Source organism: Mesorhizobium sp. P2_E10 (genome assembly GCF_056404235.1).
In genome coordinates, this window is sequence record NZ_JBFUEK010000023.1 from 1 (window position 1) to 55,711 (window position 55,711).

Annotated in this window: 47 protein-coding genes and 2 pseudogenes; 27 read left to right on the top strand and 22 right to left on the bottom strand. The window is 60.0% G+C overall.

The window, feature by feature from the left end:
• From AC1D0N_RS29425 to rpsL, 4 genes are all read right to left on the bottom strand, one after another.
• The coding region (locus AC1D0N_RS29425) for a GTP-binding protein (protein ID WP_477249863.1) at positions 1-249 on the bottom strand (249 nt) is incomplete at its 3' end.
• 67 nt (positions 250-316) lie between these two features.
• Positions 317-2,407 carry an elongation factor G gene (fusA, locus tag AC1D0N_RS29430; RefSeq protein ID WP_477249865.1) on the bottom strand — a complete coding sequence of 697 codons (2,091 nt, stop codon included), beginning with the start codon at positions 2,405-2,407 and terminating at the stop codon, positions 317-319.
• Positions 2,408-2,437: 30 nt separating this feature from the next.
• Entirely contained in the window at positions 2,438-2,908 is a 471-nt protein-coding gene (gene rpsG, locus AC1D0N_RS29435) for a 30S ribosomal protein S7 (RefSeq protein WP_008875664.1), read from the bottom strand.
• Between the two features lie 61 nt (positions 2,909-2,969).
• Complete coding sequence (rpsL, locus tag AC1D0N_RS29440; protein ID WP_006333356.1) at positions 2,970-3,341, bottom strand: 30S ribosomal protein S12; 372 nt, start codon at positions 3,339-3,341, stop codon at positions 2,970-2,972.
• A 480-nt stretch (positions 3,342-3,821) separates the two neighbouring features.
• Here rpsL and AC1D0N_RS29445 point away from each other — a divergent pair, with 480 nt between their 5' ends.
• From AC1D0N_RS29445 to AC1D0N_RS29455, 3 genes are all read left to right on the top strand, one after another.
• Positions 3,822-4,103: a transcriptional regulator gene (locus AC1D0N_RS29445; RefSeq protein WP_477249867.1), complete on the top strand. Its 282-nt coding sequence runs from the start codon at positions 3,822-3,824 to the stop codon at positions 4,101-4,103.
• Positions 4,103-5,239 carry a PLP-dependent cysteine synthase family protein gene (locus AC1D0N_RS29450; RefSeq protein ID WP_477249868.1) on the top strand — a complete coding sequence of 379 codons (1,137 nt, stop codon included), beginning with the start codon at positions 4,103-4,105 and terminating at the stop codon, positions 5,237-5,239. The genes AC1D0N_RS29445 and AC1D0N_RS29450 overlap by 1 nt, the downstream gene beginning before the upstream one ends.
• Before the next feature lie 106 nt (positions 5,240-5,345).
• Positions 5,346-6,281, top strand: a complete 936-nt coding sequence (locus AC1D0N_RS29455; RefSeq protein ID WP_477249870.1) for a Gfo/Idh/MocA family protein — start codon at positions 5,346-5,348, stop codon at positions 6,279-6,281.
• A gap of 27 nt (positions 6,282-6,308) precedes the next feature.
• On the opposite strand, the gene AC1D0N_RS29460 is transcribed toward AC1D0N_RS29455, so the two are convergent.
• The 14 genes from AC1D0N_RS29460 to AC1D0N_RS29525 form a co-directional block, all read right to left on the bottom strand.
• Positions 6,309-6,974: an O-methyltransferase gene (locus AC1D0N_RS29460; RefSeq protein ID WP_477249872.1), complete on the bottom strand. Its 666-nt coding sequence runs from the start codon at positions 6,972-6,974 to the stop codon at positions 6,309-6,311.
• A gap of 84 nt (positions 6,975-7,058) precedes the next feature.
• Entirely contained in the window at positions 7,059-11,255 is a 4,197-nt protein-coding gene (gene rpoC, locus AC1D0N_RS29465; protein WP_477249873.1) for a DNA-directed RNA polymerase subunit beta', read from the bottom strand.
• Between the two features lie 133 nt (positions 11,256-11,388).
• Positions 11,389-15,525 (bottom strand): DNA-directed RNA polymerase subunit beta, encoded by a 4,137-nt coding sequence (rpoB, locus tag AC1D0N_RS29470; protein WP_477249874.1) that lies wholly within the window; start codon positions 15,523-15,525, stop codon positions 11,389-11,391.
• A gap of 254 nt (positions 15,526-15,779) precedes the next feature.
• Positions 15,780-16,157 (bottom strand): 50S ribosomal protein L7/L12, encoded by a 378-nt coding sequence (rplL, locus tag AC1D0N_RS29475; protein WP_477249876.1) that lies wholly within the window; start codon positions 16,155-16,157, stop codon positions 15,780-15,782.
• A gap of 54 nt (positions 16,158-16,211) precedes the next feature.
• The gene (gene rplJ / locus AC1D0N_RS29480; protein ID WP_023667437.1) at positions 16,212-16,730 is read right to left on the bottom strand and encodes a 50S ribosomal protein L10; all 519 of its coding nucleotides are present in this window, start codon (positions 16,728-16,730) and stop codon (positions 16,212-16,214) included.
• 378 nt (positions 16,731-17,108) lie between these two features.
• Entirely contained in the window at positions 17,109-17,807 is a 699-nt protein-coding gene (gene rplA, locus AC1D0N_RS29485) for a 50S ribosomal protein L1 (RefSeq protein ID WP_477249877.1), read from the bottom strand.
• 4 nt (positions 17,808-17,811) lie between these two features.
• Positions 17,812-18,240, bottom strand: coding sequence for a 50S ribosomal protein L11 (gene rplK, locus AC1D0N_RS29490; protein WP_006333334.1), 429 nt, complete (start codon positions 18,238-18,240; stop codon positions 17,812-17,814).
• A gap of 173 nt (positions 18,241-18,413) precedes the next feature.
• A complete protein-coding gene (nusG, locus tag AC1D0N_RS29495; RefSeq protein ID WP_477249879.1) occupies positions 18,414-18,941 on the bottom strand; it encodes a transcription termination/antitermination protein NusG in 528 nt (175 codons plus the stop codon).
• Positions 18,942-18,967: 26 nt separating this feature from the next.
• Positions 18,968-19,171 carry a preprotein translocase subunit SecE gene (secE, locus tag AC1D0N_RS29500; protein ID WP_477249881.1) on the bottom strand — a complete coding sequence of 68 codons (204 nt, stop codon included), beginning with the start codon at positions 19,169-19,171 and terminating at the stop codon, positions 18,968-18,970.
• 530 nt (positions 19,172-19,701) lie between these two features.
• The gene (locus tag AC1D0N_RS29505; RefSeq protein WP_477249883.1) at positions 19,702-23,634 is read right to left on the bottom strand and encodes a hypothetical protein; all 3,933 of its coding nucleotides are present in this window, start codon (positions 23,632-23,634) and stop codon (positions 19,702-19,704) included.
• Between the two features lie 126 nt (positions 23,635-23,760).
• The gene (locus tag AC1D0N_RS29510) at positions 23,761-24,699 is read right to left on the bottom strand and encodes a hypothetical protein (protein WP_477249885.1); all 939 of its coding nucleotides are present in this window, start codon (positions 24,697-24,699) and stop codon (positions 23,761-23,763) included.
• A complete protein-coding gene (locus AC1D0N_RS29515) occupies positions 24,692-25,036 on the bottom strand; it encodes a TauD/TfdA family dioxygenase (protein WP_477249926.1) in 345 nt (114 codons plus the stop codon). Before AC1D0N_RS29515 ends, AC1D0N_RS29510 begins: the two co-directional genes overlap by 8 nt.
• Before the next feature lie 356 nt (positions 25,037-25,392).
• Complete coding sequence (locus AC1D0N_RS29520; RefSeq protein ID WP_477249927.1) at positions 25,393-28,368, bottom strand: TrlF family AAA-like ATPase; 2,976 nt, start codon at positions 28,366-28,368, stop codon at positions 25,393-25,395.
• Positions 28,369-28,427: 59 nt separating this feature from the next.
• Positions 28,428-28,991, bottom strand: a complete 564-nt coding sequence (locus AC1D0N_RS29525) for a hypothetical protein (RefSeq protein WP_477249887.1) — start codon at positions 28,989-28,991, stop codon at positions 28,428-28,430.
• Between the two features lie 632 nt (positions 28,992-29,623).
• Between AC1D0N_RS29525 and AC1D0N_RS29530 the strand changes: the two genes are divergently transcribed.
• Complete coding sequence (locus AC1D0N_RS29530; RefSeq protein WP_477249889.1) at positions 29,624-31,498, top strand: UvrD-helicase domain-containing protein; 1,875 nt, start codon at positions 29,624-29,626, stop codon at positions 31,496-31,498.
• A 121-nt stretch (positions 31,499-31,619) separates the two neighbouring features.
• Here the strand turns inward: AC1D0N_RS29530 and AC1D0N_RS29535 are convergent, their stop codons facing one another.
• Positions 31,620-32,351: a hypothetical protein gene (locus tag AC1D0N_RS29535; RefSeq protein WP_477249891.1), complete on the bottom strand. Its 732-nt coding sequence runs from the start codon at positions 32,349-32,351 to the stop codon at positions 31,620-31,622.
• 298 nt (positions 32,352-32,649) lie between these two features.
• Here AC1D0N_RS29535 and AC1D0N_RS29540 point away from each other — a divergent pair, with 298 nt between their 5' ends.
• Entirely contained in the window at positions 32,650-33,474 is an 825-nt protein-coding gene (locus tag AC1D0N_RS29540; RefSeq protein WP_477249892.1) for an excalibur calcium-binding domain-containing protein, read from the top strand.
• Between the two features lie 41 nt (positions 33,475-33,515).
• A complete protein-coding gene (locus AC1D0N_RS29545; RefSeq protein ID WP_477249894.1) occupies positions 33,516-34,517 on the top strand; it encodes a lysozyme inhibitor LprI family protein in 1,002 nt (333 codons plus the stop codon).
• Between the two features lie 73 nt (positions 34,518-34,590).
• On the opposite strand, the pseudogene AC1D0N_RS29550 reads toward AC1D0N_RS29545, so the two are convergent.
• Positions 34,591-34,873 (bottom strand): annotated as a pseudogene (locus AC1D0N_RS29550) (zincin-like metallopeptidase domain-containing protein); the annotation flags it as partial.
• Between the two features lie 642 nt (positions 34,874-35,515).
• On the opposite strand from AC1D0N_RS29550, the gene AC1D0N_RS29555 reads away from it, so the two are divergent.
• The gene (locus AC1D0N_RS29555; protein WP_477249896.1) at positions 35,516-36,592 is read left to right on the top strand and encodes a type I restriction enzyme HsdR N-terminal domain-containing protein; all 1,077 of its coding nucleotides are present in this window, start codon (positions 35,516-35,518) and stop codon (positions 36,590-36,592) included.
• 173 nt (positions 36,593-36,765) lie between these two features.
• On the opposite strand, the gene AC1D0N_RS29560 is transcribed toward AC1D0N_RS29555, so the two are convergent.
• Entirely contained in the window at positions 36,766-37,680 is a 915-nt protein-coding gene (locus AC1D0N_RS29560) for an ArdC family protein (protein ID WP_477249897.1), read from the bottom strand.
• A 614-nt stretch (positions 37,681-38,294) separates the two neighbouring features.
• Here AC1D0N_RS29560 and AC1D0N_RS29565 point away from each other — a divergent pair.
• The 5 genes and pseudogenes from AC1D0N_RS29565 (at position 38,295) to AC1D0N_RS29585 (ending at position 43,636) form a co-directional block, all read left to right on the top strand.
• Positions 38,295-39,464 carry an ImmA/IrrE family metallo-endopeptidase gene (locus tag AC1D0N_RS29565; RefSeq protein ID WP_477249898.1) on the top strand — a complete coding sequence of 390 codons (1,170 nt, stop codon included), beginning with the start codon at positions 38,295-38,297 and terminating at the stop codon, positions 39,462-39,464.
• A gap of 6 nt (positions 39,465-39,470) precedes the next feature.
• Entirely contained in the window at positions 39,471-39,935 is a 465-nt protein-coding gene (locus AC1D0N_RS29570; protein ID WP_063172219.1) for a DUF4411 family protein, read from the top strand.
• 985 nt (positions 39,936-40,920) lie between these two features.
• Positions 40,921-42,069: pseudogene (locus AC1D0N_RS29575) on the top strand (IS701 family transposase); the annotation flags it as partial.
• A 623-nt stretch (positions 42,070-42,692) separates the two neighbouring features.
• On the top strand, positions 42,693-43,211 hold the full coding sequence (locus AC1D0N_RS29580) for a Ros/MucR family transcriptional regulator (protein WP_477249900.1): 519 nt from the start codon (positions 42,693-42,695) through the stop codon (positions 43,209-43,211).
• 71 nt (positions 43,212-43,282) lie between these two features.
• Complete coding sequence (locus tag AC1D0N_RS29585) at positions 43,283-43,636, top strand: sunset domain-containing protein (protein ID WP_477249901.1); 354 nt, start codon at positions 43,283-43,285, stop codon at positions 43,634-43,636.
• A gap of 19 nt (positions 43,637-43,655) precedes the next feature.
• Here AC1D0N_RS29585 and AC1D0N_RS29590 read toward each other — a convergent pair whose 3' ends face one another.
• A complete protein-coding gene (locus AC1D0N_RS29590) occupies positions 43,656-44,201 on the bottom strand; it encodes a recombinase family protein (protein ID WP_477249903.1) in 546 nt (181 codons plus the stop codon).
• Between the two features lie 335 nt (positions 44,202-44,536).
• Between AC1D0N_RS29590 and AC1D0N_RS29595 the strand changes: the two genes are divergently transcribed.
• From AC1D0N_RS29595 to AC1D0N_RS29665, 15 genes are all read left to right on the top strand, one after another.
• Entirely contained in the window at positions 44,537-45,232 is a 696-nt protein-coding gene (locus tag AC1D0N_RS29595; protein ID WP_477249905.1) for a hypothetical protein, read from the top strand.
• 27 nt (positions 45,233-45,259) lie between these two features.
• Entirely contained in the window at positions 45,260-45,664 is a 405-nt protein-coding gene (locus AC1D0N_RS29600; protein ID WP_477249906.1) for a hypothetical protein, read from the top strand.
• A gap of 154 nt (positions 45,665-45,818) precedes the next feature.
• The gene (locus AC1D0N_RS29605; RefSeq protein WP_477249908.1) at positions 45,819-46,073 is read left to right on the top strand and encodes a hypothetical protein; all 255 of its coding nucleotides are present in this window, start codon (positions 45,819-45,821) and stop codon (positions 46,071-46,073) included.
• Positions 46,074-46,130: 57 nt separating this feature from the next.
• On the top strand, positions 46,131-46,691 hold the full coding sequence (locus AC1D0N_RS29610; protein ID WP_477249910.1) for a hypothetical protein: 561 nt from the start codon (positions 46,131-46,133) through the stop codon (positions 46,689-46,691).
• A 51-nt stretch (positions 46,692-46,742) separates the two neighbouring features.
• Entirely contained in the window at positions 46,743-47,111 is a 369-nt protein-coding gene (locus AC1D0N_RS29615) for a hypothetical protein (RefSeq protein ID WP_477249912.1), read from the top strand.
• Positions 47,112-47,137: 26 nt separating this feature from the next.
• Positions 47,138-47,269 (top strand): hypothetical protein, encoded by a 132-nt coding sequence (locus AC1D0N_RS29620; RefSeq protein ID WP_477249914.1) that lies wholly within the window; start codon positions 47,138-47,140, stop codon positions 47,267-47,269.
• A 121-nt stretch (positions 47,270-47,390) separates the two neighbouring features.
• Positions 47,391-47,609 carry a hypothetical protein gene (locus AC1D0N_RS29625; RefSeq protein ID WP_477249916.1) on the top strand — a complete coding sequence of 73 codons (219 nt, stop codon included), beginning with the start codon at positions 47,391-47,393 and terminating at the stop codon, positions 47,607-47,609.
• Between the two features lie 25 nt (positions 47,610-47,634).
• The gene (locus AC1D0N_RS29630; RefSeq protein ID WP_477249917.1) at positions 47,635-48,036 is read left to right on the top strand and encodes a hypothetical protein; all 402 of its coding nucleotides are present in this window, start codon (positions 47,635-47,637) and stop codon (positions 48,034-48,036) included.
• A gap of 265 nt (positions 48,037-48,301) precedes the next feature.
• Entirely contained in the window at positions 48,302-49,354 is a 1,053-nt protein-coding gene (locus tag AC1D0N_RS29635) for an ABC transporter substrate-binding protein (RefSeq protein ID WP_477249929.1), read from the top strand.
• A gap of 31 nt (positions 49,355-49,385) precedes the next feature.
• Entirely contained in the window at positions 49,386-50,267 is an 882-nt protein-coding gene (locus AC1D0N_RS29640; RefSeq protein ID WP_477249919.1) for an ABC transporter permease, read from the top strand.
• Positions 50,243-50,989, top strand: a complete 747-nt coding sequence (locus tag AC1D0N_RS29645; protein ID WP_477249920.1) for an ABC transporter ATP-binding protein — start codon at positions 50,243-50,245, stop codon at positions 50,987-50,989. The genes AC1D0N_RS29640 and AC1D0N_RS29645 overlap by 25 nt, the downstream gene beginning before the upstream one ends.
• Before the next feature lie 47 nt (positions 50,990-51,036).
• Positions 51,037-52,383: an LLM class flavin-dependent oxidoreductase gene (locus tag AC1D0N_RS29650; protein ID WP_477249922.1), complete on the top strand. Its 1,347-nt coding sequence runs from the start codon at positions 51,037-51,039 to the stop codon at positions 52,381-52,383.
• Positions 52,384-52,918: 535 nt separating this feature from the next.
• The gene (locus AC1D0N_RS29655; RefSeq protein WP_477249931.1) at positions 52,919-54,736 is read left to right on the top strand and encodes a sensor domain-containing phosphodiesterase; all 1,818 of its coding nucleotides are present in this window, start codon (positions 52,919-52,921) and stop codon (positions 54,734-54,736) included.
• A 314-nt stretch (positions 54,737-55,050) separates the two neighbouring features.
• Positions 55,051-55,347, top strand: a complete 297-nt coding sequence (gene groES, locus AC1D0N_RS29660; protein WP_477249924.1) for a co-chaperone GroES — start codon at positions 55,051-55,053, stop codon at positions 55,345-55,347.
• A 63-nt stretch (positions 55,348-55,410) separates the two neighbouring features.
• Positions 55,411-55,711, top strand: a 301-nt coding sequence (locus AC1D0N_RS29665; RefSeq protein WP_280954049.1) for a TCP-1/cpn60 chaperonin family protein, incomplete at its 3' end; no start/stop codon positions are given.

Below are 55,711 nucleotides of genomic sequence, written 5' to 3' on the forward strand. Positions count from 1 at the left end.
ATAGTCGGCGTGGCCGGGGCAGTCGACGTGGGCATAGTGGCGGGCAGCCGTCTCGTATTCGACATGCGCCGTCGAAATGGTGATGCCGCGGGCCTTCTCTTCCGGCGCCGCATCGATCTGGTCGTAGCGCTTGTATTCGCCAAAATACTTGGTGATCGCCGCCGTCAGCGACGTCTTGCCATGATCGACGTGGCCAATCGTGCCAATGTTCACATGAGGCTTGTTACGCTCGAATTTACCTTTTGCCATGTGATGTCTCCATTCCTGCTCGCCCGTGCGGGCTTTGAATTTAAGTTACTGCTGCAACCCGTGCGGGTTACGCGTATTTCTTCTGAATTTCCGTCGCCACCGCCGTGGGAACCGGCTCGTAGTGATCGAACTGCATCGTGTAAGCCGCACGGCCCTGGCTCATCGAGCGCAGGTTGTCGACGTACTTGAACATGTTGGCCAGCGGCACCATCGCGTTGATAACCACCGCCACGCCGCGAGCTTCCTGACCCTGGATCTGGCCACGACGGCCGTTCAGATCGCCAATGACATTGCCGACGTAATCTTCCGGCGTCACCACTTCGACCTTCATGATCGGCTCGAGCAACTGCACGCCAAGCTTGGGCGCCGCTTCCTTGAAGCAGGCACGGCCGGCGATTTCGAAGGCGAGCACCGACGAGTCGACATCGTGGTAGGCGCCGTCGATCAGCATCGCCTTGACACCGATCATCGGGAAGCCGGCGAACGTACCGTTGGTCATGACGCTCTTGACGCCCTTTTCGACGCCCGGGATGTATTCCTTCGGCACAGCGCCGCCAACGATCTTGGATTCGAACACGAACTCGCTGCTTTCCGGGTTCGGCTCGAAGAGGATCTTGACACGAGCGAACTGACCGGTACCGCCGGTCTGCTTCTTGTGCGTGTAGTCCTGCTCGTGCTTGCGGGTGATCGTCTCGCGATAGGCCACCTGCGGCGCGCCGACATTGGCTTCGACCTTGAACTCGCGACGCATGCGGTCAACGATGATGTCGAGGTGAAGCTCACCCATGCCGGAAATGATCGTCTGGCCGCTTTCCTCGTCGGTCTTGACGCGGAAGGACGGATCCTCGGCGGCCAGGCGGTGAAGGGCGAGGCCCATCTTTTCCTGGTCGTTCTTGGTCTTCGGCTCGATGGCGATCTGGATGACCGGATCGGGGAATTCCATGCGCTCGAGGATGACCGGGTGCAGCGGATCGCTCAGCGTATCGCCGGTGGTCGTGTCCTTGAGACCGGCCAGCGCAACGATGTCGCCGGCAAACGCCTCTTCGACGTCGGCGCGCGAGTTCGCATGCATCTGCAGCATGCGGCCGATGCGCTCTTTCTTGCCCTTGACGGTGTTGTCGAGCGAGACGCCCTTGGTCAGCTTGCCCGAATAGATGCGGGCGAAGGTCAGCGAACCGACGAAGGGGTCGTTCATGATCTTGAAGGCGAGCATCGACAGCGGCTCGTTGTCGTCGGCATGACGCTCGATCTCGGCATCGGTCTTGGCATCGACGCCCTTGATGGCCGGAACATCGGCCGGCGACGGCAGATATTCGACGACGGCGTCGAGCAGCGGCTGCACGCCCTTGTTCTTGAAAGCCGAGCCACAGAACATCGGGTAGAACTTGACCGCGATCGTGCCCTTGCGGATCAGCGAGCGGATCTCGTCGTTCGACGGCATCTTGCCTTCGAGGTAATTCTCGAGCGCCGTCTCGTCCATTTCGACGGCGGCTTCGATCATCTTCTCGCGGTATTCTTCGGCACGAGCCTTGAGGTCGGCGGGGATCTCGACGACGTCCCAGGCAGCGCCCAGCGTCTCATCGCGCCAGACCAGCGCGTTCATCTCGACGAGATCGACGACACCCTTGAACTCGGTCTCGGCGCCGATCGGCAGCTGCATGACGACAGCCTGCGCGCCAAGGCGCGAGCCGATCATTTCGACCGAGCGGTAGAAGTCAGCGCCGATCTTGTCCATCTTGTTGCAGAAGATCATGCGCGGAACGCGGTACTTGTCGGCCTGGCGCCAGACGGTCTCGGTCTGCGGCTCGACACCGGCATTGGCATCGAGCAGCGCGATGGCGCCGTCGAGAACGCGCAGCGAACGCTCGACTTCGATGGTGAAGTCGACGTGGCCGGGGGTGTCGATGATGTTGAAGCGGTACATCTTGCCGTCACGACCCTTCCAGAAGGTCGTGGTCGCGGCGGACGTGATCGTGATGCCGCGCTCCTGCTCCTGCTCCATCCAATCCATGGTGGCAGCGCCGTCGTGGACTTCGCCGATCTTGTGCGACTTGCCCGTGTAATAGAGGACGCGCTCGGTGGTCGTCGTCTTGCCGGCGTCAATATGCGCCATGATACCGAAATTGCGGTAGTCTTCGATTTTGTATTCGCGGGCCATCTTGGATGCCTTCTCAGTCTCGTTCGCGCTTTACCAGCGGTAGTGCGCGAAAGCGCGGTTGGCTTCTGCCATCTTGTGGGTGTCTTCACGCTTCTTGACGGCGGTGCCGCGGTTGTTGGCCGCGTCCATCAGTTCGCCGGAGAGGCGGTCGACCATCGTGGTCTCGTTGCGGTTGCGCGCAGCGGCGATCAGCCAGCGGATCGCCAGGGCCTGACGGCGCTCGGGGCGTACATCGACCGGAACCTGGTAGGTGGCGCCGCCGACGCGACGCGACCGAACTTCCACATGCGGCGCGACATTGTCGAGCGCCTGATGGAAGACGGTGACCGGCTCCTGCTTGGTCTTCGACTGAACCTGGTCGAGCGCGCCGTAGACGATGGTCTCGGCAACCGACTTCTTGCCGTCATACATGACGGCGTTCATGAACTTGGTAACGATCAGATCGCCGAACTTGGGGTCCGGATTGATCTCACGCTTTTCTGCACTGTGACGACGGGACATGGCTTTTGTCTCTCAATCTCGTAGCCGGGCGCAGTTGAAAAAGCGCCGCGACCGGAAAACCTTACTTCGGACGCTTGGCACCGTACTTCGAACGGCGCTGCTTGCGGTTCTTCACGCCCTGCGTGTCGAGCACGCCGCGGATGATGTGGTAGCGAACGCCCGGAAGATCCTTGACGCGGCCGCCGCGGATCATCACCACGGAGTGCTCCTGAAGGTTGTGACCTTCACCGGGGATGTAACCGATCACTTCAAAACCATTGGTCAGGCGGATCTTGGCCACCTTGCGCAGCGCCGAGTTCGGCTTCTTCGGCGTCGTTGTATAGACGCGCGTGCAGACGCCCCGCTTCTGCGGGTTCTGCTGCATGGCCGGGACCTTGTTGCGCTTCACCGGCGCAATGCGCGGCTTGCGGATCAGCTGGTTGACGGTAGGCATTAAACCCTCTTGTCTCTCAATTCCGTGTCTCGCCCGGTCAGGGCCGCTCAAAGCGTCATTTCCATACGCAAATTCGGGCCATAAACCGCGCCCCGCGGTCTTGCCCGAACAAATGGCAGAGGAAGCGGAAGCCGCTTCGTGCACGCCGGAAATGTCTTTTCGCTCGTAAAACGAACCCTGTTTGAGGCAAACTCCAAAGCGTGTCGCTTCGGAAGGGAGAGCCTCACATCGGTTCTGACTGGGCGGCTTCTACTCGTAAGACCGCGAACCGTCAACCCCGGGGCGCCAAATATTGCGCGCAAACCAAGGCTTGGCAGCCATGCGAAAAACGCAGGTAATTTTCTTTCGCCATTTTGCAAGGCCGAGGAAGAAAGTGACCAGCTTCTGGCTGTTGCACGGCCATGCTTCATGCGAAAAGGCGCCATGAATGGTGAAAATCCCCTCGCCCGCCCCAATCCCTTTGCCAAAAGGAATCAGCCCGTGAACGACAATGACGAGCGCCCGGTCACCATCATCACCGGCCGGGTGTGGAAGAAGAAGGGCGGCAAGGCGGAAGGTGTCCACGTGATGCTGGTGGCGCCCGACGACGATTCGGCAGTGCGCCGCACACTCGAATCGCTTGCAGCCGAAGGTTACGCCGAGGTCGAACTCGACCAGATCGGCGATATGGACGGCATACCCGATGAAGAGCCACATCTGTCGGCCTTCCAGGGCGCGCTCGAAGGCGAAGTGTCGATCGTCACTTTCGACGTACCGATCTGATGCGGGACCAACTGGGAGGCAGCGTGGTCAACTCAACAGCGGCGAAACCCTCTTCCCGCGCTTGGGCCGACCGGGCGGTCGCCGCCATCGAGGCCGACCAGCACCGCTCGGCCGACACCCATCTGTGGAAGCTCGATCTGCCGCGGCTTACCGGCATCGACTTCTACCTCAAGGATGAATCGACGCATCCGACCGGCAGCCTGAAACACCGGCTGGCACGCTCGCTCTTTCTCTATGCGCTGTGCAATGGCCATATCCGCGAGGGTGCGGCGGTGATCGAGGCCTCCTCCGGCTCGACCGCCGTGTCGGAAGCCTATTTCGCCCGCATGATCGGCGTGCCGTTCTATGCCGTGATGCCGCGCTCGACCTCGCCCGAAAAGATCGCCGCCATCGAGCACTATGGCGGCAATTGCCACTTCATCGACGATGGCCGGCGCATCTATACCGAATCCGCCGAACTGACCGCCAGGCTCGGCGGCCATTTCATGGACCAGTTCACCCATGCCGAGCGGGCGACCGACTGGCGCGGCAACAACAACATCGCCGAATCGATTTTCGGACAGATGCGCGAGGAGCGGCATCCGATACCGGCCTGGATCGTGATGAGCGCCGGCACCGGCGGTACCACGGCCACGATCGGCCGCTATCTGCGCTACAAGCAGCATGCGACGCGGCTGTCGGTCTGCGATGTCGAGCGCTCCGCCTTCTTCGATGGCTTTGCCACCCATGATGCCAGCAGAAGCTGCGAGCAGCCGTCGCGAATCGAGGGCATCGGCCGACCGCGCGTCGAACCGTCCTTCGTGCCGGGCGTCATCGACCACATGCTGCGTATCCCCGACGCCGTGTCGCTGGCCGCGATGCGGGTGCTGTCGCGCCGCCTCGGCCGCCGTGTCGGCGGCTCGACCGGCACCAATTTCATCGCCATGTGCTTTCACGCCGCCCGCATGATCGCCGCCGGCGAGACCGGCTCGCTGACAACGCTGATCTGCGATTCCGGTGAACGCTACGCCAACACCTACTATTCCGACGACTGGCTGAAGGCGAACGACCTTGATCCTTCGCCGTTCGAGCCGGCAATCGAGGCGTTTCTGGCCGGCAAGGAACTGGCGCTGGAGTTCGACGAGAGCTGGGGCTGACGAACCCGAACAGACTTTCGGTGACAGGCCTGCTGCGGCTTGCCCGGCCTCGGTTCTCTGCTAAGAACCCTGACAAACAAGCGCATTTCCAATCTGCGGAGTTCCCATGTCTGTGAATAGCGGTCCCATCAAGCTCGGCATCGTCGGCGTCGGAAAGATCGTCCGCGACCAGCATTTGCCGGCCGTGGCGAAGGACCCGAACTATCGCCTCGTCGCCGCAGCCAGCCGGCACGGCAAGGTGGAGAACATTCCCAATTTCCCAACCATCGAAGCGATGCTCGAGGGGATGCCGGAGCTTGAGGCCGTCTCGCTCTGCATGCCGCCGCAGTTCCGCTACGACGCGGCGCGCACCGCGCTGATGGCGAAAAAGCATGTGTTTCTGGAGAAGCCGCCGGGCGCCACGGTCAGCGAAGTCGAAGACCTGAAGGCGCTGGCGACGGCCAACGGTGTGACGCTATTCGCCAGCTGGCATTCGCGCTATGCGCCGGCGGTGGAAGCGGCGCGCGCCTTTCTCGGTTCGACCACCATCAGGTCGGCGGCCATCAACTGGAAGGAAGACGTGCGCCGCTGGCACCCGAACCAGGAATGGATCTGGGCGCCAGGCGGCTTCGGCGTCTTCGATCCCGGCATCAACGCGCTGTCGATCGTGACCCACATCTTGCCGGCGATGTTCATCACCTCGGCGGTCCTCGATTTTCCCGAGAACCGCGCGGCACCCGTCGCTGCGCATGTCGTCTTTCGCACCTCGAACGGCTTGCCGGTGAGGATGGAGCTCGACTGGCTGCAGACCGGCCCGCAGAGCTGGGACATCCTCGCCGACACGGAAGCGGGACAGATGGTGCTTTCAGGCGGTGGCTCGAAGCTCGCCATCGATGGCCGCATCGTGCATGACGAGCCGGAAGCCGAATACCCCTCGCTCTACAAGCGCTTCGCCGAGATCGTCCGCGCCGGCACCTCGGACGTCGACCTCGCGCCCCTCCAGCACGTCGCCGACGCCTTCATGCTCGGCAAGCGCAATGTCGTCGAAGCGTTTTTTGATTGAAGCACTCTGAACGCGCGCCGCGCGCGTTCAGTTTACGATCGCAATGGCAAAGCCGTCATAGCCCTTGGCGCCGACAGTCTGGATAGCAGTGGCCTGCAGCCGCTTGTCGCCACCCAGGAAGGAGAACGCCGCGCGTGCGCCTTCGACATTGGCATCTTGGCCATCCTCATCGAGCACCGCGCCGTCGCGGACAACGTTGTCGCAGATGATGACGGTCCCCGGTCGCGACAGGCGCATGGCCCAGGACAGATAGTGCGGGTTATTCGGCTTGTCGGCGTCGATGAAGATGACGTCGAATGGTCCGGCATTCTCGGCGTTCAATGCGGCAAGCAATTGCAGCGCCGGTCCGACCCGCAATTCCACCCGCTCGGAGACGCCTGCCCGCTCGAAATTCGACCGCGCGACCTTCGCATGGTGCGGATCGAGTTCAAGCGTCACGATCTTGCCGCCCACAGGCAACGCTCTCGCCATCCAGATGGTCGAGTAGCCGCCCAGCGTGCCGACTTCGAGAATTTTCTTCGCCCCCTGCATCCTTGCAAGAAGTGAAAGCAACTTGCCTTGCGCCGGCGAAACGTCGATCGCCGGCAGGCCCTGGTCGTGGTTGGCCGCCAGAACGGCATTGAGGACGGGATCTGCCTCGAACAGGGCGTCGACGATATAGTCGTCGACTGCCGCCCAGGTTTTCTTGCTCATCGGTTTCTTCTCCGATCAATGGAGGAATCAAACGCGAAAAGGGGCCACTTGGGCCCCTTTTCTTGTCTTCTCTTCCTTCCGCGCTTACTGCGCGGCGGTGACCATGTCGGTCAGCATCGGCTCGGCGATCTCGACGCCCGACGCCTTGCGGCGCTCGTCGATGATCAGTTCGTCACGCGAGGTGGCGATGCGCCGGATCTGGCTCATCGTGCCGCCGGTGCCGGCCGGGATCAGCCGGCCGACGATGACGTTTTCCTTCAAGCCCTGCAGCATGTCGGTCTTGCCGGCAACCGCAGCTTCCGTCAGCACCCTGGTCGTCTCCTGGAAGGAAGCGGCCGAGATGAAGGATGGCGTCTGCAGCGAGGCCTTGGTGATGCCGAGCAGAACCGGCAGGCCTTCGGCCGGCTTCTTGCCGTCCTCGACCAGGCGCTCGTTGACCTCTTCCAGCTCGATCACGTCGACGTGGTCGCCTGGAATGTAGGTCGAGTCGCCCTGCACCGTGATCTCGACCTTCTGCAGCATCTGGCGAACGATCACCTCGATGTGCTTGTCGTTGATCGACACGCCCTGCAGACGGTAGACTTCCTGGATCTCGTTGACGAGGTAGGAAGCAAGTGCCTCCACGCCCTTGATCGCCAGGATGTCGTGCGGCGCCGGATTGCCGTCGAGGATGTAGTCGCCCTTCTCGATGACGTCGCCGTCCTGGAGATGGAACGGCTTGCCCTTCGGGATCAGGTACTCGACCGGCTCAAGCGTCGAGTCATGCGGCTCGATGATGATGCGGCGCTTGTTCTTGTAGTCGCGGCCGAAGCGGATCGTGCCATCGATCTCGGCGATGATGGCGTGATCCTTCGGACGACGTGCCTCGAACAACTCGGCAACACGCGGCAGACCGCCGGTGATGTCCTTGGTCTTGGCGCTTTCCATCGGGATACGCGCCAAAACGTCGCCGGGGCGAACCTGTGCACCCGGCTCGACCGAAAGAATGGCCTCGACCGAGAGCAGGAAGCGGGCGTCGCCACCCTTCGACAGCTTGCCGACCTTGCCCTTGGCGTCCTGGATGGCAATCGCCGGCTTGAGGTCGTTGCCGCGTGGCGTCGAGCGCCAGTCGATGACCTCACGCTTGGTGATGCCGGTCGACTCGTCGGCCGTTTCCTGAACGGAAATGCCGTCGACCAGATCCTCGTACGACACCTTGCCCTCGATTTCGGTGAGGACCGGGCGGGTGTAAGGATCCCACTCGGCGATACGCTGGCCGCGCTTCACCTTGTCGCCATCGTCCACGAAGATACGCGAACCATAGGTCAGACGGTGCGTGGCGCGCTCCTTGCCGGCTTCGTCGAGGATCAGCACCGCCATGTTACGGCCCATGACCATCTGCTGGCCGTCGGAGTTGCGCACCACGTTGCGGTTGCGGATCTCGACCTTGCCCTCATACGAGGCTTCAAGGAACGAGCTATCCACCACCTGCGCGGTACCACCCATGTGGAAGGTACGCATGGTGAGCTGGGTGCCCGGCTCGCCGATCGACTGCGCCGCGATGACGCCGACAGCTTCGCCCTGGTTGACCGGGGTACCGCGGGCCAGATCGCGTCCGTAGCAGACCGCGCAGACGCCGACCCTGACTTCGCAGGTCAGTGCCGAGCGAATACGGACCGACTGCACGCCGGCCTTTTCGATCTTCTCCACGTCACGCTCGTCCATCAGCGTTCCGGCCTTGACCAGGATCTCGCCCGACACGGGATGCGTGATGTCGTCGAGCGACGTACGGCCCAGCACACGCTGGCCGACCGAAGCAACGACCTGGCCGGCATCGACGATCGGCTGCATGGTGAGGCCCTTGTCAGTGCCGCAATCCACGGAGTTGACGATGCAGTCCTGCGCCACGTCGACCAGACGACGGGTGAGGTAACCCGAGTTCGCCGTCTTCAAGGCGGTGTCGGCCAGACCCTTGCGGGCGCCGTGGGTCGAGTTGAAGTACTCGAGCACGGTCAGGCCTTCCTTGAAGTTCGAGATGATCGGCGTCTCGATGATTTCACCCGACGGCTTGGCCATCAGGCCGCGCATGCCGGCGAGCTGGCGCATCTGGGTGGGCGAGCCACGCGCACCGGAGTGCGACATCATGTAGATCGAGTTCATCGGCTTTTGACGGCCATTGTCCTCGAACTCGACCGCCTTGATGCGGGCCATCATTTCGTCGGCGACCTTTTCCGAGCACTTGGCCCAGGCGTCGACGACCTTGTTGTATTTCTCGCCCTGGGTGATCAGGCCGTCATTGTACTGCTGCTCGTATTCCTTGGCCAAAGCCTCGGTGTCGGAGACCAGCTTGATCTTGGCGTCCGGGATCAGCATGTCGTCCTTGCCGAACGAAATGCCGGCGCGGCAGGCATGGCTGAAGCCAAGGGCCATGATGCGATCGCAGAAAATGACCGTCTCCTTCTGACCGCAATGGCGGTAGACGGTGTCGATCATCTTGGAGATGTTCTTCTTGGTCATCTCCTGGTTTGCAGTCTCGTAGGGCACGTTGACGTTCTTCGGCAGAAGTTCGCCGATGATCATGCGGCCAGGCGTGGTGTCATGGATCTTCGACACCACCTTGCCTTCGGCGTCGACCGTGCGGAAACGACCCTTGATCTTGGAGTGCAGCGTCACCGCCTTGGTCTCGAGCGCATGCTGGAGTTCGCCCATGTCGGCAAACACCATGCCTTCGCCCGGCTCGTTCTGGTTGACGATCGACAGATAGTAGAGACCGAGAACCATGTCCTGCGACGGCACGATGATCGGCGCGCCGGAAGCCGGGTGCAGGATGTTGTTGGTCGACATCATCAGCACGCGGGCTTCAAGCTGCGCTTCCAGCGACAGCGGCACGTGAACGGCCATCTGATCGCCGTCGAAGTCGGCGTTGAAGGCCGTGCAGACCAGCGGATGCAGCTGGATCGCCTTGCCTTCGATCAGGATCGGCTCGAACGCCTGGATGCCGAGGCGATGCAGCGTCGGGGCGCGGTTGAGCAGCACCGGATGCTCGCGGATGACCTCGTCAAGAATATCCCAGACTTCCGGACGCTCCTTCTCGACCAGCTTCTTCGCCTGCTTGACGGTCGAGGAGAAACCCTTGGCGTCGAGGCGGGCGTAGATGAAGGGCTTGAACAGTTCGAGCGCCATCTTCTTCGGCAGGCCGCACTGGTGCAGCTTGAGCTCCGGACCGGTAACGATGACCGAGCGGCCGGAATAGTCGACGCGCTTGCCGAGCAGGTTCTGGCGGAACCGGCCCTGCTTGCCCTTGAGCATGTCGGACAGCGACTTCAGCGGACGCTTGTTGGCGCCGGTGATGACGCGGCCACGGCGGCCGTTGTCGAACAATGCGTCGACGGCTTCCTGCAGCATGCGCTTTTCATTGCGCACGATGATGCCCGGCGCCCGCAGCTCGATCAGCCGCTTCAGACGGTTGTTGCGGTTGATCACGCGGCGATAGAGATCGTTGAGATCGGACGTCGCGAAACGGCCGCCGTCCAGCGGGACGAGCGGGCGCAGGTCCGGCGGGATCACCGGAACCACTTTCATGATCATCCATTCCGGACGGTTGCCGGACTCCATGAAGTTCTCGACGACCTTGAGCCGCTTCAGATACTTCTTCTGCTTGAGCTCGGACGTGGTCGAAGCCAGTTCCGAACGCAGGTCGCCGGCGATCTTCTCCAGGTCCATGCCGGCCAGGAGGTCATGAATGGCCTCGGCGCCGATCATGGCGGTGAAGCTATCCTCGCCATACTCGTCGACGGCGATCATGTACTCTTCCTCGCTCAGGAGCTGGTGCTCCTTCAGCGCGGTGAGGCCGGGCTCGGTGACGATGTAGTTCTCGAAGTAGAGAACCCGCTCGATATCCTTCAGCGTCATGTCGAGCAGCGTGCCGATGCGCGATGGTAGCGACTTCAGGAACCAGATGTGAGCGACGGGTGCCGCCAGCTCGATATGGCCCATGCGCTCGCGGCGAACGCGCGACAGCGTGACTTCGACGCCGCACTTCTCGCAAATGACGCCCTTGTACTTCATGCGCTTGTACTTGCCGCACAGGCACTCATAGTCCTTGATCGGACCAAAAATGCGCGCGCAGAACAGGCCGTCACGCTCCGGCTTGAAAGTACGATAGTTGATGGTCTCCGGCTTCTTGATCTCGCCGAATGACCAGGACAGAATCTTCTCAGGGCTGGCGAGCGAGATCCGGATGGAATCGAACACCTGCGCAGGCGCCTGGGGATTGAAGAGATTCATGACCTCTTGGTTCATGCCGTTCTCCTTATCGGGGTCCTCGAAAACCCCTTGCATCTAGCGCGGGCCAAACGCCCGCCGTCTGTATCGGCCACTGGCCGTAGAATTGGTGCATCCGGTCGCGGTGTTCCGCGGCCGGATGTCTTGTTTTTTATTCGGCTGCGTCGGGCAACCGGACAGGGTTGTCGTCGAGCTTGGTGTTCTCCAGCTCGACATTGAGGCCGAGCGACCGCATTTCCTTGACCAGCACGTTGAAGCTCTCGGGGATGCCAGCCTCAAACGTGTCGTCGCCGCGGACAATCGCCTCGTAGACCTTGGTGCGGCCGGCGACGTCGTCCGACTTCACCGTCAGCATCTCCTGCAGCGTGTAGGCGGCGCCGTACGCTTCGAGTGCCCAGACCTCCATCTCGCCGAAGCGCTGGCCACCGAACTGCGCCTTGCCACCCAGCGGCTGCTGGGTAACGAGCGAGTACGGTCCGATCGAACGCGCGTGGATCTTGTCGTCCACGAGATGGTGAAGCTTGAGCATATAGATGTAGCCCATCGTCACCTTGCGATCGAACGGCTCGCCGGTGCGTCCGTCATAGAGCTGCGACTGACCGCTGGTGTGCAGGCCCGCCTGCTCCAGCATGATGTTGATGTCGGCTTCATGGGCGCCGTCGAACACCGGGGTCGCGATGGAGACGCCGCGGCGCATCTGTTCGCTGAGGCGAACGATGCTCTCGTCGTCATAGTCGCGGACCGGCTCGTTGCGGTCGTTGGCCGGAATGAAGCTCTCGAGCGTCTTGCGCAGCGGCTTGATATCGCCGGCTGTCTTGTACGCATCGATCAGATCACCGATCTTCTTGCCCATGCCCGCGCATGCCCAGCCCAGATGCGTTTCCAGGATCTGGCCGACATTCATGCGGCTCGGCACACCCAACGGGTTGAGCACGATATCGGCATGCGTGCCGTCCTCGAGGAAGGGCATGTCCTCGACCGGAACGATCCGCGACACGACACCCTTGTTGCCGTGACGGCCGGCCATCTTGTCGCCCGGCTGCATCTTGCGCTTCACGGCCACGAAGACCTTGACCATCTTCATAACGCCTGGAGGCATCTCGTCGCCGCGCTGCACCTTCTCGACCTTGTCCATGAAGCGCTGTTCGAGCGCCTTCTTGGAATCGTCGTACTGGCCACGCAGCGCTTCCAGTTCGCTCTGGAGCTTTTCGTTCTCCACCGCAAACTGCCACCACTGCGAACGCGGATAGTCGTCCAGCGTGTCCTTCGACAGCGTCGAGCCCTTCTTGAAGCCCTTCGGTCCGGCAATCGCTTCCTTGCCGACGAGAACGTCGGAAAGGCGCGAATAGACGTTGCGGTCGAGGATCGCCTGCTCGTCGTCGCGGTCCTTGGCGAGGCGTTCGATCTCCTCGCGTTCGATCGCCATGGCGCGCTCGTCCTTCTCGACGCCGTGACGGTTGAACACGCGCACTTCGACGACGGTGCCGAAGGTGCCCGGAGGCATGCGCATCGAGGTGTCGCGCACGTCCGATGCCTTTTCGCCGAAGATGGCGCGCAGCAGCTTTTCTTCCGGCGTCATCGGGCTTTCGCCCTTCGGCGTGATCTTGCCGACCAGGATGTCGCCCGGCTGCACTTCCGCGCCGATATAGACGATGCCGGCTTCGTCGAGGTTCTTCAGCGCTTCTTCCGAGACGTTCGGAATGTCGCGCGTGATTTCCTCCGGTCCGAGCTTGGTATCGCGGGCCATGACCTCGAACTCCTCGATGTGGATCGAGGTGAAGACGTCGTCGGCAACGATGCGCTCGGAGAGCAGGATCGAGTCCTCGTAGTTGTAGCCGTTCCACGGCATGAACGCGACCAGCACATTACGGCCGAGCGCCAGATCGCCGAGCTCGGTCGACGGACCGTCGGCAATGATGTCGCCCTTGTTGACCCGGTCACCCATACGCACCAGCGGACGCTGGTTGATGCAGGTGTTCTGGTTCGAACGCTGGAACTTCATCAGCCGGTAGATGTCGACGCCCGACTTGCCGGGATCGAGATCTTCCGTGGCGCGAATGACGATACGCGTCGCGTCCACCTGGTCGACGATGCCGCCGCGGCGGGCGCCGATGGCGGCGCCTGAGTCACGGGCAACGATCGGCTCCATGCCGGTGCCAACGAACGGCGCTTCGGCGCGCACCAGCGGCACGGCCTGACGCTGCATGTTCGAGCCCATCAGGGCGCGGTTGGCGTCGTCGTTCTCGAGGAACGGGATCAGCGCCGCGGCGACAGACACCATCTGCTTGGGCGACACGTCCATCAGATCGACGTTTTCACGCGGCGCCATCATCACTTCGCCGGCACTGCGGCAAATGACGAATTCGTCGACGAAGCCGCCATTCTTGTCGAGCTCGGCATTGGCCTGCGCGACGTGGTGCTTGGCCTCTTCCATCGCCGAGAGGTAGACGACGTCATTGGTCAGCTTGCCGTCGACGATCTTGCGATACGGGCTTTCGATGAAGCCGTACTTGTTGACGCGCGCAAAAGTGGCCAGCGAGTTGATCAGACCGATATTCGGGCCTTCCGGCGTCTCGATCGGGCAGATGCGGCCGTAATGCGTCGGGTGCACGTCGCGCACTTCGAAGCCGGCGCGCTCGCGGGTCAGACCGCCCGGTCCAAGTGCCGAAAGACGGCGCTTGTGGGTGATCTCCGACAGCGGGTTGGTCTGATCCATGAACTGCGACAGCTGCGAGGAACCGAAGAACTCGCGCACGGCGGCAGCCGCCGGCTTGGCGTTGATCAGGTCCTGCGGCATGACCGTGTCGATCTCGATCGAGGACATACGCTCCTTGATCGCGCGCTCCATGCGCAGCAGGCCGACGCGGTACTGGTTTTCCATCAGCTCGCCGACAGAACGCACGCGGCGGTTGCCGAGGTTGTCGATGTCGTCGATCTCGCCCTTGCCGTCGCGCAGTTCGACCAGCGTCTTGACCACGGCCAGGATGTCGTCCTTGCGCAGCACGCGCACGGTGTCCTCGGCCTTGAGCTCGAGGCGCATGTTCATCTTGACACGGCCGACGGCCGACAGATCGTAGCGCTCGCTGTCGAAGAACAGCGAGTTGAACATGGCTTCGGCGGTCTCGAGCGTCGGCGGCTCGCCCGGGCGCATGACACGATAGATGTCGAACAATGCGTCCTGGCGGCTCTCGTTCTTGTCGACGTTGAGCGTGTTGCGGATATAGGCGCCGACATTGACGTGGTCGATGTCGAGAACCTTGATCTCCTCCTCGCCGGTGCCAAGCAGCACTTTCAGCGTCTTTTCGTCGATCTCGTCGCCTGCCTCGAGGAAAATCTCGCCGGTGCCGTAGTTGACGATGTCCTCGGCCAGATAGTTGCCGAGCAGATCCTCGTCGGTCGCCTTGATCGCCTTGAGACCTTTTTCGCCAAGCGCCCTCGCCTGGCGGGCCGTGATCTTCTTGCCGGCTTCGACAACGATCTCGCCCGTATCGGCGTCGACCAGGTCGCCGACGGCCTTGAGGCCGCGGAAACGCTCGACGTTGAACGGAATGCGCCAATGGTCGCCGGCGCGCTTGTAGGTGATCTTGTTGTAGAAGGTCGACAGGATCTCTTCGCCATCCATGCCGAGCGCCATTAGCAGCGACGTCGCCGGAATCTTGCGGCGGCGGTCGATACGGGCGTGCACGACGTCCTTCGAATCGAACTCGATGTCGAGCCACGAGCCGCGATAGGGAATGACGCGCGCGGCAAACAGCAGCTTGCCCGACGAGTGCGACTTGCCCTTGTCATGGTCGAAGAAGACGCCCGGCGAACGGTGCATCTGCGAGACGATGACGCGCTCGGTGCCGTTGACGATGAAGGTGCCGTTCAAGGTCATGAGCGGCATGTCGCCCATGTAGACGTCCTGCTCCTTGATGTCCTTGATCGACTTCGCGCCGGTATCCTCGTCGATATCGAACACGATGAGGCGCAGCGTCACCTTCAGCGGCGCGGCATAGGTCAGGTCGCGCTGACGGCATTCGTCAACGTCGAATTTCGGTCCTTCGAACTCGTACTTCACAAACTCCAGCATCGAGGAGCCGGAAAAATCGGAGATCGGGAAGACCGACTTGAAAACGGCCTGCAGTCCCTCGTCCGGACGCCCACCCTTGGGCTCCGCCACCATCAGGAACTGGTCATAGGATGCCTTCTGAACCTCGATCAGGTTCGGCATCTCCGCAACTTCCGGGATCTTTCCGAAGAACTTGCGTACGCGTCTGCGGCCATTGAAAGTCTGGGTCTGGGCCATCGTCGCTCCTTAGCTCAATTCTCGGGACGAGCCTCGCCGCGGCTCGCCTTGCATTCGAGGCCACCTGGCGGCGACCCTCTTGTCTGTTCACCGTCGCCTGTCGGCGGTCGGCCAAAACGGGAGAAAACCCGTTTCCTGAAGGCCGGCTTTCGGCCCTCAGGAAAGAGGTTTTCGTACTCTTCGCGTTACGCAGCCTCCCTTCGCGAAAAGAGAGCGGCGGACGGCGCGAAGCCGCCCGCCGATACTTAAGACGTTTACTTCAGTTCAACCTTGGCGCCGGCTGCTTCCAGCACGGCCTTGAACTTCTCCGCGTCGGCCTTGGAAACGCCTTCCTTGACCGGCTTCGGAGCCGCCTCGACCAGGTCCTTGGCTTCCTTGAGGCCAAGACCGGTGATGGCGCGGACTTCCTTGATGACGTTGATCTTCTGAGCGCCTGCCTCGGTGAGGACGACGTCGAATTCCGTCTTTTCCTCGGCCGGAGCAGCAGCGGCTGCACCGCCGCCAGCGGCGGCAACAGCCACCGGAGCAGCGGCGGAAACGCCCCACTTTTCTTCCAGAAGCTTCGACAGCTCGGCCGCCTCGAGGACGGTCAGCTTCGAAAGGTCGTCTACGATCTTTGCGAGATCAGCCATTGTTATGTTCCTTCATAAGGTTCGAACGTGTGTTTGTGATAGCGAGGAACGGCCTCATGCCGCCTCGTCCTTCCGGGCGTAAGCGCCGATGACGCGCGCGACCGAAGCCGCTGGCGCATTGACGATCTGGGCGATCCGGGTTGCCGGCGTGGCGATCATGCCAACCAGCCTGGCGCGCAGCTCATCGAGCGACGGAAGTGTGGCGAGTGCCTTCACACCGTCGGCGTTGAGCGAGGTTGTGCCCATTGCGCCACCGAGAATGACGAGCTTGTCATTTCCCTTGGCGAAATCGGACGCGACCTTCGGCGCCGCAATCGGATCCTCCGAATAAGCGATCAGCGTCTGTCCCTTGAACAGGTCGATGATCGATGCGGAGTCCGTGCCCTGAAGAGCGATTTTGGCGAGACGGTTCTTCGCGACTTTGACGGTGCCACCGGCAGCGCGCATTTTCGACCGAAGGTCGTTCATTTGCGCGACGGTGATACCGGCGTAGTGGGCCACGACGACTGAACCAGCGCCTGCAAAAGCACCATTCAGGCCCGTGACGAGTTCGCGTTTTTCCGCTCTGTCCACTGCCTATCTCCAGTTGACCCCTGCCCCACTAATAGGACAGGCGTCGGGTTGCCTTTTTGCCGGTCGGGCCATCCAGTAACGGATCTCCCGAACGACGCTCGAGGATCCTGCCCCCTTTCGCCACACCAGCCGGCAAGCCGGATGATGCGCAGACAAAAGGCAAACACGGTTCGAACCTTTCATTGGAGCTTGGCGCTCCGTTGTCCGGTTTTCACCCGTCTCATGCAGGCCCAATTGAATTAAGGCTTCTGGGCCGCCTGCAATCTCGGACAGGATGTCCGGAAGCCTCTCGACTTCCGGTACCAGGCCGCCGACAAGTCGGAGGCCCGGAATTCACTTGCGGATCAGCGCTTTAGCGGCCGATCCGAATTGTTCTTATCAGGACGCCGCGAGCGTCGAGACGTCGACCTTGAGGCCAGGACCCATCGTCGAGGTGACCGACACCTTCTTGACGTAGTTGCCCTTGGCACCAGCAGGCTTCGCCTTGTTCACCGCGTCGGTGAAGGCGCGGACGTTCTCTTCCAGCGCCTTGACGTCGAACGAGACCTTGCCGACGCCGGCATGAACGATGCCGGCTTTCTCGACGCGGAACTCCACGGCGCCACCCTTCGATGCCTTGACGGCGGCGGCGACATCGGTGGTCACCGTGCCGACCTTCGGGTTCGGCATCATGCCGCGCGGGCCGAGCACTTTGCCCAGACGGCCGACCAGCGGCATCATATCCGGCGTGGCGATGCAGCGATCGAAGTCGATCGTGCCCTTCTGGACGATGTCGACCAGATCCTCGGCACCGACGATATCGGCGCCGGCGGCGCGCGCTTCATCGGCCTTGTCGCCGCGAGCGAACACGGCGACGCGCACCGAGCGGCCGGTGCCGTTCGGCAGGTTGACCACGCCGCGGACCATCTGGTCGGCATGGCGCGGGTCGACGCCGAGATTCATCGCCACTTCGACGGTCTCGTCGAACTTGACCGAGGAACGGTCCTTGAGCAGCTTCAGCGCCTCACCCAGGGCGTAAGCCTTGTTGGGGTCGATGCCGTCGCGGGACTTCGATACACGTTTTGCGAGTTTTGCCATGATCTCAGCCCACCACTTCCAGACCCATCGAGCGGGCGGAGCCCTCGACCATGCGCATGGCCGCTTCGACGTCGTTTGCGTTCAGATCCTTCATCTTCTGCTCGGCGATGGCGCGCACCTTGTCGCGACCGATCGTGCCGGCCTTGATCTTGCCCGGCTCCTTCGAACCCGAAGTCAGATTCGCTGCCTTCTTCAGGAAGTAGCTCACCGGCGGCGTCTTCATGACGAAGGTGAAGGACTTGTCCTGGTAGTAGGTGATGACGACCGGAATCGGCGATCCCTTTTCCATTTCCTGGGTCTGCGCGTTGAACGCCTTGCAGAATTCCATGATGTTGATGCCGCGCTGACCAAGCGCCGGGCCGATCGGGGGCGACGGCGTTGCCGATCCCGCTTTGACCTGGAGCTTGAGCTGGCCTGCAATTTTCTTAGCCATCTCTTTTCCTGCCTTTGTCTCGTGCCGGCCCCACTATCGGGGAAACACCGGCGGTTGCAGTCTGGTGGTGCGGTTCCTGCGGCCGGCTAAAGCCGCATTCGCCTCCCACCGTTCTCAAAGCCGCGCATTTCCGCGCCGCCACCCCTTGCCGGCGAACCGGCGGGATTTTCGGATCAGCCCTTTTCGACCTGTCCGAATTCCAGATCGACCGGCACGGCGCGCCCGAAGATCGAAACTTCCACCTTGAGCCGCGCCCGCTCCTCGTCCACTTCCTGGACGAAGCCGTTGAACGAGGCGAACGGACCATCCGAAACCCGGATCGCCTCGCCGATCTCGAACGTGACCGAGGGCTTGGGCCGCTCGACGCCTTCCTGGACCTGGCTCAGGATGCGCTGGGCCTCGGCCTCGGTGATCGGCACCGGCTTTGAGTCACCCAGGAAGCCGGTGACCTTCGGCGTATTCTTCACCAGCGAAAACACCGCATCGGTCAAATTGGCCTTCAGCAGCACATAGCCCGGGAAGAACTTGCGCTCGGCGTCGACCTTGCGGCCGCGACGTATCTCGACGACCTTCTCGGTCGGCACCACGATCTGCTCGATGTCAGCGGACAGGCCTTTCTGCTTGGCCTTGTTCTCGATGTCCTCGGCGACCTTCTTTTCAAAGTTCGAATAGGCGTGGACGATGTACCAGCGCGCGGTCATTTCAAGACTTCTCCGTAATCGCCGGACTAGTGTCCAAGGCCAAGTAGTTTCTCGACCGCCATGCCCATGAGCACATCGGCGGTGAAGAAAAAGATCATCGCGATGACCGCAAACACAAGGACCATCACCGTCGAGATCACCGTTTCACGCCGCGACGGCCAGGTAACCTTGGCGGTCTCCGCGCGAACCTGCTGGAGAAAAACGAAAGGATTTGTGGTTTTCGAAGCCATATGCCGCTCTGTCTTCAAGACCCGTTGGCCGGGTCTCCTGGATGATCCCGCTGGCCGGGACGTGCCGCCTGGGTTCACGCTCGCGCCGAATCAGCGCAACCATTTCGCCCATGCAAATCGGACGCGTAAAGCCGGCTTCCCAGCTCCACGCGTCGCGTGTCTGTTTCGTCTACATAAAACCGATTCTTGATCCACGCAAGTGGCAAGTGTCCGCTTTATGACCAAACGCCGCCTCGGAACCATCCAGTCGTCCCGTCCCGGCTATGAAGCCCTTATGCCTCAGTCGGGTCTATATGGCAAGTCACCCGCCGGTTTTCAAACACCGGCCTGGGAAAATGGGCTTTCAACATGTCGCCATTCTGAAAATGGCACGGGCAGCAGGGCTCGAACCTACGACCTGCGGTTTTGGAGACCGAATAGCCTTTCTGCATCTCGTTGTTTACAAAGCGATAATAGGCGCATTAGCAATTGATGTGCAAGGATTTGTGTAACGCAAAATGCTCTTTTCAATGAAGTTTCTCAGAGATCGATCAGGTGTCGACCCCTTCCAATGGGACAGATAAGTCTGACCAAGCCTCAAGGCCGAGGGCGTGTTCCATCAATGCTATACGCAAAGTTGTGACCTGCGCCGTCAACTCGGAGAGTTCGCCGTTCATAAGGCGACCAAACTCGACGGCTAGCGAACCTCTTTTCGCGGAACCTTGAAGTTCCGCCTGCATACGCTGGATGCCGGTGAGGATCACCTGACTTGCCATGGCTAAAGCTACGGATGTCTCATCCGCTGTCGCTTCGCCGAACCATGCGATAGCGTTCTCTATACGGTGCAGGTAGGCCTCGAAGTGGATGGCTTCTGCGGGATTGAGATCGGTACCCTTGTCCTGAATCATGGCAGATACGGCGGAAATATCGGCCAAGGTGCCCGTAACCCGGTTCAGCAAAGGTGTATCGACAATGGGCCACGGCAGATGCGCTGCCCACTCCCCCGCAAAATTCAGGTCTGGAAGGAGCACCTTGCCGATCCTCACCATAGCGATGGGCGGAATTTGATCACGGATCAGGGGAGCGCAACTCATTCTCGGCTCATCCGTCAAGGTTTCACAAACTGCATTAAACCGGTCGAGATCGGTCATCCAGGCCCCGATCGAGTCGGTCACAACCAGGCCGGCAAAGTACACGTGGGGCCACGCATATCCCGCGTCCTTCTCTGGGGCTCGCGCATGAACGCGGACGGTCAATCCGGCGTTTGCAAAGACTTCTTCGTATTTCTTCCGGCTCGTCGCGAGGTCGGCGTCCGCTTGGATTCGCGATTGGGAGGCTGCCTTCGCGAGAGCGGAATGACGTCGGCTGGTGGTACTGAAGTGCGCCGCCCATCGACGCCTGCGATCGGGGTCATTGGCAATATGGCCGTAGACAGCCCGGATATCCCGGAGCCGAGTTGAAAGGTCCGACATGGCTTGGATCGGTGGCGACGAAATCATACGCCAGAGCGCAGGGTCGGAGAGTTTCTCTGCGGTCTCGATAAGGTCCACCACACGCATAGCGCGGACTTTGACGTTCTCGTCGTTGCCGTCGGCCAGTTCCAGCACAAGTGTCTGCAGGTCCGCGGCAAAGTTATGCATGTGATCGGATCCGGAATAGGATCCAGGATCGAGAGAGTGCGACATCACCTCATTGACACGCGGCGGCGGCACGAAGTCTCGCAACATCCCGGCGATATTTATGAGGAGTTTCCAGCGCTCTTTGGGCTTCTCCATCCGGAGATATAGGTTCGCAGCTTCATCGAGTCGCCGACTTAGTTCTTCGATGAGGTTCGCCAGGGAGGCGGTGCGGCCGGTTTCCTGGGGCGCTCCGACGAGACGGTCCACGGCGCGAGCTTGAGCGCGGTTCCAAGCAACGCGAGCCGGACTGGGGAGGCTCTCGCGAGGGATGCGTTTGCTATTGAGGCTTTGTCCCGCCACCTTCAACGAGGATCCATCCGGCAATATGGTGTCGGACAGCGCCCTTCGGGCCTCCGGCGCGGCGACCAGCATGAGTTCGCACAGACGCACGACGTCGCCATGCAGATCGGTCTGCACGGCGTCCGAAATCACTCGGACATTAGCCTCCACGGCGGCTTCACGACCTCCGCCATCCTCGCCCTCGACCTCCACCAACCGAGGGGCAGTGATCCAGGGAATCTCGTCACGCAAGCGCGCCAATAGGGCCAGCGATCCGCCAGCTAGGTCAACAAGGCGGGCGGACTCGGTGGCTTTTATATCCCAAGTCGTACGGATGAATTCGAGCAAGGGGAGCAGTGGTGCCGCCGACAGATCCTGATCTAGCGGCAGATCGAGGCTAGGCGCCTTGGAACAACCTCGCAACGGCATTAGAGCCGCTTGCAAACGATGTAGCGTCTCCAGATCGATGTGATGTATGTACAAGCCACTCACGTCTTCAAGCCGATCAAGGAAGCTGCCCCTTAGGTCCTCGACTTCGACCGTGGCGAAGGAGGCTCCGGCTTCCCGCACCTTCGCGAATAGCGGTAGGTCTCCCTCCATCGGAGCCGCTGCAGTCAGGTTGAACAAAAGAGAGGAGATACGATCATCGACCTTCAGGCGCCGAGAGATTTCTAACCAATGTGCGGCGACGATGTCGGCAGTTGCTAGGCCCAGTCCGTGGAGTATGGGGCCGAGGGAAGCAACATCGCCTCCAACCGTGCGGCGAGCCAGGGCGCCGACAAGCTCGGATCGCTCTTCCGGATGGGCTCTCAGGACGCGTACGATAAAGATCGGCAGGTGAGTGGCGCTGACGATCGACGCGGCTTCGATAATCATTTCGGACAGAGGCATGTCGAGACAAGCCCGGATGGCGTTGTCAAGATAGGCGGACCGGATCTCATGCAAGCCGGCGAGACCGCCATCTGGCGTCTCCTTCACGGCATGCTCCTCGATCAGGCGCGCGAGGGCCTTCGCCATTCGGAACCCGTCCCAACCGAGACGCTCACGGATGAATCGGCTCTCTACGACCGCACCATATCGGCTTGGAAACGCGATGCGTCGCAACAGTTCCAGTTCGTCGTTTCTGTTCTCTGATAGGCGTCGGCGGACCTGCTCGGTGAGCGTCTGCTCAAGCCGCTGACCCTTTGCTAGCAGATGCGTGTATTCCAGCAGAAGGCCTTTGCTTTCATCGAAGGGCTCGACCCAATGGGAGAAAGCGACCTCACCTTGAGCCGACAGGGCAAGCCAAAGACGTTCAGCAAGAGGCTCGTCGAGATGCGGCCGAACGACAGGAGTTGTCGCAGCCGTGCCGAGAAGGAAGATGTCTTCTTCCCGAACCGAGCCGAGTATGAGTAGACCCGCTATAGCTTGTGTCTCGGAAGCGAGCATATCCCAGCCGGCTGCACCGGTGCGGCCTACATCATCAATGACAAAGCCAACCGGGCGGCCTGGACCGGCATCGAGAAGGCGAGCTAGCTGGACTAGTCTGGGTACATCCGCCTCCCCTAGGCGGCGAACGCGATACCAGCGCACGGCGTGCCTCGTATGATATGCTGCGAGCCACGTCAGGGCCGATTTCCCGGCGCCTGAGGGACCCGCCACCAGTGCGGCCCTATGGGCCTCCAAGCCTTCGAGAATATCGGCGGTTTCGGCCGGTCTATCGAACACTAGGCCGGCGCCGACGTGACCTGGCATGACATTCACGCCGCTATAGAAGTCGGAAGTATTCAGGGATTCTTGAAAGTTTGCCGCCTCGCAGAGACCATCCGCTAGTTTGAGCCGACCCAAGGGGTCAAGGATACGCTGGACGCCGTCGATCAGACGCTGGACGTCTGTGGCGCCGAGCGATGCCGGGGCTTGAGGCTGGTTCGCGTAATTGTCATCCGCAGCACGCCCTGCAGCAGTACGAAGCTCTTGGGCGACAAGGCGGCCAGCGGCAGGGTCCAAGGAGCCTTTTCGTTCTAGAACTAAAGGAACCGCACTCAAAGGGTCGGGCGACACCACAAGGTGAAGTCTGGCGAGTAGAGCGACGGTGTCGATCGTACGGGGAGCAAAAGCCGTCGTCAGCGCCTGGGCAAACGCTTCGAATTTCTGGCCCGTTGAGGCCAATGGTTCCAACCATCCACTGGCTTCGAGCCCGTCTACGGTTCGCTCGAGGATTAGCGCCAATCGAACGCTGCCGTCAGTAACTCCGTCCAATGGGACCATCATCTTCACGACGAAGTCGGCCACTTCACTCAAGCTGAAGCGCCCCCGAGGGTCGTGCCGCGACTTGATCTGAGCGCGAATTTCCAATCCTGGCCCGTGCAGTGTCGCATCCTCAAGTCCTTCAGGAACGACGGCATTCCACGCTGCTTCTCCTGCCCAAGCTTCGACGGCCAATGCAGCGCAGAGCGCATCCTGGTATCGGAAACCGCGGCCTGCGCGAGCACCTGAGCGAGTTTTGGCCCAAAGTTCGGGATCAATGAGGATCAGGTCCGATATCATGTCGCTTCAGGTGAAGTTGGTTTTTCGCGTAAGGTCAGGTTTCGACACGAACAAGGGTCGACAGAATCCCCCGATAAGGAAGAGTGTTGGTTGAGCTCGGCGCAAGCGGGAACCTTCGTCAGCGAGTTAGTCATTGCCGTAGTCAGGCTCATGCTCCATCTCGCGCTCTTGCCGATCCTCGTAGATATAGTCCAAACCAGCGGCTTCAATTTCAGCGCTACCCGTGAGCGCTAGATCACACGTCGGGCAGCGGAATTCTTCACCAACGAATTCGCGGTCAACGATCTCCCAGATGGCTCCCTCATCGTGCTCTTCGCTGATGTCTTCACCTGTTTGCTCGCCGGTTATGAAGGCGCGGCAGTTGCAGGCCGGGCAGCTCTCCGTCCAAATCTCGTCATAGTCCCCCTCAAAGAGGTCCCTTTGATGCTGTGGCTGCCGCAATAGGGCCTCGGCCGCCAAACGCTCCCGCTCCGCTTTCTTCAATGCCTCGAACTGTTCCTTGGCGGCCTCGACCCGAAGCTTAACTGCCGAATCGAGAGCCTTGGCAGCTTCATCGAGCAACTGGCGCGGAGCCTTTGCATCGGCAGCGCCTAGCCATTGCTCTAGCGAAGATCCCATCTGTTTAAGAATCGTGTCGCAAGCATGCCAATAGCGCGCCTCCCAAGCGTCGAGCCGCATGGTACGGAATGGGAGGTCGGCTGAGTGGAGCTCCGTGTTGCGACGTTCTGCGATTTCCTGGCAGAATTTTTGGATAGTCTTGTCGAACCTCGGAACGAGATGCGCAAGACGCTCGAACAAGGTTTTTGCCGTGATGGTCTTCACATCTGTCGTAACATTGATGCCGGCGGCAACAAACATCGACTGCCAGTGGGTCGGATCGACCACGAGGCTTGGATGCGTGCGTGCGAGCGCGGCTTTGCCAAGCAGCTCGAGCGCGAGCGAAGCCCAAAGCTGATATTCGTCGAGTTCGCCATTGCCCTTCCTGGCTAGGGCGCGGCCGATGTAAACCTTCGACTTCGCATGTAGGGCGTCGCCGTTGATCGCGATGAAAACGTCGTTAGGCATCAATGAGAATCCTCGCTAGACGCCGACTAGAGCTTTGTGCTGCCGGCCCGCGTCCGTGCAAAACACGCCAGTTGTCGATAACTAAGATGTCGCCCTGGTGCCAATTGTGGACTTCCGGGGACCCGCTGGCCAACCGATCTTCCACAAGCCTCAGGGCTGCTTGTCCGCGCTCATCGACGGCTTCAAGGCAGCCGGGATCGTATCGGAGAAAGGCGCGATCGGGCGACAGAATGGTCGAGTAGAAGGAGCGCCGGCCAGTTCGCACGAGGATCGGAGCGCCTTCGAGAAGGTGAAGCTCATCCGGCGAAAAGCCGAGGGTTCGCCAATCGAGCAGCATCGTCACAGCGCTGGGCGATCCTGGCTCGATGCACCCGAGAAGGAGATATCGGCAGGGTCTCGGTCGGTGGCTGAGTTCGGCGTGGAACGGCAAGGCGTTCAGCCCATAGCACGCGCTCAAGGATCTAGGATGTGCATCGTCGGCCATTTGGGGGCGGACGACCTCCTCCAGGGCGCCGGCTCGACCCCTAGTGCGCCTACCGAGAAGATCACCCATACGGCCGATTTCGCTGACGATGGCTTCTGCCTCCGTGGCTCCTGCGACATGGCGGACCCAACCACGTTCGGCCAGCGTCGCCAGAAGCGGCTGCGGAACGGTGAACGCGGTGGTAGCTGTGTTCGTCATCGTTTCCCGACCTATCGATCAAGACGGACACGAAGCCGCCGTGCACGTTCGCGGAAGGCAGCCTCACCACCTTCAAGGATGTCGCACACGGCCTTGCGGATGGCCGCGTTTTCCAACCCGCCCGCCACATAGCTAATTGGGGGAAGACCGCCCGACGGATGGGGGCCAGCTTCGGCTACGATGATCTGGTCAGCGTCGGTGTTGATGACGAGATTGGCGTTGTGGGTAACAATAATGACCTGACGCTTCGACTTGGCCGCGATGAACAATGCCACCAGCTCGTCGAATACGGATTTCGGATCGAGGTTCTCCTCGGGCTGGTCGATGATCAGAGGTCGATCGTCAGAATCGTCCAGAGCGAGATACAGCAGAAGCAGCACTATGCCCCGCGTGCCTGGCGACAACTTCCGGATGTCGACGCCGTCATAGGAGATCTCGTACCGAACTGTGATGTGATCAGTGCCGAAAAGCCAGTGCGCGAATTGCTTCGACCAGGCGCGGAACTCGGCTTGTTGCGTGGGCGCATAGGGCGCGTGCGAGAGAAGGTCATTGGCGTATTTTCCAATGAAGGCTGTCATCGCAGCCTGAACCTCGGCCGCCGAGCCCGTCTCCCACGCTGGTTTGAGTGCCTCCGTTGCGGCAGTAATGAGCGAACGGCGGCCATAGAAGGGGCCGGCCTTGCGTCTGTCGAGGAGTTCTTCCTCCGCTACCGAGCCCCATGTTTCGACGTCGGCGATCCTGCGAACCGAGAAGCTGAGTTTGTTCAGGGTGCCTGACGCCGCTGCAAGCCTCGCCATCAGCGGCGCGTAGAGACCGGCAAGCGCGTTCTGTTCGTTAATGATCGCCTCGAAAACCCGTCCATAGGTGTCATCACGCTCGGTCTGAAGCTCCTTCCTGCGGCCTGCCGCCCCTTGTGTATCAGTGAGCCTGAGTTCGAGGGCCTGAAGCGCAGAACTCTCCTGCGTAATACGGCCGGTCAGTGCAGTATATTGGTCCCGAACCAGCTTATCAGCGCTGAACAACGCCCCAAGGCGTGTCATTTCAGCGAGGATTGGGGCGAGCGTAAGTGCCGAGAGATCAGCAGTGTCGGCGATCAGCGCGACGTTCGGATCGCCAGGCCGTGGTGGAACGCCGTTAAGCTTCCGAACCTCGCCATCCGCCCACGCGATGTAAGCTGTCAAGCTCTTGTCGACGTCACCCTTATAGATCAGCAGGAAATCGTCCCACTGCTTGGCGTCCAGGCCGCTGTTGGCGTGCCGCGCCTGAGCTTGGCGGAGCATTTCCGGTGCGCCAGTGGCGCGCACGCTCCGAGCCTCGTCTTGTAAGGCGACGAAGGCACGGCGCTGATTTCCCAGGGTTTGGATCTTGTTCCGCAGATTCTGAGCCACCCCGCTGAGCTGGGTGTGGCGGGCAACCTGCGCTTCAGTTCCTTTGACGACGAGCTTAGCACGGTCGGTTGTGTAGTCCGCGATTAGCTTCTTTTTCTGCGCGACCTGCGTGGTCAGTGTGGCGACGAGGCTTTCCTTCTCGAACTCGCCAGCGATGCGGTCAGAAACGTCCGAAATCGCACCGGCCTCGCGACTGCGTGCCTGCTGGAACCGCAAAATCTGCTGGTCGCGCAGATCGGCAAAGTCGGTCGCCCATTCACGATCGTCTTGTGAATGCGACTCGAATATCACGCGCTCGATCTCGTCCACGAGACCATCGGAGACACCCTTCGCCGAGCAAAGCTCTTCAACGAATTGCTGGGAAAGATAGCGAGCGCGAGGAAAGGACATGTGCCCGTTGGCGTCGCTGCCATCGAGGGAGCGCGTGACCGTCGCGCCGCCACCCCAGGTGAGCGTCGTCGTTGCGTTGCCAATCAGCTTGCGGGCTCGCGCCAGGAAAGACGGGCTAATATTCTCGTCTGCCTCCCAGCCGGAGGACGAGATTGCATCGCAGCCTGCCGCAATGACATCTGCCAGGGCTGTCTTGCCCGAGCCTCGTGCACCAATGATGGCTACAAGGCCGGGATTGAGCGGGATTGCAGGTGTGGTGGCCCAGTCCGCATTGTCGATCCTGACGTGCGAAATGACCTGCGACGGCATTGCCGACCGGGGCGGCTGCTCGCCGACATAGGCGCGGCCCTCTGGGTCGATGCAGGCCTGACGGAGCGAATCGAACTCCAAAGCGCCCTTGATCCATGAGAAGCGATTATCGACGGGCTGGCCCACCGATTTTTGATCGTGTGAATCGCTTCCGTGAAGACAAGGCTTGCAGCCGTCATATCGCGTGCGCAGCTGTTCAATAGTCACGCCCCGCTGCCCGAGCCAGAATTCCCTCTGGGCTGGGCTGCTCGAGAAGATAATATGGGCGAACTTCTCGATTTCCTCCCGCACGGTCGCGTCGGCGGCCTGCCTAAGGCCTGACGTGCCGTCGCCGGCGGCGCCGGCGACGGCGATCAGGATGTTGTTCTTCGCCCATTCGCTTTCATGAATGACCTTGCGCAACTGGTCAAAATTGACCTTGACCTGTGTCGCACCATGCCGAAGCGCCGCGCCATCGTCGATGATCGTCGGGTCAGCGCGCTTTCCGAGCTTGATCAGCTCTTCGCGGGTGCAGTCATAGCGATCGTTATGGGCGCCAAACTGCAGGCGCTTGAGGATGCGCTTGACCTCATCGACATGGTTTGGATCTTCCGGGCTGACCAAGAGGTGGATGTTCACAAACCCCGACTTTGCCGCCGCATCGAGGCGCAGCTCGATGTTCGGGAAGAGCAGCTTGACGCCGGGGAGTCGGCCGGCAGCCTTATGTTTGAGGAATTCCTCGTAGGTGTCGGTCACATAGTAGTCGGTAACGGCGATTGCCTCGATTTTGGGTGTCAGGCTTTCGAGCGTCGTCAGATAGAAATTCCAGGGATCGGTGGCTCCGAACTGGTTGTTAAGAATGGTGCCAGGCGCATGAATGTGTGGCTCCCATCGATGCCATTCTGAACCGCGACTGATCAACGCTTCTGTTTTCTTGTCGTCGTCGCCTTGCACTGTACTGAACTCCTGCACACCAAATATTACTGAATGAAGAGGTCTTGCGCGAACGCGGTGAGATCATCATCGACGTCCCCACCTCGATACGCCGCAACCTCGGCCACCACGGCTCCTACGCAGTCGATAATCAAATGCAGGCCCACCGTGTAGTCGTAGTCACCAGCCATTGTGAGGCCGCGGAGTTTTTCGGCATCAAGGTCCAGCCCCTTCTTATTGCCAGCCTTTTTCACCTCCACGACGGCGCAGTTGTAAAGAGTACGTCTGCGATGGACTATAATGTCGGGAAAGATCGTCATAGCCGACGTTTCATCCGGATATGTTTTGAATTCCTCCGGCCGAGGCAGGTTCTTCACTTTGTCCCCTAACCGGTTGTATTCGCAATCGGTATGCCACTGATCGAAGTAGGGCGCGATGTGAACTGCCAGATGGTGTGTCAAACTGCGCTCGTTGACATCAACTTCCAAGAGATCAGTTTCGCTTGCGAGAAATGCATGCGTTGCCTTTACAAGCCTAGCGATCGTTTCCTGTGGTTCAGGGAAATCCTTCGGACGATCGGGATCCGTCCACATTTCTGATGCTGTTTCCAATAGCCAAGCCTCCAGCCCCTCTTATAACACTATAACGCAGACAACGATAGATTTCATTATAATCTTTATAAATATCACCTGATATAGACGCGAAATGTTTTCCCTTCTACATACATCATCTGCCGATAAGTTTTCATATAAGTAAATTAACAGCGTTAATACTTACGTCGTCGAATTATAACCATTTCACTACAAATTTCTTACCAACATTCGCATATCCAAAATTATCCCCTATTAAGCTATTTATGTCTCAAATCTGTGACAGAGCTGACTTTATGCAACCAGATGGCCACCATGCAAGCTAGGCTAGGGAATAACCGACTTTGAGACTTGCTAGTTAGCGGCGCGACGATCCTTTGCACCCCCGATCGACCTATCTGAACATCCAGTCAAGCGCAAAAATTACCTGCATTGCTTGTGACAAGCCGCGAAGACAATCACGCCATAGATGCCGCCAGATGAGAATCGAGTATCATTCCGTAGCACATGGGAAATCTGCGCCATGCACGCTAGCACCGCAAATCAGGCGCGCTGCTGACTGGCATCTTAAGGCTGCCAGGCTATGCGAGCAGGCTCAGTTTCAAACTTGACTCTTGTCGGCCTATAGGCCGAATTCGAATTGGGGATATGGAATGAAGCGACCATTTAGTTCATTGAGGATCGACCAGCTTGAGGCGATGCTGGATAGGTCGCTCGCAAGCGGTGATACGAAGGCTATCAAAGGCGTCGCGGGCGAGGCAGGAGTTAGGACGACAGCTCGGGCTAAGAAGCTTCTGGTCCGTGCGAAATCCGCATTGGAGGTCAAGCAGGCGGACCTCTTCGACCGAAGCCCCCAGACTTCTGGGAAGCGGCCCAACGTGGTGCACAAGAAGGCGGCGGCGATGCCCGGGGATCGCAAACCCACCGCGGAGCAGCAACAGGCTGTTGACGCCTTCCTGTCCGGCAGCTCGCTCCGGATCAATGCTTATGCGGGCACAGGCAAGACCTCAACACTGCAATTCCTTGCCCACGGGACTCGCAGCCGCGGCCAGTACATCGCCTTCAACAAGGCGATTGTCGGGGACGCCCGTGAAAAGTTTCCTCCGACGGTAGATTGCTCGACGACTCACAGTCTAGCGCTGAAGTCACTGCACTCTGACTATAAAAAAACCAAGGACAAGTTCGCCGGGAAGGTCAGCTCGAAGCAGCTCGCAGAGATACTTGGATTCAAGAAGACCTGGCGAGTCGACCGTGACCATTCTCTACAGCCAGTGTCACAAGCTTATTTGATCCAGCAAACTGTCAGGCGGTTCGCTCAAAGCGGCGACGAGGAAATCTCTGACGTGCACGTGCCTCGTCACGGATCGCTGCTTACGGCCAGCGAAGATACTCTCAAGGCAGTGAACGAGTTTGCGTGCAACAATGCCAGGCACGTATGGCACCGCATGTGCGACCCAAAGGATGCGATCCCGCTGGGTTTTGACGGGTTCTTGAAGCTTTGGGGGCTATCCAAGCCGCAGATCGCAGCCGACTACATCCTTCTAGATGAAGCGCAGGACACTAATCCCGTCGTACTCGACGTGCTGCGGCGGCAAAACGCCCAGCTTGTCTACGTTGGTGACCGCTACCAGCAGATATACGAATGGCGTGGCGCGGTTAATGCGATGAAAGCAATCGAGACCAATGCCACCGTTAGCCTGACCCAGTCGTTCCGGTTCGGCCCCGAGATCGCCAGCGAAGCGTCTCGCATCCTGCAGCGGCTCGGTGAGAGCGTGCCGCTGACCGGCAATCCCGCCATGCGGAGCCGGGTCGGTAGCTGCAACCCCAGCGCCATTCTTGCGAGGACCAATGCGAACGTCATGACGGCGCTAATCCAGTGCCTTGACGAGGGTCGCAAGCCGCATCTCGTTGGCGACAACAAGGACCTCAAGGAGTTGCTGTGGGGAGTGCGGGACTTGAAGGAGGGGCGTCCAACCGACGTCGCCGACTTCTTCGGTTTCACCAGTTGGGAGTCGGTGGTCGACTTCGCCAAGACCACCGAGGGCGAGCACCTGACCATGTTCGTCAACCTGGTGCAGAGCAAGGGCGAGAAGCGCCTGCTGTGGGCAATCAACCAATCGGTCAGCGAGGAGCAGGCTGAGATCGTCATCTCGACAGCACACAAGGCCAAGGGGCGGGAATGGAAAAATGTTCGACTAATGGACGACTTCCTGAAGACCCGCGAAGCACGGACTCCCGCGGAAAAGGCCAAACAAGAGCAGGAGGACGCTGCGGAACTAAGACTTTTCTACGTCGCCGTTACGCGCGCGAAGGAGGCGATCGAGATACCGGTCATGGGCAGCAAGGGTGAGCCGCTGCGAGCTTCGGCACTCTTAGCAAGGGATGAGAAGCAGGCGCCGGCTAAGACCGCTGTCGCGCGGCCGGTTGACTGGCAGGATGCTGTTAAACAAAACAGGCAGGCTCATGCGACCCATGTCACAGAAAAACCAGCGAAGCGTGGCTTCTTCTCGCGTCTATTCGGCCGGTAATGGTCGATGGACAAAAGCCTCTGGCGTGAAGCTCATACCGCACGACTTCCTAGTCGGAACTGACAACGTTACGAGAATCTCCGAATGAAGACTTGGTGCCCGTCTGGAGCCTCGCTAGCGCCTATAGACCGTCGCGCGCAGCCATCTCAAGAGCTTCGCCTACAGTTCGTGCCTGGTCACGATACGGCCGAATCCTTTTGGCAATGTCCTCGAAATCTCGCCTATCCTGGGACTGCCGGGCGGGCCGTTCATCCCAGCGTGCGACAATCTCGTCGAAATCTTCGAAAGACAATTCGTTGCGCCGCTTCTTGTCCCAGCGTAGCTTGCCCTCGCCATCCTTGTAGGGCACCGAGACTCGTTTGCCGATACGATAATCACCGAACATATCCGGGCCGTTGTCGGTGGCACTGTTCTTGGCGCGACAGTTGTTTCTGATTAGTGCTCGCAGACCCAAAACTATGGCCTGGTCTTGAATCTTTTCAAGGCGCTGAGGATGTTCGGCGAGAATTGTGTTAACGATCTTATCTATAGAAAAGCGTTGTCCCCGAGGCGAATTCTCAATCAACCGTTCAAGGAAAGAGTGAAACTCGCGTAGATCCAAATTGCTCATCAACTGCTCCCGCAAACCTTGAACGCTCATGTGACGGACGCCTATAGAACAAGTCAAGAACAGCCCACATTTATTCACAGCATTCCGATAGCTGCGGGCAGCTTCGCAGCTTGAATGGCGACCGGCAGACAAATTCAAAGAGGTTTCGACCTCCGCCGCCTCGATGGTCGCGTCATGATTCAGCTCGATCGATTTCCGGAAAATACATGCCGGTGGCACGCCGCGCGCTTCAGCGCGCAGCAATCCCGCAATCGGCGTATGTCACATCCGGCTTCACCCACCCAGCAGAATGCAAAAACCCATTCTGAATGTGCTCGATAGTACATCGACGGACTGCGTGCAAACTAAAGGCGCGGCCGCCGACCGAGCGAATTCCCTACAACCAGCCCTGCCTATTGCTCCAGTTCGTAGGAGTTATTGACACACTGTGTTGACGCGATCGACCAGCTCCCGGCCATACAGAAAGATTCTCAACCCATGTCACCCGCCAAACCTAGACCAACGCCAAATTTGATAGCATTCTAGGGATGGGGAGAATGGCTTGGACAAGTCTCGATATAAAAATCGCTCGGGTTGGGGGCGCAAGGGCAATGGCGTGGGTCGATCACGCGCCTGGCGTCGCGCAAGCCTGCCGTTGGGCCTGGTCTTTCTGACAGTGGCCGCCGCTGCCGCCTTAGCCACGCAATCGGCTATGCAGCACACCGACCGAATGCCAGACGTTGGGGTTTCGAACTGGTTCGGGTCGAAGCCAGAGCCGATCGCTGGCGTCGCGGCCGTCATCGATGGGGACACGATCGAGGTCCATGGCCAGCGGATCCGCTTTAACGGCATCGACGCTCCAGAGAGCAAGCAGTACTGCAGCGACGCCAAGGGATTCGACTATCCCTGCGGGCGCCGCTCGGCCGAGGCTCTAGACGCCTTTCTAACGGCCTCCAGGCCGGTACTCTGCACCTTCTTAACTTGGGACCGATATCACCGGTTTGTCGGTGATTGCCGGCGCGCGGATGGCGTCAGCGTCGCCTCCTGGATGGTCGAGCACGGCCAGGCTCTGGATTGGCCCCGCTACAGCCAGGCCTATTCAGCGCAACAGGCGAAGGCGGAAGCCGGGAAGCTCGGTCTTTGGGTCGGAACGTTTCAGGCGCCCTGGGAATGGCGGGCGGCGCACGCTGACGATGCGAGGCCGTCGAGCCAGCCGCTCGGCATCATCAACCGCCGACAGGTAGCGCAAAGCTTTTCGTGCCAGCCGCGCCGGACATGCTCGCAAATCAGCTCTTGCGACGAAGCCCAATGGTATCTCAGCAACTGTCCATGGGGCGGCAAGCTGGATCGCGATGGCGACGGGGTTGCTTGCGAGACACTCTGTTGATGGCGCTGACCCGTGGGTCGCTCTGACGAAGGAAGAACGATGTGAAAACAATCCTGGCAGTTGCGCTCATCGGTGCTGCTGGTCTTCTGGCCGGCCGTGCCCAAGCGGCATCGCCGAGTTTCGACTGTCAACTGGCAGAGAAGCCGGACGAGATCGCAATCTGCGGTGATGATCAGCTGGCCAAAAATGACATGCTGACCACGAATGCCTTCAACCAGGCGAAACAGATCAATCGAAAACGAGCGATCGCGGCGGCAAAGTCATTTTTGAAAGTTCGTGCCGCATGTGGATCCGATGCTGACTGCATCGCCAACGCGCAAACCCAAGCCGTGCTCGATTTCGGCATGCTCGGAGCCACACTGCCAACCCCATCGGCGCAGATCGGGGAAACGTCCACACTGGCATCGGCTGAACCGCCACGGTCCAACCCGTGGCCGGACGCGTTTTCGCGGCGGGACTTCAAACTCGGTATGACCCTGAAGGAGTTTAAAAGCGTTCCGTTTCCTGACTCGGACAAATCGCCTGACGCCTTTTCCGTCTGCTCTAATGAACCCAAATCGAGAGAAGGAGGCTACGAGACAGCAATGCTTTTCAGCGACGTCTTCGAGCGAGCGGGCGTCATCAAATGCGCCTTCTTTTTCGTCGATAATATCTCATCGGTGCCAATGGTTTTTGATGCTGGCCTGGGATTGGCCGACACCCAAGTATCGACAGAGTTCTATTTTCTCCCCGACGACAGTTCCATGCAAAGGCTCTTCTGGATTCAAACTTCAGGGCCGTCGGAGATGGCCCCAGCGCTGGTGCCGATAATGACAAAAGCCTATGGCGAGCCGGCCCACATGGTCGAAACGTGGCAGAACCAGGTCGGCGGAAAGTTCGACAATGACGTCTACACTTGGGACAATTCATCGAGTGAAATCAACCTCAAACACTTTGGCGATAAAATCACCGTGTTTAACCTGAGACATTCGTTGAAACCCCTCTGGCAGAAATTTGGCCAGATACTTGATCAGCAAAACACCGAAGCTGCCAAGAAACTTTAGGGATCAGTGCGGCGCACCGCCCGAAGCAGATGACGGCCATGATTTGGACAGTAGAACTGGAAGCAACCGCCGCTCACGCGGCGGCTGCTTCGGTGGCGCTGAAGCGCGACAGATAGGCTGCGGCGCGCTGCGCGCGTGCGGCGGCGACGAAGATCGCGCGCTTGTCGTCCTTCGGCACGGATAGCCAGTGCCCGATACAGGCGGCATGGTCCTCGCGATCCTCGGCGCAGCCCCAGGTCGGCGCACAGGAACGCTGCTCCGAGCTCGGCAACCAACTCCTCTCGAGCATAGCCGTCGTCTCCCAACCGCTTGCGACCGAAATCACGGTCAAGGCGCGTAGCGTGCCGGGTCCTGTGGCCTAGGCGCAGCCGCCGCCATGACGGATCTCGGCGCGCGTCAGAACTCGGATGAGCGCATCGCCCATGCCGACACCTTCTTGGCCGCCTTCCCGGTTACGTTCAGACGAACGCCGGGTGCAAGCCTAAGCGATTTTCTGTAGCGAAACCCCACAAGCGCTCCCCCGCGCCTGCCTCTTGTGATATCACAGTATCGCTTACCCAAGTGCCCGATCAATCCATTCATACGAGCCCCTCGGTTTGATTATCTCACGCAGAGACCCCGCTAGCCGTCAGGCGCACGCCAGTACTTGCGGCTATCACGGAGGAATTCCGACCACCGGCGTCGTAACGATTCTTCCAGACGGCAGCAAAACCTTGCCCCTCCGAGCTTGATCGCGCCTTTCTCGAACGCGAAGAATTCCCCGCTCGGTCCTCAGGAGTTGGAGATGGGTGGCAGCCGATCGGCGAGCTAGCCGGGTCGCCTCCTCAACGTGTCGATTCTGACAATGCATGTCAAAACCGCCACCGAGCAAATCGTTGAGCGCCCCCGCGCTTGCGCTTATGTGACACGCACCTCTTTATAAGACGCCAGCTTAGGATTGACTTGCGCAAGCGGAACTTTTGCACGATCTTACCTATCTCAATTTGGGGGAGGGAATCATGAGTGTTGAAGAAAAGCTTCGCGTTCTTGCTGATCGTATCAAGACGCATTCAAGCGCAATGCTTACCGAGGAGGCCTTAAAGACAGCGATAGTACTTCCCTTTCTTGCAGCCTTAGATTACGACGTTTTCAATCCTGACGAGGTCATTCCCGAATTCTGCGCCGACGCCGTGGGAAAGAAGGGGGAGAAGGTTGACTACGCCATAAAGATTGACGGGGAAATCAGAATACTTGTCGAATGTAAACCGATCACTACAGTGCTTGATCGAGTACATCTTGCGCAATTATACAGATATTTTTCTGTCACCAATGCAAAGTTCGCCATTTTGACGAACGGTCGTTCCTTCCATTTTCATACGGACTTGGTTGCGCCAAACAAACTCGATGACCGACCGTTCCTCACATTCGATCTTTCGGATCTACAGGGGCAATTGACCTCCGAACTGAAGAAATTCGCGAAGGCGGATTTCAATGTGGATGGGATCCTGCAATCCGCTCATCGGTTGAAGTATACGTCGGCGATCAAAAAAGAAATTGGAAGCGTGATGGAGAATCCACCAGAGGATTTTGTGCGGATGGTGACTGGGGGCCTTTACCAAGGACGGTTCACGGCCCAGGTAAAGGACCAATTCACGCCCATGGTCAAAGCGGCCTTCCGCGAGATTGTCCGAGAATCCGTTCAGTCGCGTCTTTCCACAGCTTTGGCCGAGACTGAGGTTTCGGAAATTGGCGCGGACGGACTTGGCGCCGAAGAAGAGGTTGTGACCACTGAGGAGGAGCGAGAGGGTTTCATGGTTGTGCGGGCAATCGTGCGCGACCTTTTGAAGCCAACTAGGGTGATCATGCGTGATCAGAAAAGCTATTGCGGGATCCTGGTCGACAACAACAACCGTAAGCCGTTGGCCCGGCTGTGGTTCAACAGGTCGGTCAAATATCTCGGGCTTTTCGATGGTGAGAAGGAAGAGAAGGTTAAGATCGACTCGCTCGACGAAATCTATGACCACGCCGATCGCTTACGAGCAACAGCCAAGGAATATCTTGCCGGGGCAATCGCGGCGCCCTCGATTGCTTCATGACTTTGAAACGTTTCGGAAGTCCCGCCTACTCGCCTTCTGTCTGTTTTTGGAGAGCCGCAGTGCGGGCTTCCAGGCTGTAGATGCAGCCGGACCGCGCCGAGGTTGAAGCAACCCTTGGGCCGCAGTGTCGACCTCGTCGCGGTCCGGCCGTGTTTCCCGGTAGTTGCAGCCGCTCACGCGGCGGCTGCTTCGGAGGCGCTGAAGCGCGACAGGTAGTCTGCGGCGCGTTGCGCGTGCGCGGCGGCGGCGAAGATCGCCCGCTTGTCCTCCTTCAGCACGGACAGCCAATGGCCGATATAGGCGGCGTGGTCGTCGCGATCCTCAAGGCGCAGCCCCAGGTCGGCGCACAGGAACGCGGCCCCGAGCTCTGCCACAAGCTCCTCGCGGGAATAGCCGTCGTCTCCGAACCGCTTGCCGCCGAGATCACGGTCAAGGCGCATAGCGTGCCGGGTCCAGTGCGTGGCCTCGTGGGCAAGCGTGGCGTAATAAGCCTGCGCATCCCGGAAGGCCGCGAAGGCAGGCATCTGGATAAAGTCGAGAGCCGGGCTGTAGTAGGCGCAGTCGCCGCCATGACGGATGTCGGCGCGCGTCGCAGCGAAGAAGGCTTCGGCATGAGTGATGCGCTCATCCGGGTTGCGGACACTTTCGGCGGAGGCATAGAAGTGAGCCGGCAGCCCGTCGACCTGTTCGACATTGAAGACCGTGTAGGCCTTCAGGAACGGGATGAAGCGCTCGGCCTCATCGCCCGTGGCCTCGTCGGTCTCGGTGCGCCGCATGGTGTCGGCATACACAACCGGAGAGCCCTTCTCGCCCTTGCGGACACGGCCGCCGAGTTCGATGGCCTGCTTGAAGGTCATCCAGATCGGCGCGGCGTAATGCGCGGTCATCGCGGACGCCCAGAGCGTCAGGACGTTGATGCCGGCGTAGGGCTGGCCGTTGTGGCGAAGCGGCCGGGAGACGTGGCCGGCGGCATGGGCGGCACTCCAGGGCTGCGTCCAGGGTTTGACGCCCTGCTCAAGGGCCTCAATGATCTGGTTGGTGATGCGGCTGTAGACATCCTGCCGCGGGGTTTCATTGGTGTCCGTCATGACCTTGCTCCTTTTGCGTCGGGTTTTTCTCAAGACGCGGAGAAGCAGGGCCGGGCGATTGAGCCGGCCGGTCAGGCCCTAACACGGTCCCGCCCCTTCTTGGCGGGAGTGGTGCGGGCGGGGTTTGACCGGGCGGCGCGCCCGGCCGAATGATCGCGGCAAAGATTGAGGAAAACCCGCCGCAATGAGCATGGACGAAACGCCGGAAAGCCAAACCGCGCGGCATCGGCGAAAGTCGACAGGAAGACCCTGCAAAGGCACGCAGCACACGAGTCGACGCAAATGGACGTCGCCGTGCGAGACCAACCTTACCGCGGCCCTTTTTAAGGTACGGGGCCATGGCTGGCCTGTGCGACTGGGAAAACGACGACGATCCGGGCGAAAGCACCGCGACCGGACTTGCGTCAGCAGCACCCCGATTTGAGGATCACCGGAGAGAAGATCGCATGAGGCGGGAGAACGCCAAAAACGGTCCGGTGGCCTTCCGCAACGCCTAGCCCTTGCGACGTCCTTTCGAGTATGACCGGGATGCAACGCCACCACGATCCAAAGGCGTTAACCGGAACAAGAGGTGCGGCGGCCATATTGACATCTGTGATAGAATAAATTCGACCATGACCAAAAGTACCCTCGCCTATATCAATCCGGCCATCCTGCGATGGGTCCGGGAACAGGCCCGTCTCAGCCCCGAGGGGGCGGCCGAAGGCATTGGCATATCCGCCGATAAGCTGCAGGCCTGCGAGGCCGGCGACAAGCACCTGACCTTCCCGCAGTTTCTGGCCGCGGCGAACTTCTACAAGCGCGCACCCGCAATCTTCTATCTGAATGAGCCTCCGGTCGGATTTCTGCCGATTCAGGATTTCCGGCGCCTCCGCGAGACGCCGGAGGACGCCTTTAAGTCCGGTCTGGAATGGGCGATCCGGCAGGCCAGGGAGAGACGTGAATTGGCGCTCGAGCTTCGCAATGATTTGGGCGAACCGGTTCAGCCCTTCAAACTGCAGGCCTCCGTCAAAGACAACGTGGAGACCGTTGGCGCGGCGATCCGAACCTATCTCGGCATCAAGCAGGCCGACCAGCAGACCTGGCGCGCCAAGGCTTTCGATAACTGGCGCACCGCCATTGAAACCAAGGACGTGCTGGTCTTCATGGTACCGCGCTTGGCATTGACCGAAATGCGCGGCGTGGCGGTCGCGGAACCCAAACTGCCGATCATCCTCATCAATTCCAAGGATCGCACCAACGGGCGCACTTTCACCCTGTTGCACGAATTCTGCCATCTGGTTGTCAGGGCCAGCGGTATTAGCGGTCTCGACTTCGTCGCACCCGAGCCGGCCAGCGCCGTCGTCGAGCAATTCTGCAATGCGGTCGCCGGCGCCGCCCTGGTTCCGAGCGACTGGCTGCTAAGCGAGCAATTGGTACGCTCCAAGGGCCAGGTGAAGACCTGGGACGATGACGAGCTGGCCGCGCTGGCCGGCCGCTTCGGCGTCAGCCGCGAAGTCATTTTGCGCCGTTTGCTGAACCTCGGCCGCACGACACAGGCATTCTATGAAAGCCGCCGTGCGAGCTTCCAGGCCGAGTATGACGCCTTGGCCGAGAAAAAGAGTAGCGGAGGTCCCGAGCGCCATCTGGTCGTGCTCAGCCAGCTAGGTCGTAGTTTCACTCGCCTAGTGTTACAGGGCTACTACGATCGCCAGTTGACGCTGCGCGACGTTGCAAGCCACCTCAATATGCAGGTGACTGCCGTTCCGAACATCGAACGCGCCGCCTTCGGCCTTGCGGGGTAGCGCTACGTGGCGACGATTTATTGCATCGACACGTCAGCCCTGATCGCCGCCTGGTACGAACGTTACAAGCCCAAGCGCTTCCCGAAACTGTGGGACGAGTTTGACAAGCTGATCGGTCAGGGCCGCCTGGTTTCGTCCCTTCTGGTCCAGGCCGAATGCGAGAAACGCTCCCCGGAGCTGCATGACTGGCTGAAAGAGCGCGCGGACATGTTTGTCGCGCCCGACCAGGCGATCCAGCAGCGCGTCCAGCATGTGCTGAACACCTACAAAGGCCTGGTCGCCGCCGGCAAAGAGAAGTTTGCCGCCGATAGCTTTGTCATTGCCACGTCTGAGGTGCTGGGCCACACGCTCATCACCGAGGAAACCGGCGTGGACAGCTTACGCAAGATCCCCGGCGTCTGTAACGCCATGAAAATACCCTGCATCAACCTGATGCAGCTGTTCGACGCCGAAGATTGGACCGTCGGCTAGGCGAAATGCCTTGGGAACGGCGTAAGCCGCCCTATGGAGATAACTCTCTCTATGGAAGGCGTATTACCCGGCGCAGAGGTCCCAACGGCGAAGCATCGTCAATCCAGGTGCGAGAGCGCTCTATCGACCCATTGACCGACCTCAGGGCGTCACGCACCCAGCGTGTCTAGGCTGATCGGTCATGTGGCGCTGAATGCTTTTGGCGCTAGCTACTGCAATCGACAACGGCGCTTCGGACACGCCATCGTCGCAGCCCGATTTCTGTTCTCATTTATCCGGGTGGGCCAAGCTCACCCGTTGATCAACATACGCCGTCGCAAGCGTGAGCCTCTCGAAAAGGTCTCCCTTGCGCGGACCATAAATCTTCGCAAGCCGCGCACCATCGCCCCCGGTCATCCCAGATGTCTTCTTCTTTGTCTCGAAAGTACTCTTCTGAAACCGCTTAGCGCATTCGATAAGAGATCAACTGCACCGAGATACTGATAAGTTAACGCCAAGAGATAACTTTAACGCCAGAGGGATTCAATTGCATCGCACCAATAACTGATCGCAAAATCTGAACAATCCTGACTTTGCAAAATCAAAATGACGCAATGATTGAATGTCGGAACTATAAAATTAGGTTGCCACCTTTTGCTATATCTCTTTGGTTCTTTGTGTTCGGTCACTTGTCCGCTGCTGGTCAACGCTTATTAAACATATCGACTCTTAATTCTCGATCCATGAAGCCATTCTATCGTTTATCCTTCGCGGCGATGCTTGCATTTTCGGCCACGTCGGGGTTATGGCAATCACGGGTTGTTAAGTCAAGCTTGTCCTGAACAAGAGAATGTGAGAGTTGTGTGCCGCCCAAATTGTCACCACGGCATTACTGTTATCGGTAAAAAACAATGGAGAAAGAGGCTAGTATTACAATTGCGTTTCACACATGAATTAGTTATTTTTTTCGATTCCGTGCCGGGCGGCCAAAGGGGGGTTATTGATAATGGTTGAATCGATTGAAATGACATTGGAGATGTGGGCCTCGTCACTACGCGAGGTGAAGTCTCGCATCAGGGGGCTTTTCCCTCAGGAACGCGTGGCTGTCTCGGCCGGCCTGTTCCTTGAAGGCCTGCTCCGGGACGCGCATCGCAAAACCGGGTGGATGCGCGCCGAGGCTGCGGGGGACCCGGGGCCGTGGCGCCAACAGGCCATTCTCGGAAGGGGCAGGTGGGACGCAGACGCACTGCGCGACATCGTGCGCGACTATGCACTCGAAACGCTAGCCGACGCCGAAGCGGTCCTCGTGATCGATGAGATGGGTTTCGTCAAGCAAGGCAAGACGTCCTGTGGGGTAGCGCGCCAGGTCAATGCCTCGACGGGCAAGATGGCCAACTGCCAGATCGGCGTGTTCGCCGCCTATGCATCGAGGCACGGGCATGCTTTCGTTGATCGCGTACTGTATCTCCCGAGGGCCTGGACGGAAGACTCTGCCCGCCTGGCGCGGGCCCACGTGCCTGCGGGCACGACTTTCGCGACAAAGTCCCGCCTGGCTCTTGATATGATCGCGCGCATCGTCGCAGCCGACGTACCCTTCAGCTGGGTAGCCGTTGACCGGGTCTACACTGGCGTCGACATCGAGATGGCCCTGCGACGCTGGTGCAAGGGATACGTGCTCGCCGTTAGCGCAAACCATCATTTCGCTTTCCGAAATCGCTCTTTCCCGGAAGGAGGGACGGCCGAAGATGTCGCACGGAACCTCGCCCCCTCCGTTTGGCGGAGCTTGCCCCCAAGAGAGGCCCTCCGGGGCTCTGAATCCTGGGCTTACTGCCCGTTCAAAGACTTGGACGTCGCGGAATACGACAAAACCCGCACCGGGCTCTGGACCCCAGGGCTCTTGATCCGACGCGATGCGAACAAGGCTCTTTGCTACTTTTCAACATGGTCTCCTGCGGGCACCGAGATCGAAACGCTGATTGCAGTCGAGCAATGTTGCAGGATTGTCGAGGAAGGCCTTCGCGCGGCGAAGAACGAACTGGGCCTCGACCATAACGAAACCCGTTCCTGGCACGGGTGGCATCGCCACGTCTCGCTGGTCATGCTCGCCTTCGCGATGGTGTCGACCGTGCGTCTCAGGGCGAGCCATCAGCCCCCGGGAGTGGTCAGTGACCTCAAGGGGACTAGTTGCCAGCTCGAACGCTTGCCGAGGACCTTCAGGAAGCCGAAACCGGGATCGCTCGGCGCCGCAGCCATTCTCCCATGGCAAGATCAATCCGGCGAATGTGGCCGCAAGCCCTTGCCGCGCAAAACGCAATAGTAGCGTGAGGTTCTCATCATGAAATTGTCCGTGAAAACGAATGCTCCCGACTTCCGAACCAGGGCCGACAAGGCCGCGGGATTCGCTTGGATTGGGAGAAATGAAGAGGTGGTATGCGACAAAATGCCATCATCGGTGTCTGTACGTCAGATCGAGCCATCCGACCTGAGCAAGCGCGCACCCAAGCGGATCCCGGGGACAGGAGCGAACAAAACAGCCCGCCGATCTGGGCCCTGCTCTTACTTGGACAAGCACGCAATCTTCGATGGAGAGGTTAGGCGCGACACTAAATCATCAGTACTCGAAGCCGACAAGACGTCATCCCTTTCGATGGCTACAATGAGACCCAGTGGAAAAATGCAGTTAACGCCTTCAGAGAAGACGATTTCAATTTGCGCAGCGCAAGTTGACCGTCAACAGTTCTCGAATAGGAAGGCTTACAGAAAGCAAGGAATATGCCTATGACCGAAGTCAATACCGAACGCACGAGCGCAGAAGACAACAATACTGATCAGACAGGCGTGAATGAGGAGAATACCGAGCACATAAACGTGGATGAGGAGAATACCGAACAGCCAGGCGTGGACCTGCTGGCCCTTACGGCAGATATTGTGGCAGCCTACGTCCAGAAGAATGCGACCCCCGTTGCCGACCTTCCGGACTTGATCTCTAGCGTCAATTCCGCGTTGAGAGGCATTGTGCAACCACCTGCCCCAGCAGAATCTGAGCTCGTTCCGGCGGTCAATCGCAAGCGGTCCGTGTTTCCCGACTATATCATCTGCTTGGAGGACGGAAAAAAATTCAAGTCTCTTAAACGGCATCTCCGAGCCAATTACGGCCTGACACCCGAGGATTACAGAGCAAGATGGGGACTCGCCCCTGACTACCCGATGGTGGCACCCAATTATGCCGCTCGGCGGTCCCTCCTTGCGAAGTCCGCTGGTCTCGGACGCAAGCCGGCCGTCAACACGGCAGGGTGAAGTCTCCGCTCGCTTGCGGCTTCTGGACTTTTGGCTTTGAGAGACGCATCCTCCCCTCGGGAGAGATGGCGATGGGGAATGCGGTTCAGCCATGGCGCAAACGGCGCACACCATGGTGGCGCGCGGTTCTCAAAGCCCGCTTTGCAATCGTTGTTGCACTGCTTGCGATCTCGTCTGCAGCCTTTGTCGCGGCTGACAACCGGCCGCGGCTCCCAACTGTTCACTCTTATGGCACATCATCGAGCATAGAGCGCAAGCTAGGTTGTGACATCAAGGGCAACATTAACGAGCGTGGCGAGCATATTTATCACGTGCCGGGCCAGGAATATTACCTGGCGACCCGGATAAACCCTGCGCGTGGCGAGCGATGGTTCTGCTCAGAATGGGAAGCATGGTGGGCCGGTTGGCGAAAGGCCAAGGTATGAAGAAGCCTGCAATATCCTTTTACGGATGTAGCCGCGAAATCGTGCTGTTGCTGACATTGTAGCTATGGGCAACCTCACCCCTCGCCTCCCCGGCCGCCAGCCGCGCCAACGCCTCTCGCCGCTGCTCTTGTGAGAGCTTGGGCTTGCGGCCGAACTTTACGCCCATGGCCTTGGCGCGAGCGCGCCCATTCGATGTGTTTTCGAGGATCCTGCGCCGTTGCCATTTGGCGGCCCATCCGACAAGGAAAAGGACCAGGTCCGACATCTCCGACGTGGTATCGATAAAGGGCTCATCCAGCAGCCGCAGCCCGGCGCCGGCCGATGTCACGGTCCTGAGGATGTTCAGCATATCAAAGGGGTCCCGCGCCATGCGGTCGCTGACGACGGCATAGACCACGTCGCCTGACTTCAGGGATCTTAATAATCGCTGCAATTGAGGGCGGTCGGCATCCTTGCCGCTACGCTTTTCAAAGAAAATCTTCTCGCAGCCAGCCGTCTGCAGGCGCTCGATCTGGGCGGCCAAGTCCTGCGCTTCGGTCGATACCCGCGCATAGCCGTATTTCATTCACCCATGCCTCCTCCGTTGCTCCAAAAATCACGACTTTTGCAAGAGTCGTCAGGAGTAATATTTGCCTTTTTTTGAGCTTATCTGATAGGTATTTTGCTTAAAATATGTGCAGAAAGTCAGTGCGCGCGCAGCGCTACCGCCACGCGCAGGCGCGCGCAAAAGTCGTGATTTCTGCATAAATCTGCCGTCTCTCCAGCCTCCTCCTCCTCCTAACAGGTGCACCTTTGAGACGTAGCGCAACCTTGCCCTTCGCCGTGGCGATTCCGGGGCGTCACGAGGGCCCTAGGGCAGTCCGGAAACGATCCCGAATTTTCCCGCTCGCGTTTGCGCTGATGGTTTCGGCCGCGCCAGCCATCGCCCAAGAGAAGCTTTCCCTCGATGTTACGGTGCCGGCCGTAAGCCTTCCGTCACAATTGTTCAGGCCCAATGGCCAAGCTGCTGACTTCCTCGGAATAGGTCTCGACCAGACGATCGACGACATCCGCAAGACACTGACCGAACAGAATTTCTCAAACGAAACTCCGTCAAATCGCTTCCTGCTGGAGGAAGACTATAACCGCGTCGAGATTGTCGCATCCGGTCCGAACCGATACTTCACCAACATCGTCTGGACCGGGCCACAGGACGCCACCGCCGACCAAAGCGTGAGGGTCGAATTCTCCTCTCCCCTGACAGGCCAGCACTCAACGGATGTCCGGCGCTTCGTCACGTACAAGGGAGGTATGGGCCCGCTGGTAGAGACGCTTCGTGCGGCCATTATCCAGAAATACGGACCACCCAGCGTCGACGGCAAGACCCAAATGCAGTGGTTTTGGAGCACAGGCCAGCTCGTCAAAAAGGGTGTCCATGACAGGCAGATGGCGATCAGCTTGGAAACCGAAAGCGACCATGTGAAGGGTGTTGCCTACCTGCTGGTCGACGACGCCGCGGTCGACGCTGACCGGGACCAGGTAGCCAAATTCCAGAAGTCGGTCGAGGACGCCGCCAAGAAAGTCCGCGACGGCCACGCCACCGCACCCAAGCTCTAAACATCCCCACAACAAACGAGGACGATCGTGAACATGATTTCGTGCGCCCTGACTCTACGTGCCGCGGCTGTCGCCGCCAGCCTCTCCGTGTTGGCGTTGCCCAGCGCGGCCAAAGACATCGTTGGTTTTGTCGATCAGGTGACCAAGCAGGCGAACCCCAGTCAAATCCTCATTCTGCACAACAAGGAGGCTTGGGCCAACAACACCATCGACACCATCACCGGCCAGTTGAAAGCCAAAAATTTCAAATTCGACTTCCAAGGCTACAACCAAGGCGACCGGCCTCGTGACATCGCCCGCTCCATCAACTGGCCGAACTATGGCGCGGTGATCTGCATGGGACAGGGCATGGATTGCGACTGGATCAAGGCCCAGGCCGAGGGAAAGGGCTTTGAAGGCGATTTCTACAACGCCATGTTGGAGAAGCGATAAGCGTCCGCTGAAGCCCTTGCTCCCCCCAAAATAGGTGCTCCCTTTGAGACGTAGCGCAGCATTGCCACTCTTGGCGGCAGGGATCCTGTCCGCTTGCAATCCGCTGGCCGCCGATCCGAAAATCGGAATCGTTGGACGGTGGGAGAGCCCTACCTTGACCCGAAGCCAGCGCCGGCTTTTCGCGGAATTCAAAATGGGCGGGGACGTGTTCTTCCTCAATAGCAACGCCTCTACCTCCAGGGCCGATTGGACGTTTCTCCAGAGCGGCGAGCTCCAGATCGCCTATCCGGCTGGATTTTCGAGACGGTGCAAGGCGACGATCGCCGGCACCTCGCTGACCATCGAGCCGCCGACATGCCTTTACGGTTGGGATGATGTCGGCCGGAGTATCACGCTCGTCAAGCAATGACGCGCTGTCGCATGTCTGCCCCGTTCGCTTCCAACCCCTTCTCCCGAGGTTACCGCCATGCAAAACACAATCAAGATTCCGACCATCGCGTGGGGCATCGCCGCGCTGGTCTTTTTTCCCTTCTTTGTTCCGAATTCCTACAATATCAGCCTGTTCGGCATTCGTTTTCTCCCCGCCGTCTTCTTCGCCTATGTCGCCTATCGGACCTACAGGAGCGGGCTCGCGCCAGGMGCCGGCCCCGAAGAACGCGCCCTGGCCCGCCACCAAGCTTTCGCAGCCGTGGCCTTATCTGTGGTCAGTGTGATCCTCGGTATCGGGTTTGGCCTGATCCGACCGCCAAACTTCAACTCTGTCATGCCATCCGTCGCCAGCTTCGAGGGCAAATACAGGGATCCGAGCGGCAACACGGTCGAGTTTCTTGGCGACGGCACTGCTGTCATCGTTATTCACGGCCAGCAAGCAATCTGGAAATGGAGCACCTATGCGGGCAATCGCCTGAAACTCGAGCCCGACCCCGGTATGATCGGCGTTTCGTCCGCGATGTGTGACTACCAGCTCAACGGCTCCAGCTTGCGGGTCACCGGGTGCGAGTATGCGATGCAATTGACCCGGCTCTGAAGCATTTCCGAGCTCCTTGTCGAGCTGACCCAACACCATCGGAGAATCCCCATGACCAAGCACAATGTTAGACTGGCCGCCCTCGCGTTCGCCGTCCTGGTGGCGGCGACCGGGGTCACCGCTGCTCACGCCCAACCTCCAAAGTTGGGCGAAGCGGCGGCAACCTTGGCTATCACCGAATATGCCGAGGCTAACTGCCCAGGCCTCGCCGTGGACCATGCCAAGCTCGCAGCCTATTTCGCCGCCGGAGGCTTCACCGTCGATCAACTTAAGAACGAGGGGAAATACCGGCACGTTAGGGATATCGACCTCCCTGGCGACATCGCCAACAGGGGAGCCGCCGCAGTCTGCTACGACATTCAGGCATCCTGGTACGTGCCGAGCGATACCCTTCGCCACAAGATTGTCTTCAAACCATAAGTCCACATCTGCTGAGGAGAGATTTCATGAACAAAGCCATAGGCCTTGGCATTGTAGGCGCTCTGGTCGGGGCCGGCGTCGGGTTTCTGACGAAACCACAACCTGCATTGTCGATGCTGGCGACCGCTGACCCCGACGCCACCTTCAGTCAGCCATAGTGAGCCACATTGCAATTTATGCGGTGGTTGGGCTTGTCGTCGGCGCTGTCTTGGGGGCGATGACGCTCCTGGCGGGGAAAGCCAGGTGAGCGTATCCGAGTGCGCCAGGAGCGGGAGTTGAATGATTTTGACTCGCGATGAAGCCAGGGCAGCACTTCTGCGCCAGATAGGCGGCTTGCCGGATAAGCAAGCCGCTATCGCTCACAAGCTGGTTCCGATCTTTGACGAGATTGAAGACGACGCGTCCTACGTGAACGATGTGAACACGCTCATGGCCGCCCTCCAGTTCGTAGAATACATGGCGACTGGTGTGCGGCCGAGGTCAGATGCGGTGCAATAAGGTTGTCATGGATTTCAGGCATGTAGTGGCCTTCACCTTGGCGGCGGGCACCTTCCTGCCGGCGCAAGCCAGCGCCCAGGAGGAGCCTTCTCAACCCGTTCCTAGCCAGCGATTCAAGCTCGGCCAAAGCGACGGCTGCTTTCGCTACATTGGCGACGCCGTCGAATTCGTCGGCCGCTTCAAGGCCGGGAGCTATATCGGCGTGTCCATGATCACCATTGGCCGGGACGGCATGCCGACACCGGCCGCCGATGAGGACCGGACACCGGCAATGGATTTGCCGGCGTGGACAAGCCCTTCACCCTATTTCTGGTTCGGACCGGCGACCAGCAGCCGCGACTACTCCATTACCTTCTCGCCTCGTGCCGTATGGGGCAGTACCGCGATCGTCACCATCTGCGGCCGCCAGTCCCCGCCAGGAAACTGACATAAGTCTTTTTTCCAATTACCGACCGCTTCGTTCTTCCTGACAGGCGGCGACGCCTTCCTCCTGTTTTCTCTGAGCAGCGGCTGACTTGCGTCGGCCCCTCCCGCGTCGATTGGGCGTCACATGCCCCAAATCAGCATCGGAGGCGAACAGCGTTTCCCTCGGGCGGCCAAGAACAGCATCCGATGCTTTATCGTCTACATAATTGATAGACATAGTAAACAGCGTAAGTAGGAGCCATTTCCAAGATTGGAGCGAGACGATGATGCTAGCTGTGGAGAGGTTTTCGAGAAGGAGGTTTGGCGCCTTCGTAGCCGCTTTTGCGATTTCCTTTGTCGCTTCTTTCGCCCCTTTGGGCGCCCTCGCGGGCAGTCCGGGCGCGGGTAAGCTGCCGACCAAAATCCCGGAGGGCACGGTGCTTCGCATCGGCGATCCCGAAACGCAACGGGCACTGGAACTCTCGGGCCTGATCGACAAACTGCCGTTCAAGGTGGAGTGGGCCAATATCAGCGGCGGTCCCCAGACAATTGAAGCGTTTCGCGCCGATGCGCTGGACGTCGGGTCGGTCGCCGACATTCCGCCCATCCACGCGACCTGGACAGGGCTCAAGGTCAAGATCATTGCCGCGAAGTTCCGCAAGGATCCTGTAGCGCACCCAATTTATCAACTCGGGATTGCACCGGGCGTCGATGTCAAGACGCTCGCGGACTTACGCGGCAAACGGATTGCGTTCAGCCCCGGCCAGGCGCAAGGCGCATTGGTGCTGAGGGTCCTGCAGGCCGCCGGGCTCAAAAAGGAGGATGTCAATCTCATCGAACTGCCGAGCAAAGGCGACGCCTATCCGGTGGCGCTCGCCGGCAAACAGGTCGACGTCGCGCCGATCTGGGGCGTCCTCATCAAGCACTATCTGCACCAGTATGGTGCCGACGGCGCTACCACCATCCCGCATGGCTTGCGCGACGATCCAGCCCATCTCTATGCCCCACAGGCCGTGCTTGACGACCCGGCCAAAGCTGCCGCTCTCGGCGAATATGTGCGCTACTGGGCACTTGCGACCCGATGGGTGCAGGAACATCCCAAAGAGTGGGTCGAGGGCTACTACGTCGCCACCCAGGGCCTCAATGCAGATGATGGCCAGTATCTCGTCGACGCCGACGGACAGTTCGACATTCCTTCCGACTGGAACGATGTGATCGCGCGCCAGCAGGCGACGATCGACCTCCTGGCCAAGGAACTGAACAGGCCCACGATCAAGGCCGAGGATCTTTTCGACAGGCGCTTCGAGACGATCGCCGCAAGTGCGCTGAACGCGTCCTGACATCTGCTACCCCAAACTGGAGACGACGCAGATGAACGCATTTTCCCACACCGCGGCAGTTGCACTTCCCATTCCATACGCATCGGATGAAAGGGGATTGTTTCCGCCCGCTGTACAGGCCCGTAAGACCAGGACGAGGCGGCGCCTGGCCCTTGGGCGAGCGATCCCGTTTGGCGCGCTGATCGGGCCTGCACTGCTTCTCGCGATCTGGTCCATCGGCAGTATCGCCGGCCTGATCGATCCAAGAACGCTGCCGGCGCCTTGGTCGGTTGTCGGCACCGCCATAGATCTTATCGCCGAGGGCAAGCTTCAGGATCATTTGATGACGTCTGCCTGGCGGGCAGCACAGGGGCTGGTGTTCGGGATCCTGATCGGGACCGTGCTTGCTCTGATTTCAGGGTTGTCGCGGCTTGGCGAGGCGATCATCGACGGCCCGGTTCAGATCAAGCGGGCGATACCGACGCTCGCCCTGATCCCGCTGCTGATGCTGTGGTTCGGCATCGGCGAAGGCATGAAGGTGACGGCCATCGCGCTGGCTGTGCTGATCCCAATCTATATCCAGACCCACAGCAGCTTGCGAGGCATCGACAACCGTTATGTCGAACTGGCCCAGACCTTGCGAATGGGCTACGGCGAATTCATCCGCCAGGTCATCCTGCCCGGCGCCCTTCCCGGCTTCTTCCTGGGCCTGCGTTTGGCGGTGACCTACGCCTGGCTGTCTCTGGTGGTGGTCGAGCAGGTCAATGCCACCAGCGGCATCGGCTACATGATCGATCTGGCGCGCAACTATGGCCAGACCGACGTCGTCATCGTCGGCCTCGTCGTCTACGCCTTGCTCGGGCTCGGCTGCGACGGCATCGTCCGCTTCTTCCAGGAAAGGTCGCTGTCATGGCGTCGCACCTTGGCGGATTGAGCGGCGCGCCCGTGGTGCGGGTCGAAAACCTCGTAAGGAGTTTCGGCCCGCGAACCATTCTCGACGGCCTCAGCCTCGACATCGACAAGGGGGAGTTCGTGGCCCTTCTCGGCCGTAGCGGGTCGGGCAAGAGTACATTGTTGCGCGCTCTTGCCGATCTCGATGACACGGTCGCCGGATCCGGCCGGCTCGATACGCCCGACAAGAAATCGGTGGTGTTCCAGGATGCCCGATTATTGCCGTGGAAACGCGTGCTGGAGAACGTGGTTCTTGGCCTCGACCTGCCGGACGCCGCCGAACGCGGACGGGTAGCTCTCGAAGAGGTTGGCTTGAGCGGCCGCGAGACCGCATGGCCGGTCGAACTCTCTGGTGGCGAGCAGCAGCGCGTGGCCTTGGCGCGGTCGCTAGTTCGTGATCCTGACCTGCTGCTGGCGGACGAGCCGTTCGGCGCACTCGACGCGCTGACCCGCCTGCGCATGCACGATCTGCTGCGCCAGCTCTGCGCCCGTCACCAGCCGGCGGTGCTGCTGGTCACCCATGATGTGGACGAGGCTGTGACGCTGGCGGACCGGGTTTTGGTGCTCGACAATGGCGCGATCGCCGCCGACATCGCAATCGATATCCCCAGGCCACGCGATCATGGCCATCGCCGGTTCGGCGAGATCCGATCCGAACTTCTGCGTCATCTTGGCGTCGAGACAAAGCCTGCGCTGCCCGTCTGAGCAGCCAAAGACTTGTCGCTCTGCGTCACCCCCAGGAGGACTAACATATGCCCGCCGTATCACGACAGTTGAACCTCAACCTTTTCATCTATCCTGGCGGCCATCATGAAGCCGGCTGGCGCTACAAGGATTCCGCGCCTGAAAGAGTGCTGGACATCGCCTATTATCAGGAACTGGCGAAAAAGGCCGAGGCGAGCAAATTCGACGCGCTGTTCTTTGCCGATGGCCCCGCGCTCGCCGACAACATCCGCTACGCAAGCCGCTTCAGGCTGGAGCCGCTGACATGGATTTCGGCGCTCGCCGCCGTGACGGAGAGAATCGGCTTCATCGCGACCGCCTCGACCACCTACAACGAGCCCTACAACCTGGCGCGGCTGTTTGCTTCTATCGATCATCTCAGCGGCGGGCGCGCCGGTTGGAACATCGTCACGACGGGCGATGCGTCGGCGGCGTTGAATTTCGGGTTTGACCGACATCCAACCCATGCAGACCGTTACGAGCGCGCCGGCGAGTTCGTTGACGTGGTGACGAAGCTCTGGGACAGCTGGGAGGACGACGCGCTCGTCGCGGACCGGGAGTCCGGCATTTTTGCCGACACCGACAAGATCCACGCAATCAACCACATCGGCAAATATCATCGGGTGAAGGGACCGCTCACGCTTCCGCGCTCGCCGCAGGGGCGTCCGGTCTACGTCCAGGCGGGTTCGTCGGAAGACGGGCGGTCGTTCGCTAGCCGCTATGCCGAGGCGATCTTCACCGCCCATCAGACACTCGGCAACGCGCAGGAATTTTATGCCGACATCAAGGCGCGGGTGAAGTCGGTTGGCCGCAACCCTGACCACGTCAAGGTGTTGCCCGGCATCAGCCCGTTCATCGGTTCGACCGAGGCGGAAGCCCGCGCTCTGCAAGACGAGTTCAATGAGCTGACACAGCCGGAATATTCTCTTGACCAGCTACGCCGCATCGTCGACGCAGACCTTTCCCACTATGACCTGGACGGGCCATTTCCGCGCGAGCTCATCAGCGTCGAGGGCGAGCGCGGCGCGAGCAGCCGCTTCCACGTCGTACTCGACATCATCGAGCGCGAGAATCCAACCATCCGCCAATTGCTGCACCGCCTCGCCGGGGCGCGCGGGCATTGGGTCCAGGCCGGAACACCCGAACAGATCGCCGACAACATCCAGGAATGGTTCGACAACGGTGCCGCGGACGGCTTCAATATCATGCCGCCCTATCTGCAGGGCGGGTTCGACGTATTCGCCGACGAGGTGGTGCCGATCTTGCGCAGGCGCGGACTTTTCCGGCACGACTATGACGGGGAAACGCTGAGGGACCATTTCGGTCTGCCCCGCCCGGAAAATTCATTCAGCCAGCCGCAAAAGGCGACTGCCTGAGGTACTTTCGCAGCGGGCACACGCAAGTTGGCGTCCCGCGACTGACAATTCGGGGCAGCCAGGGAGGGTCCAAATGCAAGACAGAGAACCTGGCGGGTCGCATGCTTCGCCACTGCGATTCCAACATCCCTTTCTAGCCATTCAGCGACCTGCTGCGGCTTGACCTCGACGAGGCGGATATAGTCGCTCCGGACAAGACCGGCGGCAATTCACGGCAAGGAAGTGACGTCCCTAGACAAGAAACGGGGGCCTGTCCAAACATAAGCTTGAGTGCGCTTGAAAACGCGCTTTGGAGCGTGATGTCGGAAGCCGCCCAGCGACGCGAGAGCGTGTGGAAGAGGCGCGGCCTTTCGTGACTACCGAAATCCTGGCCCCGGTTTTTCAGAGGCGAAAGATAACACTTATAAAGAATTACCTGACACTGTCATCTTGTGCACTGCGCCTTATCAGGGTGATTTCACCAGGAATGCTACAGGGTATTTAGGCACACGTATTGGCGGTTAACGTGCTGCATCTCCAGAACAATATTCTCGAAATGATCGCCAGGGGCGAGACGCTCGAAGCGACCACGCACCGTCTTTGCCACCAGATCGAGAAACTGTTGCCGGACGTCAGATGTTCCGTTCTGCGCGTTGACGGTAACGGCTTGCTGCATCCCCTCCCAGGTTCCAGCTTGCCGAATGAATTTATGGCTCTTCTCGAAGGCCTGATGATCGGCCCGCTGGTGGGCTCCTGCGGCAGTGCGGCCTATCTCGGAAAAGCCGTGGCTGTGAAGGACATCGCGACCGACCCGCGCTGGGTCGGCTTCAAGGAGCCAGTCCTGGCGCTGGGCCTGAAGGCCTGCTGGTCGAGCCCGATCCGCGACGCAGAGGGCGCTGTGCTCGGCACCTTTGCCCTGTACTTTCCGGAGAAACGCGGCCCCACCCCGCGCGAGGAGAAGGTTGTCGCGTCGTGTACCTCCCTGTGCGCCATCGCGCTTGAGCGTCACCGGCGGGTCGTCGAGCGAGAGCACGGCGCCTATGTCGATGCCCTTACCAATTTGCCGAACCGGGCGAGTTTGGACGTCGCCCTGGAGCGGCTGTCCTTTGGCCAACCGAGCGCCTGGGCGGTCCTGATCATCGACCTCGACAACCTGAAGACCATCAACGACACCTTCGGCCATGCCGCCGGCGACGCTTTGCTACAGGCGGTGGCGTCACGTCTCGCCGAAAGCCTAGCGCCGGACCGTGTGTTCCGAATGGGCGGCGACGAGTTTGTCGTAATCCTTCAGCGAGCCGGAGCACCCGCTAGCATCGAGAGCACGGCGCGTCATATTCTCGACACTATGGCTGTGCCCGCCGACTGCGACGGGCACATGATCCTGGCACAGGCTACCATCGGCGGCGCAGTGCTGTCGGCGGGGGACGTCGATGCGAAAAGCGTGCGCCAAAACGCCGATTTCGCGCTCTACCACGCGAAGGAAACTTCGCGAGGCGGCTTCGTGCTGTACTCGCCGGGGATCGGCAGCGCAATCAAGACCCGGATTGAGGTGATCCGCGATGTTGACGTGGCTTTGCGCGAAGGCCGGATCGACGCGTTCTATCAGCCGATCCTGCGGCTCGACACCCGCGCGATCGTCGGGATGGAGGCGCTCTGCCGCCTTCGCAAGCCGGATGGCGAGGTCGTTTCCGCCGCTGCGTTTCACCAGGCAACCTCCGATGTCAGCGTCGCTTCGAATCTGACGGAACGCATGATGGCGATCGTCGCAGCGGACGTGCGCTCGTGGCTGGTTCAAGGTATTCCGTTGCAGCATGTCGGCATCAACATTGCCTCAGCCGATTTTCATAGCGGCACTCTCTACGCGCGTCTCGAAGCCGCCTTCGGCCGCGAGAACGTTCCGTTGAAGCACATCATTTTGGAGGTCACGGAGTCGGTCTATCTCGGCCAGCGCGATCCGGTCGTCGCTCGAGAAATCAAGGCGTTGCGGGCCCATGGCCTGCGTGTCGCACTCGATGATTTCGGAACCGGCTTCGCTTCGCTCACCCATCTGCTGACGGTGCCGGTCGACATTGTCAAGATCGACAAATCCTTCATTGATCGCCTTGTTCAGGGAGATCCGAGCCTGGCGATCGTCGAGGGCTTGGTCGGCATCGCTCGCAAGCTCCACATCCAGGTCATCGCCGAAGGCATCGAGAACGAAGCCCAGGCCGTCTTACTTGCGGAGATCGGATGCCAGTTGGGTCAGGGGTATCTGTTTTCGCAAGCGGTACCACGTCAAATAGCGAAAGGCCTGCTGAAGCGGTTCGGGCGACCATCTGCTGAGGAGACTAGGGTAGCGAGCGGGATAGCGAACCCAATCGATCTGATCGCCTGACAAAAATCCCTCCCTGGGGGCGGCTTGAACAGGCGATACAGAAATGCTGCAGGCGCCGCTGGCGGAGATGTTTTCTGCCGAAGGGGACAAGCCACTGGCAGCAAAGATACAGAAAGAGCTTTCTCCTCATGTAAAGGGTCCCGGTGCTTCCGCACCGATTCCTAAATCATTTGCTCTTCGCCCCCCCTCTTCCGCCTTGACTAGCACCAGCCTACGGCCTATCTCAGCGCCACGTTAGCACTCGCCAGTGGCGAGTGCTAACGACGCTCCGGCAACGGACAACCATTCAACATCCGCATCAGGGACATCCAAAAATGGCAAAGTCGAAGTTCCGGCCGCTGCATGACCGCGTGGTCGTTCGCCGGGTCGAATCCGAAGAGAAGACCAAGGGCGGGATCATCATCCCCGATACGGCAAAGGAAAAGCCGCAGGAAGGCGAGATCATCGCCGTCGGTTCCGGCGCCCGCGACGAGGCCGGCAAGCTGGTCCCGCTGGACGTCAAGAAAGGCGACCGCATCCTGTTCGGCAAGTGGTCGGGCACCGAAGTCAAGCTCAATGGCGAAGACCTTCTGATCATGAAGGAATCCGACATCATGGGCATCATCGGCTGATTATCGGCCTCACCGTCAACTGAATTTCGGGCTTGATCCCAAGCCCCTGCCAGGAGCTAAAACATGGCTGCCAAAGACGTAAAATTCTCCCGCGACGCCCGYGAGCGCATGCTGCGCGGCGTCAACATCCTCGCCGACGCGGTGAAGGTCACGCTCGGCCCCAAGGGCCGCAACGTCGTCATCGACAAGTCGTTCGGCGCCCCGCGCATCACCAAGGACGGCGTCACCGTCGCCAAGGAAATCGAGCTTGARGACAAGTTCGAGAACATGGGCGCGCAGATGGTCCGCGAAGTTGCTTCGAAGACCAACGACATCGCCGGCGACGGCACCACGACCGCGACCGTTCTGGCGCAGTCGATCGTCC

Coding starts and splice junctions, on each gene's coding strand:
- rpsG (WP_008875664.1), bottom strand. CDS start 2,908: ATGTCCCGTCGTCACAGTGCAGAAAAGCGTGAGATCAATCCGGACCCC.
- fusA (WP_477249865.1), bottom strand. CDS start 2,407: ATGGCCCGCGAATACAAAATCGAAGACTACCGCAATTTCGGTATCATG.
- AC1D0N_RS29615 (WP_477249912.1), top strand. CDS start 46,743: ATGACCAAGCACAATGTTAGACTGGCCGCCCTCGCGTTCGCCGTCCTG.
- rplK (WP_006333334.1), bottom strand. CDS start 18,240: ATGGCTAAGAAAATTGCAGGCCAGCTCAAGCTCCAGGTCAAAGCGGGA.
- rpoB (WP_477249874.1), bottom strand. CDS start 15,525: ATGGCCCAGACCCAGACTTTCAATGGCCGCAGACGCGTACGCAAGTTC.
- AC1D0N_RS29515 (WP_477249926.1), bottom strand. CDS start 25,036: ATGCTGCTCGATTGGCGAACCCTCGGCTTTTCGCCGGATGAGCTTCAC.
- AC1D0N_RS29580 (WP_477249900.1), top strand. CDS start 42,693: ATGACCGAAGTCAATACCGAACGCACGAGCGCAGAAGACAACAATACT.
- AC1D0N_RS29645 (WP_477249920.1), top strand. CDS start 50,243: ATGGCGTCGCACCTTGGCGGATTGAGCGGCGCGCCCGTGGTGCGGGTC.
- AC1D0N_RS29455 (WP_477249870.1), top strand. CDS start 5,346: ATGTCTGTGAATAGCGGTCCCATCAAGCTCGGCATCGTCGGCGTCGGA.
- AC1D0N_RS29620 (WP_477249914.1), top strand. CDS start 47,138: ATGAACAAAGCCATAGGCCTTGGCATTGTAGGCGCTCTGGTCGGGGCC.
- AC1D0N_RS29565 (WP_477249898.1), top strand. CDS start 38,295: ATGACCAAAAGTACCCTCGCCTATATCAATCCGGCCATCCTGCGATGG.
- AC1D0N_RS29560 (WP_477249897.1), bottom strand. CDS start 37,680: ATGACGGACACCAATGAAACCCCGCGGCAGGATGTCTACAGCCGCATC.
- AC1D0N_RS29510 (WP_477249885.1), bottom strand. CDS start 24,699: ATGCCTAACGACGTTTTCATCGCGATCAACGGCGACGCCCTACATGCG.
- rplL (WP_477249876.1), bottom strand. CDS start 16,157: ATGGCTGATCTCGCAAAGATCGTAGACGACCTTTCGAAGCTGACCGTC.
- AC1D0N_RS29650 (WP_477249922.1), top strand. CDS start 51,037: ATGCCCGCCGTATCACGACAGTTGAACCTCAACCTTTTCATCTATCCT.
- nusG (WP_477249879.1), bottom strand. CDS start 18,941: ATGACCGCGCGCTGGTACATCGTCCACGCCTATTCGAACTTTGAAAAG.
- AC1D0N_RS29655 (WP_477249931.1), top strand. CDS start 52,919: ATGATCGCCAGGGGCGAGACGCTCGAAGCGACCACGCACCGTCTTTGC.
- groES (WP_477249924.1), top strand. CDS start 55,051: ATGGCAAAGTCGAAGTTCCGGCCGCTGCATGACCGCGTGGTCGTTCGC.
- AC1D0N_RS29585 (WP_477249901.1), top strand. CDS start 43,283: ATGGGGAATGCGGTTCAGCCATGGCGCAAACGGCGCACACCATGGTGG.
- rpsL (WP_006333356.1), bottom strand. CDS start 3,341: ATGCCTACCGTCAACCAGCTGATCCGCAAGCCGCGCATTGCGCCGGTG.
- secE (WP_477249881.1), bottom strand. CDS start 19,171: ATGGCTTCGAAAACCACAAATCCTTTCGTTTTTCTCCAGCAGGTTCGC.
- AC1D0N_RS29635 (WP_477249929.1), top strand. CDS start 48,302: ATGCTAGCTGTGGAGAGGTTTTCGAGAAGGAGGTTTGGCGCCTTCGTA.
- AC1D0N_RS29640 (WP_477249919.1), top strand. CDS start 49,386: ATGAACGCATTTTCCCACACCGCGGCAGTTGCACTTCCCATTCCATAC.
- AC1D0N_RS29625 (WP_477249916.1), top strand. CDS start 47,391: ATGATTTTGACTCGCGATGAAGCCAGGGCAGCACTTCTGCGCCAGATA.
- AC1D0N_RS29450 (WP_477249868.1), top strand. CDS start 4,103: ATGCGGGACCAACTGGGAGGCAGCGTGGTCAACTCAACAGCGGCGAAA.
- AC1D0N_RS29460 (WP_477249872.1), bottom strand. CDS start 6,974: ATGAGCAAGAAAACCTGGGCGGCAGTCGACGACTATATCGTCGACGCC.
- rpoC (WP_477249873.1), bottom strand. CDS start 11,255: ATGAACCAAGAGGTCATGAATCTCTTCAATCCCCAGGCGCCTGCGCAG.
- AC1D0N_RS29555 (WP_477249896.1), top strand. CDS start 35,516: ATGAGTGTTGAAGAAAAGCTTCGCGTTCTTGCTGATCGTATCAAGACG.
- AC1D0N_RS29530 (WP_477249889.1), top strand. CDS start 29,624: ATGAAGCGACCATTTAGTTCATTGAGGATCGACCAGCTTGAGGCGATG.
- rplA (WP_477249877.1), bottom strand. CDS start 17,807: ATGGCAAAACTCGCAAAACGTGTATCGAAGTCCCGCGACGGCATCGAC.
- AC1D0N_RS29595 (WP_477249905.1), top strand. CDS start 44,537: ATGGTTTCGGCCGCGCCAGCCATCGCCCAAGAGAAGCTTTCCCTCGAT.
- AC1D0N_RS29590 (WP_477249903.1), bottom strand. CDS start 44,201: ATGAAATACGGCTATGCGCGGGTATCGACCGAAGCGCAGGACTTGGCC.
- AC1D0N_RS29505 (WP_477249883.1), bottom strand. CDS start 23,634: ATGATATCGGACCTGATCCTCATTGATCCCGAACTTTGGGCCAAAACT.